Below are 57671 nucleotides of genomic sequence, written 5' to 3'. Positions count from 1 at the left end.
TATAGCTTTTCTACAGCGGTAGGACTGCTGCGGTCTGTGGTGGGTATGGTTCTCATGCTTGCGGCCAACGGACTGGCAAAGAAATTTACAGAGCGGAGTATATTCTAAGGGGGGAATTATTATGGTGCAAAAAAAAGGCGTTTTTTCCAATATGGGAAAAGGAACGATTTATCTGATCGTATTTTTGCTTGGCCTCATCTGCCTGCTTCCGATGCTGAATATACTGGCTGTTTCATTTAGCGGGAGCGCGGCCGTCGCGGCAAATAAGGTGGGATTTCTGCCGGTTGATTTCACACCGGCAGCGTACAAAAAGATACTGGAGGATCATCAATTCTGGCGTTCATTTGGCATTTCCGTGCTGCGTGTGGTGCTGGGTTTGGGTTTAAATCTGGTGCTGATCGTACTCATGGCATATCCCCTTTCCAAAACAAAGCTTGAGTTCAGGGGAAGAAACATCTATATGAATCTGCTGATATTCGCCATGCTGTTTAGCGGTGGAATGATTCCCACCTATCTGGTGGTGAAGAACCTGGGGCTGCTGAATACGGTCTGGGCCTTGGTTTTGCCTGGGGCGGTTCCGGTTTTCAGCGTTATCATGGTGATGAACTTTTTCGTGGGAGTGCCCAAGTCACTGGAGGAAGCAGCAATCATTGACAGCGCCACACCTCTGCAGGTGCTTACCAAAGTGTATCTGCCGTGCTCCAAGCCGGTGATTGCCACCATCGCACTGTTCAGCATTGTTGGAAACTGGAATGACTTTTTCGGAGGCCTGATCTATATGACCAAGGTCAGCAACTATCCCCTCCAGACCTACATTCAATCACTGAGTGTGAAGCTTGAGGATATGCTGCGGGCGGGAGGAAGCATCAGCTCCATTGTGAATGCCATGGATGTGTCCAGCCAAAACCTGAATGCGGCGAAGATTGTTGTTTCTGTAATACCCCTGCTGCTGATATATCCGCTGCTTCAGAAATACCTGATTACCGGGATTGTTGTGGGAAGTGTAAAAGAATAAGACAGATAAAAAAGGGGGCTTCCGTTGCCCGTACTGTGGCCAGGATCATCTCCAGAGTCTCTGCCCCCAGAGCAGGTCTGTGGAATAATAGCGAACCGTCTCTTTCCTGCCATAAAGAGTCTCTGTGGTTTCCCGGAACTGCCCCGTGGCTGTGGCAATGAGTTCCCTCAGTTTCGCAGCAGCCCCTTTTTTCGCAGGCCGTCCCCTACCCGGCTTACGCTTGGGGAGAAGCTCATATGCTGTGCAGGATATCTTTGCTTTAGTGACGATATCCATGTGGGGCATCCCGGAAGAGTTCAGCTCGGCAAGGCGCTTTAGGGCCGGGGCAGAAAGGAGGTAACGGTCCAGGAGGAACAGCGAGTCACCAAAGGTTTCCACCGCCCGGTACCCATTTTCGACCATCTGTACCACATGGGATGAGGCAGAAATGGAAGAGCCATCCCATTGAGAAGCTGGGTGCAGCCCATCATGGAGCAGAATGCCCAAGAGGATACAGACCGATTCCTGGAACAGCTTCTTGACAGCCGGCATGAACCGCCCCTCTTTTGCCTGCCTGACGCCATCCCCGATCAGTATGGTGCGTCCATCAACTTTGTAAAGCGGGGCGAAATGCAGAACAGTCTCACACCGGCGCTGCTATCAGATAACTCTTTCGGCGATTTTATTTCCTTTTTTCATAGCAGTTAAAGGATACTATAAAATTGCTTGAAGGGGTTATTTTTTATTTGAAACTTTTCATTGGCCAGTAATATAAATAACCGGGGAATTATGTGAGGAATACAGGATATGAAAATACAACTGAGCTCATTAAGATATAAAATATTTCTCACAGTATTAGGGATAAGTATACCTGCAATTATTTTGTTCTTTGCGATTAATACGATAGTGTCAATTATTTTTCGCAAATTAATTTTTGCCGTCTGGTTGCCGGTAGTTATCCGGCTATGAACATACAAGTATTAAAGCACTCTGCCCATCCGGGAAGGCACCGATCGCTTTTGTTCGTCTCTTAATTTCACGGTTGGCTTCCTTTCACGGAGTTTTTGGGCTGCCTGAGCAGCTTTTTCACGGGCAGCTGATTTACATTCCTGTGAATGAATTGCCTTTAACATCATGGCTGCTTCCTTCATACATTTGCGTGGTGTTGCAGAGAAGATGTTGCGGTAGAAATGTACAGTACAACGCTGATATTTTTCATCAGGAAACACTTCGGGTATTGTTTCAAGCATACCAAGGCATTTATCACCTATGATGAGGCGTACACCATTTAAACCACGCTCTTTGAGCCAGATAAAGAAGGAACGCCAACTCTTTTTATCTTCCTTCATGCCCTCGGCTGCGCCAATAATTTCACGGCAACCGTCCTGATTAACGCCGATTGCAACAAGGATGGAAACGTTTTGAACCTCACCGCCCCAGCTTCGTTTCAGGTATGCACCATCCACATAAACATAGAGACATTCCCCTGTCAGTGGTCTTGTGCGCCAAGTTTCAATGTGTTCATAGGCCTTTTTGTTAAGGTTACTGATGGTTCCGGGAGACACTTTGGTTCCCCACAGAGCTTTTGTGATATCCTCAACACGGCGAACAGAAACACCGGCAAGGTACATCTCGCTAAGGGCTTCTTCAACAGAGCATTCTCTGCGGCGATACCGTTCGATAATAGCAGTTTCAAACTGAACACCTTTTAGTTTAGGAACATTTAGGGTGACATCCCCAGCTGTGGTCTGGAAGTTACGGTTGTAATGGCCGGAACGGTACCCCTTACGATTACCAGGACGCTCATACTTCTCAGCATTTACTAATTCTTCTGCTTCATGATCAGGCAGGGCATTGAGAGTTTCCTCAACACTGGAGCGGACTAAATCTCGTAAATCGTGCTTTATCAAATCCTCGTTGAGTTGTATAATGTTATCAGACATGTTTTATAGCCTCCTTTGTGAGATTTTTGTGTGGTAACTTAATTCTACCAAACGGCTATAGAACATGTCTATTTTTATAAAGAGGTTCTTCTTAGCGTTGCAACATATTTCCTTGCTAAATGTTTATTGTGTATGTCTTTAAAGGTCTCAGTTATTTCCCCGGCTTTGACAACCGCATTTAGATTTTGATGTACCCCTATTGCGGTGCTTAATAGGGCGATGGGGGTTAGATTGTCGCCGGCAATTTGGTGTATACCAAAGGCAGTTAGGTAAATTGAGCCAAGCATATTAAAACTCTGGTGACAAAAACGTACAAAGTCTTTTTGATAACTTAGTAAGTTTTCTAACGAATAGCCATAGTTCTTCTGTTCTTTAGCTTCAATTAGATTTTTAATTTCATTTGTATATGCAGTACGTAATTGGTTGAACCCCCTAGAAGATCTCAGTTTGATAAACTTATCAATAGAGATTTTACTAATATCACATGGAAGATTTAGTTCTATATTATTTATAGCATATTTCAGTTCTTTGCCAATAGTTTTACTTAATATTTTATTATTATTTAAAATTATTTTGTTATATTTAGAAATATCGGTTATTGCTTCCATTTCGTTTGCTTCAGAAATGACTTCAGCTAAAAAGCTCATATATACAAAAGCTAAGTCTTCATGGATTTTTATTCCCTCATCACAGGGATGGGCTATTCCTTCATCAATACAATAATAATAAAAATCAGTTGAGAATTTGCCAGTATATAAAATATAATTTTGTTGTGCTTTATTTCTCCATTTGTCAGGCAGATAGTTTGCGTGTCCATAAGAAGAATTAAATTGATTAGCATATATTTTAGGATTTTTTAAATAGTTATCAAAATATTCCATTGCTTTTAATGAAGCAATATTGCCCTCCTTATAATCAGGGCAATATTCTCTTATTAAATCAGTTGAATCCATTATCTTGAGAGTTAGAGAATCAAGATAATTCTCTCTGGTATATGGTATTTGGGGGATAATAGGACGCAGATCATCTAAGTACAAGAGGGCAAATTTCAACCAGTTTATATCTTTTACTTCAAATCCGGGATAATATAACATATAAATCTCCTTATCGTTCTCTTTAACTTCTGTACATGCCTTACGCCATGATTTGTAGGGCAAAGTTTTCCGCAATCATCACATGTAAAACACCAATTCAATTTCCGCTTTAAGACCTATAAAAGGTAAATTTTTAGCCTTCAATTCTTCTTTTCTTTTTGACCATTTTCTCATAAAAACATTAACGATTCCATAATTAAAATATATCCTAACTGGTGCATGAGCAGGCCGATTATCATTAACATTACAGCGAACCGCACTATCATCAGAAGCATTAGCCTTTCACGGATTGCTTACCAACTGAAAAACATTAATCATCTCTTGTTTTCTTCAGCCATCCAGAAAACGTAAATATAATATCTTCCGAAAAATCCGGAGTTAATCCAGTAAAGTTTATCACATTCACTTCTAAAACCTCTGCAATCTGTACAAGCATGTCCTTTTTAGGAACTCTGTAATTCGTTTCATATTGAGCCATTCTATTATCGACCTGCTTTTTCGCCCATTATATATCATGAAATAAATATAGTAAATAAAGACTTTAATAAATTTGCAAATAAAACATTTGATATTATCAAATAGGTTATTTTATAATGCGAATGCAACTATAGATAGGCATAACCGTAAATGAAAAATGGAATTGAGTATTGTTTAAGTTTTTAATTCCTTCAAAAATAAGACCATTTTTCAGTACCCCGATTTTTTCATGAAGCAACCCTGTCAACAACAGAGGAGAGGAATGATAAAAAATACCAGATACTCCTCAGAAGAAATGTTGTTAAAGAAAACTATATATCAGTAATATACTGTAGAGTGCAAAAGTACTTCGTATTTTTTTCAAAATAATAGTAAAATAAGACATAGTATGATAAAATTTGTTATAACAAGCAGCAAATCAGAGTTCTGCTATCTCAAGATATTGAATTAAAAGCAATGTAGTTTAGGCTGCCCCAATTGGTCTCAGCGGTAGATAAGAAGGGAATTATAATGGAAATAAATAATAGAAAAAATCATATATCCTGTATTATAGTCTCTTTCATTACGCTTCTTTTTGCCATATGTTTTACTATGAATGTATTCTTTGGTGGTGCTGATAACCTATGTGAATTATTGGATAAAACAACTGCAATTGAGACATGGGCAATTTCAAAAGATATCGCTGCCAATGAAGATGGTGATAATACTACATATCTTAACGCTTCATATTTGAACGAAAATAATTCTTTTAATGAAACTATAACGAAGCATATATGTACAATACCCACGATTGCAGTTATTCCCAAAGGATTCAGCCTGCATCTGGTTCTTGTTATAGCTTTTCTCTTTTTCTTTTTAACCTTATTTAAGGCGTTACCGGATGAATGGACATTAGTTGATCAGAAGGTACGTTTGGACAATTGAATCAATTTCTTTCCCCTCGAACAAAGTATATATACTATCACAAGAATCCTTTACTGCAAGTGTGATAGTGTTCATAAGTCATTTTAAGATTCAAGGAATGGCTTTCTTTTTGTATGCAAACAGATGACCAATATAAATCGAATATTTATTGTGAGATTAAAGGAAAGCAGAGATTGAATTGGAGGAATGTAATTGAAAGAAAAATTATATAAATTATTTCTTGCCATAATGGTAAGCCTGTCCTTAACTTCAGGTCCCATAGCCCAAAATGAGATAGCTAAAATGCTTGAAGCTCTTTCGGGAACGAGCGATGCACAGGTCCGGGAATTGGATGAAGTAGGAAAAGAGTCCGAAGAAATAAAAAGAAGAAAATTCCAATACAAAATAATCTTCCGGTTTTTCCGTGGAAGATAAAGGAGAATCAGGTGAAGTCCAGGAACCAGGAAATTTTGGGTTCCCGGACTTTTTTATACACCATGACATTGGTATGCGATAAGCTTTTTTCATAAAGAGGTATATGATCATATGGGACGGTTCATCAGACAATCACATAAGTTGATAAAAAATGATAGAAATTTGATACAAAAGATATGTTTTATAAAGGCATGAATTGTTATACTTAAAACATGATGCAGGAGACAAAAAGTGTTATGATTTTTTTATAAGTATAAAAGCAAACATTTTAACTCAGGCATAAAATAATTTAAAGGAGAAGGCAGCCATGAAAATTAAATATTTAGGTACCGCAGCAGCAGAGGGAATCCCGGCCTTATTTTGCAATTGTCCGATATGTACATATGCAAGAGAACACCGGAAGAGAGAAGTGAGAACGAGATCCCAGGCATTGATTGATGATAAGCTGCTCATTGATTTTCCGGCAGACAGTTATAAACATGCATTGGAAAATGAAATAGATTTGTCGGCAATTTCACATCTTTTGATAACCCATTCACATGATGATCATTTTTATCCTATGGATTTATTCATGCGTCATCCGGAATATGGAAAGAAATGGGGAGCTGAGCAGCTTCATATTTATGGAAACAGTGCGGTGATCTGTCTTTTAAAGGAGATGGCAGAAAGATTTTCCGTTGAAGATATATGGGAATATATTGTTCCCCACGAAATTAAACCATTTGACGTTCTGGAAATAGAAAATTACAGGATCACAGTATTGCCTGCCAGGCATATGCAGACAGAAGAGGCGTTATTGTTTTTAATTGAAAAAGAAGATACAGCCTTTTTATATGGCAATGATACCGGAATTCCGGGCGAGGAATTTTGGAAGGGATTAAAAGGCAAAAAGTTAAATGGTGCCAGTATGGATTGCACGATGGGGAAGGAAAAATCAAAATACCATGGATATATGGGTTTTGGGGATATACTGGAAGTAAAGGAAAGAATGGAAAAAGAAGGGGCTGCCGATCAGGAGACTGCATGGATAGTGACACATTTTTCACATAATGGCGGCTGGACATATGAAAGGATGACAGAAGACCTGAAAGATACTGTATTTCAGGCGGCTTTTGATGGTATGTGTATAGAAATAGGTAAGTAAAGCCAGGGGATTTCAGACAGGAAGTCTCAGATTTTATTCTGAGGCTTTCTGTCTGTAATGAATCAGGAATTATTACGAAAATGATTCGGAGAAACGCCGTACTGGGATTTGAATGCTCTTGAAAAATTAAACGCGTTTTCATACCCTACATTTGCTGCGATTTGCTGAATGGAGAGATTGGGATTCTTCAAAAACTCCAGTGCATGTTCCATACGGACCATACGCAGATATTCCTGAAACGGCATATGGAATGTCTTATGAAAAGACTTGCTCAAATAGGAATAACTCATAAAGAAACGGTCAGCTAAAGCTGAAAGCGTCAGTTCTTCCATGTAATGCGTATCCACATAATTCTTTACCATATCCAAAGAATTGGAAGGCTCAGGATGCTGGGAAATTTGCTGTGAATACCTGATTAGTTTATTATGAAGGTAGTTTTCCAGACTCTCATAATCCGCAAAAGAAGAGAGAGGAGGACAGCGCTGGCTCAGTTCAAAATAGTTTAGTGTGGATAAGGCTGCACCCAGTACCTCGTTAAAGTAATGATAAAAAATGTTCAAATCTGGTATAGTGAGCTCTTCGATCTTTTTAAAAAAAGTAATGCGCTGTGCACTGTTGGCAATCAGGGAAGGTGTTTGGATAAACTGATTCATCATATGTTTAAGCTTTTGAGGAATACCCTGTTTTGCCATTGGCGTCATATCTGTAAAGAGATGTCCGTATCCCAGGGGAAGACGCAGACAAATATATTCCTGTGCCCTCTGAAAGTGCCGGGCAATACCGGAAATGTCGGAAGGAGACATCAGACACCCCACGCAGGAATCTTTGTTTGCATCAATAGTACCCAGAAGAAAATTTCTGAGGGATTCATAACTTTCGGCAGCGCAGATCATAACAATTTCAAACTGTGATAACGCATTGCATAAAACATGACCGATGGTATCATAAACCGCATTGATCTTATGATTCATTGCATCATAGGTCTGAGGGGAACAAAAAGCCAATATGGCAATACAGCAGTTATCTTCAATTCCTTCATTGGCAAGACCGTCAAGAAAAGATGCGGGAGGAGTGCCGTTAGCGGGAAGCTGTGTCAGCTTTTGCAAAAGGTTTTCCGAAAGATGAAAAAGATTTTCACGGAATTTGTGAGGTACATGAGGATAGCTTTGAAAAGCGGAGAAAGCTTTTGTGAGAACTTTGCACAGACTATCATTGAGAATCGGTTTTAGGAGATAGTCCATAGCCCCGTTTTGAAAAGCGCCTCTTACATAATCAAAATCATCATACCCACTGAGCACAATAAACTGAACGGGATGAAGTTTTTTGCTCAAAGCATGAATCAGACTGATACCATCCATGCCGTTCATTTTGATATCAGTAAATACAATCTGAGGTTTGTAAGTCCGGCAAATTTCCAGGGCATCTTCTCCGCTCAGGCAGGTTCGGATTTCGCCGGCTTCCGGAAAATTGAGCAGGCGAATCTTGTTATGCAGGCCCTCGCAGATATAATATTCGTCATCGACAATCAGGATATTGTACATAGTTCATTACTCCTCCTTTATTACGTCAGCCGGAATATGAATCATTATAGTAGTCCCATGGTGTTCCCGGCTTTCAATTGTAAGCTGAGCACGTTGGCTGTAAAAAAGTTTCAGTCGTCTATAGATGTTCTGCAGGCCGATAAAAGTACCGTTGGAAGAATCCAGTAAAGTTTCAGAAGGATGTTCCAGGCTGTATAATACCTCTGATAATCGGTCCGGTGACATGCCGTCTCCATCATCGCAAACCTTTATTTCCATAAAATCAGCCATTGGTTTAATGGAAATATGTATATGCAGCGAAGTGTTAGGCGATACCAATCCGTGCAGAATGGAATTTTCCAAAAGAGGCTGCAGTAAAAATTTAATAATCTGTATCTTTTGAACGGATTCAGGAACGTCCGTAGTCAAACGTAATTGATTAAAATAGCGGATATTGTACACGTTGATCAAAGAGACAGCGGTGCGAAGTTCAGATTCAATCGTCGCGTACAATCCATCATTTTTTATGTTGTATCGGAGGATCTGTCCAAAAGATGCAATGGATTCTGCAAGTATTTCCTGGCCATGCTGGGAAGCGTATCCGGAAAAAATACTCAGTGTGTTATAGATAAAATGCGGATTGATCTGATATTGCAGAGCTTTTAGCTGAGCCTGAGTCTGAGTGGTTTCTTTCTCTACGGTTTCCTGTATCAGGGAATTTATCTTATCCAGTAAAATATTGTATCTGTGGGCAATCATACCGATTTCATCAGAACGCGTTTCCGGAATCTTTTCTTTAAACCCATGGGCAATGATTGCATCCATCAGATTCAGATCGGTGTGAAGCTGATGAAAAGATTTTCGGATAAAAATTGTTAACAGTATAAACTGAAGTACAGCAAATGAGGCCAGTACCAGGGAAAGACTGAACACAGGGCGGTTACTGGAATAAAAAGTAAGCGGCTGCGTGTTCATGATCATAATGTCAAAATGCTCCATCATACAGCAGATGTATTGTTCTTTGCCGGAGTTTATGAAAAACGGAGCGGAATTTGCATCATCATTAAGAAGCTCCTCCAGGTTTTGGGGTGGTTCTGCCCCGTAACCTTTTTGCGAGTCCTGAAACCAGGCAAAATAATTTCCGTTTTGCGAAGGACGAAACAGAGTCGGAAATATTTTGGACGGGGAGCATTCAAAAACAATATATCCCATACAGGAACCCTGGTATTCTGTATTGATTTTTTGTATGACCAGGATGATATTTTTGTCTGCAGAACTTGTGGAGTATCCGCAGGTATCATGAAAAACTTCAGTTTGTTTCGTATCGAGATAAAAAAGGCCAAATTCACTTTCTGCTTCCTGAAACTGTTGAAAAAAATCCAGATTTACAAGCCGGTCTGCAGACCAGAAATAGCTGCCTTCCTCCTCCAGAGGAGTTGTTGTAAAAATGTTGGCTGTGTTGACACCCAGATTTCTGTATTTTAAAGAATATTTGATGGAAGCAATGATTTCGCCCAGATATTTTTCAGACCATACAGGAAATTTATTCAGCCCCATACGATAATGTTTTCCGAGATAATTATTCAGGGGTTGTGAGTAGGCAATATCTCTTGAAAGGTCTGAAATAGAAGTAAGAATATTATCCAGTGTTTTCGTTGTCTGTTCGATCGCTATGCCCTGTTCATGAATCAACTGTGTGTGTAATTCCCGTGTTTGTTTTTTATACAGATAGAAGGAAAAAAACAGTGTGGGAATCGTCAAAAAGAGCAGGGATAATATACATATTTTTTGAACCAGTGTTCGTTTGGTGAAAAGGCTCATAGGCACCTCCAATATATTGGAATAATGTAATAAATGATATAATTACTTCTAATATGTGGACATTATAACATAAGGCTTTTAATTTGTATGCATATCTATACCAAATGAACAAAAGAAGATATTCAATAGCAAAAGATGATATGTAGATTAAGAAAGAAAGATGCTATACTTCAAATATAAATTTTAGAATATAAACAATTGCAGTTGGATGTGCAAAAGCTAAGTCCAATTGCACAAAAAAGGCGCAGGCCAAAACAGCAGCTGGGGGAAAGATATATGTTGGAAACATCGGTTAATACAGACTATAACAATGACTTGCATGATTGGGCAAGTATGGAACATCAGATATGTTGTCTGGCGGAGGCGGGTTTTACGCATACACAGTGGATCCATGACTGGTCGGATGAATATATGTACAGTAAAAGTGAAATGCTTCAGGCAGGAGCAGTTCTGAAACATTACGGAGTAAAGGGACATTCTGTTCATGCAACGGAGGGGGGAAGCCGAAAAGATTACACAAACGTAAATGAGTATTTGCGGCTGGCGGGAGCAGACCTTTTAAAAAACAGGATTGATCTGTGTACGCATATTGGAGCAAATGTAATGGTTTTACATATGCAGCTTCCATTTCGGGAATTTGAGAAAAATAAAAGTAATATGAAAGATTATTACCGGCAGGTGTACCGTTCCTTCGATGAGATACAGGGCTATGCGAAAGCGGCGGGGGTAAAAATTGCACTGGAGAACCTTCTGCTGACGCCTATGAAGTACCAGATTGATAAGTATGATAGAATATTTGACAGGTATGATGATGATTTTATAGGATTGTGTTATGATTCCGGTCATGCCAGTATTATGAGCCAGGATAACTATTATGTATTCCTGGAAAAATATTATGACCGTCTCTATGCGACACACCTTCAGGATACAGATTCCATTGCACCCGAAAAGTTGAATGACGAGCGGGCGGTGGTGATGGCAGATGCTCACAGAGTACCATTTACCGGAGTGCTGGATTGGAATCAGATTGCCCGCTGGGTGGCAAAAGCTCCAATAGATCTTCCTGCGGATTTTGAGGTAGGGCTGAAATATGGAGAAGCATTTGAGTCCCATGAGGAAGAGATAAGTCTGCTGAAAGACTGTCATGAGAGAGCTCTCAGATTTCATCAAATGGTACTGGATGCAAAAGCTTCGGAAAGTGTTTGTGATTGATAAGAGAATTTGAAGGGACGGCGGGAACTGTATTAAAAAAGCAGTTTCTGCCGCCCTTTTGTTTTGTGTCAATCGGATATGAATTGTATAAAAATGCCATATGGTATGGAGCGGGTCCCACATATGCCTGTACGAGATGAACAAAAGAAGACATTCATTGGCAAATAAAGATATGTAAATTGAATAATGCGGATGCTACAATTCAGATATGAATTTGAGTATGAACAGAAAAGGGAAAGGAAAGTGAAAATATGCAGAAAGAGGGAAAAAGAAAAGTAAAAGTGCATTATTCACGGAAAGAGAATCTCACAGGGGTTATGTTTGTGGTGCCGGCGTTGATTCCGCTGCTTATCTTTTGGGTAATACCGGTAGTATGGTCCGGTGGGCTCAGCTTTACGGACTGGGATATGATGTCCGAAAATATCAACTTCATGGGTCTTAAGAATTTTGCCAGTCTGTTGAGGGACCCTAAATTTGGGGACGTACTGTGGAATACACTGGTTTTTGCAGTGGGGAGCACCGTTCCGACGATTGTCTTAGGTTTATTGGTAGCATTGCTGATGAATGGTGCAAGAAAAGGAACCGGGGTGTATCGTACCGTGATCTTCGCACCATATATCACACCCATGGTTGCAGTCAGTGTTGTATGGTCCTGGATCTTTGAACCACGTGTGGGAATTTTGAACTATATTCTGGGGCTCTTTGGACTTCCCGGCAGTCAGTGGACACAAAGCAGCAGTACAGCGATGCTCAGTGTTTTGATCGTGACTGTATGGAAGGGTATCGGTTGGACCATGATTTTTTATATGGAAGCGCTTCGGAAGGTTCCGCAGAGTCTGAAGGAGGCAGCAGCCATTGATGGCGCCAATGGATTTCAGCAGTTTTGGAAAGTTACGCTTCCAATGATATCTCCTACAACATTTTTCCTGGTTATCATGTCCAGTATCAGTTCGCTTCAGGCGTATGACCAGATTCAGGTACTGACACAAGGAGGTCCGGCAGGTTCCACCCGTACACTGCTGTATTATTACTATCAGGAAGCGTTCAGAAATTTTGAAACCGGAAAAGCCTCAGCGGTGGCAGTGGTACTGGTGCTTATAACTGTGGTTCTTTCCTGGGCTGAGACTGAAATTTCCAAGAAAACCGTATTCTATAACTAGGAGGTGACAACAGTGACGAGAAAAAAAGGAATAAAGAATAGTCTGGTTCATGTGGTTTTGGTTCTGACAAGTTTTTTAATTGCATTTCCATTTCTATGGATGTTTACCAATTCCATAAAGACGAAAAATGAAATCTGGGAAGTTCCGCCTAAGGTTTTTCCTTCAGTGGCTCAGTGGATCAACTACGGAGATGCGCTGGCAGATGGAACATTTTTTAAATATATGTGGAATAGTGCGTACACAGCAGTTATTATTACAGCAGTGATTTTAATTAATTCAGCAATGTTTGCCTATGCGCTGGTTCATATCCATTTCCGTGGAAAAAATATTTTGATCGCATTAATCATGATTACGTACATTATGCCGGCCAGTACAACCTATGTACCGTCTTATGTTATTTTATCAAAATTAGGATTAATGAATACCCACGCCGGCTATATTTTTTCCAGTTGTGCAAGTATTTTTAATATCTTTTTCTTAAGAACGGTATTTGCACAGATCAGTCCGGGTATTGTGGAAGCGGCACGTATTGACGGGGCAGGACATTGGAAGATTCTATGGAAGGTAGTTGCCCCCATGTCAGTTTCATCGTTTGTTACCCTGGGATTACTTTCCTTCCTGGGCAGTTATAACAGTTTTATGTGGCCTTCCTTATTGATTCACGATAAGGAAAAATACCTGGTAAGCATGGGCCTGCAGGCATTCTTCACATCGGAGGGTGCTTATGGATTGAAGTGGGGAACTATTATGGCAGCATGTTGTGTGATCGTATTTCCATTGTTGTTACTGTTCTTTTTCGGACAACGTTGGATTTTAAACGGAATTACCAGTGATGCTGCGGTAAAAGAATAAAAAAGTTAAGGAGAAAACGAAAATGAAAAAACGAACAATTGCACTGACACTGGCAATGCTGACAATGGTATCAGCAGTCGGATGCGGAAAGTCTGAATCCGGAAATACAGCAAAGGGCGGAAACGAAAGTGCATCAGGCCCGGTGGAAATTGAATTCTGGTACGGGCTGGGGGGAACTCTGGGTGAGACTATGGAAGAGATGATTGTTGCCTTTAATGAGTCACAGGATGAGGTTGTTGTGAAAGGTGTGGTTCAGTCAAGCTATGAGGAGACCAGTAAGATGCTGCAGGCGGCGATTGCATCCGGAGAGGTTCCGGCCTGTTATTTGGGCAGCCACATAGACTCCACTACGTTTGCGGAAAAAGGTGTATTGGAATATATGGATGATTATATTGCTGCAGATCCTGAGTTTGACAAAGATGACATTATAGAAGCTTTCATGGATTATTGCCGTGACAGTGAAGGCCATGTGTACAGCCTTCCGGTATGGGGAACTACACAGGTAGTTTACTACAGAAAAGATATGTTTGAAGAAGTGGGTCTGGATCCAGATGAAGTATTTGCTACCTGGCAGAATGTTGCTGATGCAGCACGTACGCTGCAGGAACATTATAAAACAGAGGAACCCAATTTCTTCGGATTTGAGCCAATGTCCGGACCTGACTGTCTGGTTGACATTGCATGCAGTAATGCAGGAACCATTGTAAGTGAGGACGAGAAAACCGTTACCTTTAACAGTGACGCATTTGTGGAAGCAATGGAATCTGCCCGCAAATGGATCAATGAAGAGAAAATCATGGGAATCCACTTTGGCGGAGACGGCTGGGAATATTGGTATAAGACCATTGATGATGTAATGCAGGGAAGGGCCGGAGGATATATAGGTTCCAGCGGTGACCAGGGAGATCTGGATTTTAATATTATTGCGGCACATGTGCAGCCCGGATTTAACGACAACCCGCCAAAACCTTATGTAGACCCCATTACAGCGGCTATTGTGAAGAAAGCACCGGATGTTGAAAAACAGGCAGCTTTTAAATTCCTCACCTATCTTAATAAAGTGGGAACAAAAAACTTCTCTATGAGTGCAGGATATGTACCGGTACGCAGCTCAGTTAAAGAAGATGAAGAATATAAAGCATATTTGGAAAAGAATCCACAGGCACTTGTGCCGATCGAACAGGCTGAACTTGGACGCAGAAAGTGGCATGATATTACCGGTGGTGATGTAATGACCGCATTGTCAGATGCATGTGACCTGATCGAGATTGAAAATGTACCGGCAAAAGAAGCGCTGGATGACGCGGCAGTCATTGCACAGCAGGCATTGGATGAATACTGGGCAAATCAGGAATAAATAAAAATTATGAAAAATGCAGGAAAAAACAGTGCAGCAGCATTGGGTATGGTATGTTGGATCGTATATTTTTCTATCTATCTTGGACGTTTGAATTTTTCTGCAAGTATGGGTGATATGACTCAGACAGGATTGTGGGGGAAAACAGAGCTGGGAAGTGTTGCGGCGGCATTTTATCTGGCATACGGACTGGCTCAGATTCCCTGCGGCATTCTGGGAGACAAAATCTCGCCTAAGAAACTGGTTTCCATTGGTCTGATTGGGACTACAGCGGCCAATTTATTATTTCCGTTTGTTGACAGTGTTACAGGAATGCAGATTCTGTGGTTTCTAAATGGTGTATCCCAGGCCATGATCTGGCCGCCGGTGGTAAAGATGGTGATAAATCTGACTTACGGACAGCAGTCGGTAAATATTATCTTAATGTTGTCATTTACAGCTCCGGCGGGAATGCTGGCGGCATATCTTCTGGATGCAGTTATGCTAAAGGCAGCAAACTGGAGATACTGTTTCTGGAGTGCCGGGATCTGGCTTGCTGCAGTTGTTCTGTTGTGGCAGATTGCAATTCCGATCATTGAGAAAAAAATTGAAAAAGTTCAGAAGCCAATTCAGAATACACAGCCCGGCAAAAGGCAGGTAAATAAAAAGAAAATATCTCTGGCAGCTTCCGGGGTTTTGTGGATGCTTGCTGCTACGTTTATCCATGGCGTATTAAAAGATGGACTGACAACCTGGATACCTACTTATCTGATAGAAAGATTTACCATCAGTTCGTCATTATCGGTTATTATTTCTATGGTGATTCCCATAGTGAATCTGTCCGGTGTCTATATGGCAGGATATGGGAACCGGACGCTTTTTAAGAATGAAACCAAGACCGGAGCAGTTTTCTTTGGGGTTTCTGTTGTATGTATTGCTTTGATGATGACAGGACTTTCCCTTCCGGGAAGTATGGTGGTATTTGCAGTGGTTACCAGTATGATGACAGGAGTAAATACATTGTTTGTCAGTTTACTGCCCATGCATTTCCGTGGTGAAGGTAAAGTATCTACCGCAACCGGGGTTTTAAATGCCATTACCCACCTGGGAAGTGCAGCTGCCAGTATCCTGTTCGGCGTGCTGACAGAAAAGTTTGGTTGGGGCGGAACAGAATTTGCCTGGTGTCTGTGTGGAATTGCCGGGATGTTCTGCTGTATAATCCCTATAAAACGCTGGGGGATAAACAGAAAGAATATTTATACGGAATACTGATAACAGTCCGATTAAAATTATGAGGATTCAGGAATAAAAAATTAAGGTGTACAGATCTGTGATAAAAATCTGTACACCTTTTTATCGGTGCAAGAGAGGAATGGAAAAAGCCACATAATACGGAGATAAATATTAAAATTTACACATAAAATTCACAGAAACACAAGACAAAAAGGAAGTTTTTGTTTAAAGTATAAATAAAAGAGTTGAGATAAACGAAATTCTATAAGGAGGAACAACAGATGTTTTTGACACTGGACAAGTTTGAAAGAAGAGTAAGCGAACTGGGCCGGCGCAGATACTTTAGCCATCAGTGCATCGCGCCGTTCATATCTATGGAGGGAAATCTTCCAAAAGACGAGAGCTATTGCGGGCTGCCGGAGAAAATAGAGGGGCCGGAGTTCGGAATCAACGATTCCTTTGTGGGAAGAGACCGTTATCTGTGGATCGAAAAAGAAGTGAAATTGCCGGAAGCAAAAGAAGGCTGTGAAGTAGTTGGTTTATTTGACTTTGGTGAGACCGGAGGCGGATACAACAGCGGATTTGAGTCCCTGCTGTATGTGGATGGACATCCTTATCAGGGTGTGGACACCAACCACAATGAAGTTATTTTCCGGGGGGAGGAGGGAAAAGCGGTACGTCTCACATTCCTTCTCTGGACCGGATTGGAAGGGGGCGGCGCGCACCGCACCTTTTTCCATCAGTGTAAACAGGCGGATGTGGCGTATCTGCATAAGACCACAGATGAGCTGTATTATTTTGCAAAAGCCATCACCGGTACACTCCGGCTGATGCCGGAGGACAACGAGCAGTATGTGAAGCTGAAAGCCGCTCTGGACCGGGTGCTTCAGTTTATCAACTGGGATGAGGAATATTTCTATGAGACAGTGGAGACAGCCTATGAGGTTCTGATGACTGAGCTTGACCAGATGGAGAAACATACGGATGTGACAGTCAGCGTAGTAGGACATACCCATATTGACGTGGCATGGCTGTGGCGTCTGAAGCACACCAGAGAGAAAGCACAGCGATCTTTTTCTACTGTGCTTCGCCTGATGGAACTGTATGATGAGTTTATTTTCCTTCAGACCCAGCCTCAGCTTTACAAATATATCAAAGAGGACTGCCCGGAACTGTATGCCAAGATCAAAGAAAAAGTGGCGGAAGGCAAATGGGAACCCGACGGCGGCATGTGGGTGGAAGCTGACTGTAACATTTCCTCCGGTGAAGCACTGGTGCGCCAGTTCCTCCACGGGACCCGCTTTATGGAAAAGGAGTTTGGAAAAAAATGTGAGTATCTGTGGCTGCCTGACGTATTCGGTTACAGCTGGGCGCTGCCTCAGATTCTGAAACAGTGTGAGATAGATACATTTATGACTACCAAGATCAGTTGGAACCAGTTTAACAGTATTCCTGATGACTTGTTCCGATGGAGGGGGATTGACGGCAGCGAGGTGCTGACTTACTTTGTAAATACTCCCAGTGAGGGACAGGACTCAGACACCAGATATGCCACATATAACGGAATGGTGACACCTCATGCAGTGATCGGAAGCTGGAAGAAATTTAAGAACAAGGAACTGAGCAGCGAGACGCTGATCTCCTATGGTTACGGCGACGGAGGCGGCAGTGTTACCAGGGATATGCTGGAACTAAGAAGAGCCATGGACGTGATTCCTGGTCTGCCGAAAGTAAAGGCTGTACAGGCGAAAGATTTCTTCCGCAGGATGCATGAGAATGTGGACAAAACGGATCGCTACGTCCACACCTGGGATGGCGAACTGTATCTGGAATACCACAGAGGAACGTATACATCCCAGGCATACAATAAGAAAACAAACCGCCGTCTGGAAAACAAACTGGCCCGGACAGAATGGCTGTCCTCTCTGTCTTACATCCTGGGCGGAAATTACGCACAGCAGGAACTGAATAAAAGCTGGGAGTGCGTGCTGCTTCACCAGTTCCATGATATTATCCCGGGCTCTTCCATCCATGAAGTTTATGAGGACTCCCATGTCAACTATGGTATCGCGGAAGAGAGGGCAGACCGGATAACAGATGATGTGCTTAAAATTGTTACAAAACCGGAAGCGCATATGTACAGCGTATATACCACCAATAGCTTTGGCGGAAAAGAGCTGGTTCTGATTCCGGAAGAAGGGACAGGAAGATTTGTGGATGAAAAGGGACAAAAGCTGGAAGCCCAGAAGACTGCGGGCGGATACGAAGTTCTGGTAGAAGCGGAACCTTTTGGGGCGGCTGCCGTGAAGTTTGAGCCTGCCGAAGATGTGCATTTTGAAGCGGAAGATACTTCCGGCGACAGCTTTTCACTTGACGGAAATACACTGGAAACCCCAATCTACACCATTTCCTGGAATGAGGACGGACAGTTGACCGAGATTTTCGATAAAGAGGCGGACAGGTCTGTGCTGAAAGAGGGCCAGCCCGGAAATGTACTGGAAATCTATGAGGATAAGCCCATTAATTACGATGCCTGGGATATTGATATTTTCTATACTCAGAAAAAAGAAACAGCAAAGCTGGCAGAAGCTGTAGAACTGGTGGAAAAGGGAGAGTTAAAAGCAGTGGTACGCTTTGTATTTAAGTACCACAAGTCCACCATCCGGCAGGATATGACAGTGTATAAAGATTCCCGAAGAATTGATTTTGTCACTCAGGCAGACTGGCAGGAGACCCAGAGACTGCTGAAAACTGCATTTTACACCAATATCCGTTCCACAAAGGCAGTCTATGATATCCAGTTCGGACATGCGGAGCGCCCCACCCACTGGAACACCAGCTGGGACTGGGCAAGATACGAAGTCTGCGGACATAAATGGGCAGACCTTTCAGAAAACGGATATGGTGTCAGCCTGTTGAATGATTGTAAATATGGATACAGCATCAAAGACAATGCTGTAAAGCTAAGCCTGTTGAAGAGCGCAGTTTATCCGGACACCACGGCGGATAAGGGGGTGCATGAATTTATTTATTCTCTGTATCCCCATATTGGAAATGTGACAGAAGGCGGGACCATCGAAGCTGCCAACCAGCTGAACCTGCCTGCACAGGTTGTTTCCGGTGTATTTACGGACCGGAGAAAGCTTGTGGAAGTGTCTTCGGACTGTGTGCAGATTGATGCAGTGAAGAAGGCGGAGGAGGAAGACTGCCTGATCGTAAGGCTGCATGAGTGCAGGGGCGGAAGAAGAAAAGTGACCCTTACTTCCCAGTTTGATGTAAAACGTATCGTGCCCTGTAATTTACTGGAACATGACAGCGGAGAGGCAGTGGAAGGCTCCAAAGTATCCTTTGAGGTTACGCCGTTTATGATCAAGACCTTTAAACTGTATCTGTAAAAGTGGAGAAAAAGGATTGTGAAAAACAATATATCTAACTATGAAAAGATGAAAAAACATATGGCAGGCGTATTTTTGCAGTATGATCAGGAGAAAATGATTCAAAAGTTCGCACTGGAACATGACAAAAATTATATTTATATTCCGTTTGTCGGGAGAAGATACCGCATTGACCGTTTGGACGGAACTGTAAGTTGGTCGAAAGACTTTTTCCAGACTGAAGAAAAGGCAGATTATAATGAAGTCATGACCATATATGATGTGCTTTGTTATTCCAAGGAGAATTGTCATCTCGCGGATGAATGGGTAAATGTAGGAAGTCTCGCTTCTGTTCAAGGCGGTACCTTAGCCAAAGGAAATGATTTCTTTCAAAATGCAGGGCAGTATTTTGACGGAAAAACAAATAAACTGGCCTGTGCCTGTGTGAGCCTTGGGGGAAGAAAAATAAAAAAAGGAGATGTAGGTTATGAACTTGAGCTGTTTCCTTTTCTTCCCCTGTCCTTGTGTTTCTGGGAATCTGATGAGGACTTTCCCGCCAGTCTGCAGATTCTGACAGATAAGAACATTCTTGATTATATGCATTACGAAACGCTGATGTTTGCGATCACACATATACTCAATCGCTTGAAAGAAGAGTGTGAGGAAGGTTGAATATTTGATCATCCTGGCTCCATAAGATTTTATATGCACTTCATGGTCGAGTACGGCCATTGAAATATATAGGAAAAGTGGCATAAACACTGGGTTTATGTCATTTTTCTTTTTACCATGGAAACTATATTAAATATCTTGCCCTTCTCGGCATAAATGTCTATAATATTCATCAAAGCCCCCCAAAACACTACAAAATACAAAGGAAATCAACAAAATGCCCATACAAAAAAAGTTCCATAAAATATCCTGGACAAGACGTATGATCATAGCCCTGATCGTTGCCACCGTCATGCCTGCAGTCATTATTTCCTCTATAATTTTTAATGTGGCGGCAAAGAATCTTGAAAAACAGGCCTACGAGCTGACTGATTATAAGATCACCCAGCGTGTCCGTTTTCTTGAACTGGACCTGCGGCAGGTGTTTGATCTGATTTACCAGACAGTAGTGGACCCTGCGGTGGCAGGAGCCATGGACAGCCTCAACCGTGGCAGAGAGCCGGTGGAGAGCAAAACAACCCTGCGCAGTAAGTTCATATCCTATGGCCAGATGCTGGAGGCAGTCCAGAGTATGACATACATAGATAACCAGGGAGAAAACTACTATACCTACGAGAAATTCAACAGTGTCTATGACAATAATATGTGGTCTGACAAAAAGCGGCGTCTGGGACTGTGCAGTCAGACAAAAGAATCGGAATCAGCCGTATTTTTGCCCACAATCCAGGAAGAACTTGCCGGGGGCAGGCAGATCGATCTGTTTTATATAGCCATACCTGTTCAGGATTATGTTGCTGACAGTAATGTGGGAGTGCTTGTCATGGGAATCGGCATGGAATTTTTTCAGAACCTGGATACCGGCGATGATGAAGAGTCCCAGTGGAACGATATGGTGGAAGTTATAGACCCCCGGGGAAGAATCATATATTCCCAGGAGAAAGACAGAATAGGAAAAATATCGGAAGGCATTGATAAATCAGACAAGAACCAGTTGATAAAGGAAAATCAGATTGAAAAATCAAACTGGACACTGCGGTCTTATGTAAACCTTAAAGAAATAAAACAAAATCTATACGGTTTCCGGCAGGTGACTATATTGATTGGTATTATTTTCATTGTACCGTTTGTCGCAGTGGTCTGGGCACTGAGCAAATACTTTACAAGGAATCTCAGCATGCTCTCCATGAACCTGAAGAAAATAGGGGAAGGGCAGGTGGGTATGCAGCTTGATGCCACCATTGAAGATGAGTTTTATCCCGTCATACAGCAATTTAACCAGATGTCAAAAAGTATTGAACGCCTGATAAAGCGGTTGAAACGGGAGCGCGCCCAGACAGAGGAGGCGGTGACGAGGCAGAAACAGGCAGAACTTCGCGCCCTGGAATCCCAGATCAACCCACATTTTCTCTATAATACCCTGGACAGTATTAACTGGAGGGCTATTGAAAATGAGGAATATGAAATCAGTGAGATGATTTCCTGCCTTGCGGACCTGCTTAGATACAGTATTACGGATATAGACGGGATGGTGCAGGTGAGAGAAGAAAAACAATGGCTGAACAAGTATCTTTTTCTGCAGCAGAAACGTTTTTCGGATAAATTCACCTTTATCATCCGTATACCCGAGGAGGCGGAAGATATCCTGATACATAAAATGCTGCTGCAGCCTATTATTGAAAATTGTGTGGTGCATGGCATTAATGAAATGAAAAAAGATGGAAAGATCACAGTTGAAGCAACCATGGAGGAGGGGAATCGGCTGCGGTTTGTTATTAAGGATAATGGAAAGGGAATAGGGGAAACGACGCTGGCAAGGCTTAACCGTAAGGACAGCAAAGGGGATATCGGCACGGATAATGTACGGGCAAGACTGGAGAGCTATTACGGGGGAGATGCGTTCATACGTTACTATAGTTCAAAGACGTCAGGAACAGTGGTAACTGTGGAAATACCTTATGGAGATGAAGTATATGCTAAAAGTAGTGATTGTGGAGGATGAATATATGGCCCAGACAGGACTGGGGCATCTGATTGAGAAGATCAATCCGGAATATCATATTGCAGGTTATGCAGATAACGGCTGTGACGGAATGGTCTTGGTTAAAGAGGTGAAACCTGACATCGTTATCACGGATATTAAGATGCCCAGGATGAATGGACTGGAAATGATTGAAAGCCTGAGGAAGATTCATATGGACTGTCTGTTCGTGATCCTGAGCGGTTATGCAGAATTTTCCTATGCGCAGCAGGGCATTTCTCTGGGTGTGACGGATTATCTGTTGAAGCCGGTGACTGTGCAGAAGATCAAAGATTTGATGGAGCGGCTGGAGAAAAAACTGAAGCCTGCCTGCCGGGAGACAAAAAAGGAGGCGGCGGTTTATTCTCTTCTTGTCACAAAGGTGATTGGATATATACATGAACACTATCAGGATAAACTGACACTGGATGATCTGGCAGAGAAGTATAAGGTAACGCCGGAATATTTAAGCCGTATGTTTTCCAGGGAGGTTGGCCGTCCTTTTGTCAATTATCTGAAAGAGTACAGGATTGGCAAGGCCAAGGAAATGCTGCAGAAGGGAAACAGGAAAATTTATGAGATTGCTTTTGAAGCGGGATATTCGGATGTGAAATATTTCTGCAGGGTATTTAAAGAGGTTACGGGCGTATCCCCGAAAAAATATCTTCAATATGGTGAAAACGGAGACAAAACAGAATAATTTGAAATTGGATAAAGTGACCGGATATACATGGCAGGACGTGTATATTTGGTCATTTTTTTGTGCAAAAGAATCCACTTTTGTTAAAATCGTATAATTTTGCCTGAAAATGAAAACTGATATAATAAAATCATCTTAAAGAGAGCAGTAAAAATACCGGTATTTCAAAAAGTCAACAAGTTGTAACAAAAATACAGATTATTGGAGGAAAGAAATGAAAAAAAGATTTTTGGCGATGGCACTGACAGGAATAATGACAGCAGGTCTGCTGGCAGGCTGCGGAAGTTCAGGTGGTACTCAGGCGGACACAGCAAAAGACGCAAAGGATGAAAAAACAGCAGATACAGGAAAAGATTCTGACGGCGGGGGAAAAACGGAGGTTGTACTGTGGCATAGTATGGTATCTCCTGAGGTAGAGCCGTTCCAGGAGATGATAGATAATTTTAATGCACAGAGCGAAAAGGCAACTGTTGTGACAGAATGGGTTGCCAGGGATGAGCAGACAAAGCAGCTCACGATTGGCAATATGGCAGGTGAACTGCCGGATATGGTATTTGTGGACAACCCGGAAGTGATCAATTATGGAGAGATGGGGGTATTTCAGGATATCAAGAAACAGTTTGATGGATGGGATGAAAACCAGTTCCTGGACAGTATCACAAACTCCTGTGTATATGAAGGCAAAATGTACGGCGTTCCTTATATCGGCAACAATCTTGCCCTGTTTTATGATAAGGATATGCTGGCTGCCGCAGGCGTGGAAGCGCCGACTACCTGGGATGAACTGGTGGATGCAGCCCAAAAGACTACAAAAGATGGTGTCTACGGCCTGGGATTTTCAGCGATCAAAAATGCGGAGTGTACATTCCAGTTTATGCCGTTCCTCTGGTCAGCAGAGGGGGACTGGACGGATATGGGATCGGATGACAGCATAAAGGCCATGACTTATTACTCTGATTTCGTGAAAAACGGATTGGCCAATAAAGAAGTTTTAAACTGGTCACAGGCTGACGTGTGCAAACAATTTGCCTCCGGCAACTGTGCAATGATGGTAAACGGATCCTGGAACGTGGGGACACTCAGAAATGATGCGCCGGATAAGAACTGGGGAGTTGTACCCATTCCGCAGGACAAAGTACCTGCATCCTGTCTGGGAGGTGAAGCTCTTTGTATCACAAAAAATGCCGATGCTGACGCCTGCTTTGAGTTTATTGAATATCTTTGCGGAAAGGAAATTTCTGCTCCGTACGCAAAGAGCGTAGCAAAATTCTCTCCCCGTTCTGATGTGGATATTGATAAAGAGTTTGCAGATGATCCGGAGATGAAGGTATTTGCTGAACAGATGGAAAATACAAAACCACGCGGGCCCTATCCAAAATGGACAGAGGTGGACAATGTTATCATTGAAGCCTGCCAGAGTGCGCTGACAGAGGCAAAGACACCGGAACAGGCATGCAAGGATGCCGCCGCAGCGATTGCGGATATTGAGGAATCGTTAAAAAAATAAAATGTTGCATTTGCCGGTCACAGGCAACTGACATTACCAGGAGTCTGCCGGGTTTTTCGGTCTTAAGAAATCCCGGCAGACTTTTTGACTCTAAATACCCTGAAAAGGAGCAGACATTATGGGCAGTAAATATTCCAGAAACAGCAGGCGGGAAATACGAAACGGATATGCATATATTATGCCGGCACTGATTTTCATGGTCGCCATGATCGGATTTCCCATTCTGTATAATTTTTATATCAGTTTTTTTGACATGACAGCACAAAGCGTAGGTATGGGCCATGCGGAATTCATCGGACTTAAGAACTATGAAGCGATTTTCAGTGACCCGACCATGTGGAAGGCTATTAAAAATACATTTTTCTATACGATTTTTTGTATTGTATTTCAGTTTATAATCGGATTTGCTTTTGCAATGTTTTTCAGCAAAAAATTTAAGGCCGCAAGGTATCTGAAGGGCCTTATGGTAATCAGCTATATGCTTCCCATGACAGTGGTAGGACTTATGTTTAAGTTCATGCTGAGCCCTACAAACGGTGTTATCAATGATATTCTTATGAATCTGCATCTTGTGAAAGCGCCCGTGGAATGGCTGCTGAACGAGAAAACAGTTATTTGGGGGCTTATCATAGCCAATACCTGGGTGGGAATTCCTTTTAATATGCTTCTGTTATCAACCGGTCTTGACAATGTCCCCCAGGACGTCTACGAGAGTGCATCTATTGACGGGGCAAATTCCGTACAGAGGTTTTTCTATATTACTGTGCCCATGATCAAGCAGTCTATTCTTTCTGTTTTGATATTGGGATTTGTATATACGTTTAAAGTCTTTGATTTGGTCTATGTAACTACAGGAGGTGGGCCGGTGGATGCCTCAGAGGTTCTTTCCACTTACTCGTACCGTCTTTCCTTTAAGACTTATTATTTCGGACAGGGGGCGGCTGTGGCAAATGTACTGTTCCTCTGTCTGTTTGTGGTGGCATTGGTATATTTGAAATTGATCGGAAAAGATGAGGTGAGTTGACTATGATGAAGCAGCGGACAAAAAATATAATCGATACCATAATAGCAGTTGTAATAGCGGCAATATTTCTTTTTCCCATGTATTGGATCATTATCAGTTCCCTGAAATCCGATACTGAGATTTTTGCGCAGGTGCAGACATGGTTTCCAAGGGAGATCCATTGGGAGAATTACATAGACCAGTTCCAGAATAAATCCAATACAGCTAACATTTTCGTCCAGTTTAAGAATAGCTGGATCATAGCCATAGGTTCCATGGTTCTCTCACTTGTCCTGTCTATTCCCGCCGGATATGGACTGTCAAGATTTAAGATTCCGGGGAAGAAACCGATTCTGATGATCTTTCTGACAACACAGATGCTTCCCTGTTCCCTGGTGCTGACGCCTCTGTTCCTGATCTATAACAAAGCGGGACTTTTGAATACATATCTTGCGCCTATCCTGGCTACAGCTACAATATCCATTCCATTTGTGATCATGGTGCTCAGGCCTATTTTCATGGAATGCCCCAAGGAGATAGAGGAGGCGGCAAGAATTGACGGGTGTAATTACTTTACGGCATTTCTCAGAGTTACACTGCCGATATGTAAGAGCGGTATCATAACGGCTGCGGCATTTTCTTTTATTTTTGCATGGAATGATTTGGTTTATTCCATAACCTTTAACAACAAAGGCGATCTGCTTCCCATGACATCCGGGATCTATCAGTTTCTCGATGCATACGGAACAAAATGGAATATGATCATGGCATATGGTGTGATCATTGTGCTGCCAATCGTGGTGTTGTTTGTATGCCTGCAGAAGTATATTGTGGGTGGACTCGTGGGCGGTGCCGTGAAGGGCTGATCGTTCAGGTGATTTTTGGAAAGGAGAGACACATCGGATGAAAGGTATTGTAAAAGGTGAACAGGAGCGCTTAAGCTGGCGGTATGATGATGAACTGCTGTACATTGAGGCATGGGGCAGGGACAGCCTGCGGGTCAGAAGTACACATTTGGAGAAAATGCCGGAAAAGGACTGGGCTTTGGAACCACAGGGTGAAGTGAAGCCCATCATTAAAATCTCAGAGGATTCTGCCAGTATAACAAATGGTAAAATATGCGCAAGAATCAATACATACGGTTATATTACTTTCTATAATGAGAAGAACGAGGAAATTCTGAAGGAACGCTGGGAAACCAGGGAGGTTCCGGTGGATATGATGGCTACGGAGAATTATGCACGCGTCCTGAAAGAGTGGGGCGGCACCGTACCGAAGGCGGTTATGACTTTTGAGTCAAATAAAAACGAAAAAATTTACGGCATGGGCCAATATCAGATGGAATATCTGGACTTAAAGGGATGTGAGCTTGAACTCTGCCATAAAAATTCTCAGACAAGCATTCCTTTTTACATTTCAAATAAAGGGTATGGCTTTTTATGGAACAATCCGGCAGTGGGAACTGTTAATTTCGCGAAGAACCTGACACGATGGACAGCAGAGGCGTCCTGCATAATTGATTATTGGATTACGGCAGGGGAGACACCAGCCGAAATTTTGGAAAATTATACGGCAGTTTCAGGGCGGCCGGGGGAATTTCCGAAGTGGGCGTCCGGCTTCTGGCAGAGTAAGCTGCGGTATCACAACCAGGAGGAGGTACTTGAAACTGCCAGGGAATATAAGAGAAGAGGACTTCCCTTATCTGTGATAGTTATAGATTTTTTTCACTGGAAACATCAGGGGGACTGGTCATTTGACCCGGAATATTTTCCTGATCCACAAGCTATGGTGGATGAGCTGAAAGAGATGGGCGTTGAACTCATGGTATCTGTATGGCCTACAGTGGAGCCGTACAGTGAGAATTATGCCAGGCTGAAACAATTGGGATTTTTGACCAGGGCGGACCGGGGGGTGAGGACACAGTATCATTGTCTGGGCGCTCAGGTATTTTTTGATCCAACAACACAGGGAGCAAGGGAGTTTTTATATGAAAAGCTGAAAGAGAACTATGGGAAATACGGTATCCGCATTTTCTGGCTGGATGAGGCAGAACCGGAATATCAGCAGTTTGATTATGATATTTACCGTTACCAGGCTGGCTCTGCCAGAGAAATCGGCGGCATATATCCGCTTTGTTACAGTCAGGCCATTTATGACGGAATGAAAAAAGACGGGATTGAAGACCCCATGAATCTTACTCGAAGTGCATGGGCAGGCAGCCAGAAATTCGGGACGCTTTTGTGGTCCGGTGATATATATTCCAGTTTCCGTTCCTTCCGTATGCAGATTCGGGCGGGGTTAAATGCCGGTATGGCCGGAATTGCATGGTGGACAAGTGATATCGGCGGTTTCTGGGGCGGAGATCCGGAGAGTGAAGAATTCCGTGAACTTCTTGTCAGATGGTTCCAGTTTGGCGTGTTCAGTCCAATATGCCGGCTTCACGGTCATCGCCGCCCCTCAGGAACCCTGCCGGAAGTTGTGGACAGCGGGATGTTCGACTTTAATACCTGCGGACCAAATGAGGTATGGAGTTACGGAGAGAAAAATTATGGGATTCTAAAAGAGCTGTTGATGCTGCGGGAGAGAATGCGTCCCTATGTGGAGGAAACAGCAGCCGAGGCCTCCGAAACAGGACTGCCCATGCTCAGAACCCTGTTCTTTAACTATCCGGAAGATGAAAACTGCTGGGAGACTGAAGATGAAATTATGTTGGGAAGGGATCTTCTGGCAGCACCGGTCACGTATCCGGGGATGACTTCCAGAGAGGTATATCTGCCAAAAGGAGACAGATGGATCGATTATTATAATGGGAAAGTGTATGAAGGCGGGCAGACATTGATGTACCCTACACCTCTGGAAGTGATACCGTTTTTTATCAGAGAGGGATCCGGGCAGTATGAGAAAATCAGGGGACAGGCAGAGGGAGGCTTATGCGGATGGAAAAATTAGATTCGCCAAAGCTGTCAGATGTGAAGATAGAGGACAGATTTTGGAGCAGATATATTAAACTGGTGCGGGAGAAGATGCTGCCGTATCAATGGGAAGTATTGAATGACAGGGTAAACGATGCGGCGAAAAGCCACTGTATTGAGAACTTTAAAATTGCAGCAAAGGAGAGTACAGGAAAGTATTACGGAATGGTTTTCCAGGATACGGATGTGGCAAAATGGCTGGAAGCCCTGGCCTACAGCCTGGAAGGGGAGAAGAACGGCGAACTGGAAAAAGAGGCTGATGAAGTTATAGATTTGATCGGAAGGGCCCAGCAGCAGGACGGATATCTGGACACATATTATACCATTCAGGAGCCTTTGGGAAGATGGAGCAATTTAAGGGAAGGACATGAATTATATACTGCCGGGCATATGATCGAGGCTGCAGCGGCATATTATCAGGCTACGGGGAAGGACAGTTTTTTAAAGATCGTATGCAGACTGGCAGACTGTATCTGCGATACCTTTGGCCCGGATGAAGGAAAGATCCACGGATGTCCCGGGCATCCTGAGGTCGAGCTGGCACTTGTTAAGCTTTACCGTCTGACAAAAGATGAAAAGTATCTGAATATGGCAAAGTATTTCCTGGATATCAGGGGCAGTCAGAGTCCCAGCCACTTTGAGGAAGAGCAGAAGATGGACGGGTTCCATCACATTTTTCCTGAGTTTGAGCATCTGGGATATAATAATATACAGGCGCATAAGCCGATACGGAAGCAGAAGAAGGCGGACGGACATGCGGTCAGGGCTTTATATTTGTATTCAGCTATGGCTGATGTGGGATACGAATGCAGAGATGAGTCTTTATTGGATGCCTGCAGAATACTATTTGATAATATTACCGGCGCGCAGATGTTTATCACCGGCAGTGTAGGGGCAGCGGCTGACGGGGAATGTTTTACCTGTGATTATGACCTTCCTAACAATTATAACTATTCGGAGACGTGTGCTTCTGTAGCACTTGCCATGTTCTCACTGAGAATGTTCCAGGTAGAGAGAGACGGAAAATACATGGATATCGCCGAGAGGGCGCTTTATAATACAGTTCTTGGCGGTATGTCGTTAAACGGGACAGAATTTTTTTACGTGAATCCTCTGGAAGTGGTACCGGAACAGTTAAAGGCAAACAGAACCCTTCATCATGTACTTCCCTCCCGGAGAAAGTGGCTTGGTGTTGCCTGCTGCCCTCCGAATATTGCCCGTACACTTACCGGCCTTGGGAATTATATTTATTCTGAAAATGAGGATACTCTGTTTGTCAATCTTTTTATCGCCGGAAAGTGCTCAGTAAAATTAAAGGAAGGCACCATATCTGTGTCTGTCCAGACAGATTATCCCTATGACGGCAAGGTGAAAATAACAGTGGAAAACCATGAAGGAATTCCGTTTTCCCTGGCAGTACGCGAGCCTGGATGGACAAAAGTAGAGCAGATGGTCAGTAAGAGCGGAAAAGAAGTTTCAGTCAGACGGGAGAAGGGATATCTGTATACTGAAAAAACAGTTTGGGAGAGCCATGCAGAGTTTATTTTTGAGATACCTTTAAAACCTGTCCTGATGTGTGCCCATCCCCGCGTTGCTTCGGATGCAGGGAAGGCGGCAATCGTACGGGGACCTTTGGTGTATTGTCTGGAGGAAGCCGATAACGGAAAAAATCTGGGAGCTGTCGTACTGGATGCCGGCGGCAGTATAGAACCGGTATTTCAGGAGGATTTACTGGGAGGGACTACCGCTGTTTTAGCGGATGCCTGGCGTGTTAGTGAAAAGGGATGGGAAGGGAAATTATATCAGCCTGTGACGGAACGATTGGAGAAATGCAGGGTTAAGGCTGTGCCGTACTGTATGTGGAATAACAGGGGGGAGGGGGAAATGCGTGTGTGGCTGCGGGTACGTGAGTGACAAACCTCAAAGCCGGATGTGAGTATGTGCATTGAAAAAAGGATGGCGGACACCTATAGGGTATCTGTCATCTTTTTGTTACTGTTCACGGCCAATGTTCCGGGAGGTGTTTTGCGAAGCAAAATCCCGAGGCAGCCAGCGCGATATGGAGCGGAATGCTCCATATCTGTGCATCGCGAAGCGTGTTGCTGGGCACGCAGTGAACAGTAACATCCTTTTTACATCCATGAATAATAAGAAAAGGATATTATTGAAAGTTGAAAATTCAACTGATAAAATGTTATACTAATTGATACATGATAATCGTTATGACTTTTCAACATCAAAAAGGATAAGGTGATAAAAAAATGTACATCGCAGATTTACACATCCATTCCCGCTATTCCCGCGCCACCAGCAGGGACTGCACACCGGAATATCTGGATCTCTGGGCGCGCAGAAAGGGGATTCAGATAGTCGGCACAGGTGACTTCACACATCCTGCCTGGAGGGAGGAACTTCAGGAAAAGCTGGAACCGGCGGAGGATGGGCTGTATGTGCTGAAGGAAGAATACAGAATACAGGATTCCACAGCGGCCGCAGCTATGCAGCCGCGTTTTGTCATTACAGGGGAAATCAGCTCCATTTATAAGAAAAAGGATAAAGTCCGTAAAGTACACAGTCTGATTCTCCTGCCGGGACTGGAGGAGGCGGAAATTATATCCAAAAAGCTGGAAAGCATCGGCAATATCCATTCCGACGGACGTCCCATATTGGGATTAGACTGCAGGGACCTGCTGGAAATACTGTTGGAGCTGTGTCCAAATGCCGTCTATGTGCCGGCGCATATCTGGACACCTCATTTTTCTTTATTCGGGGCTTTTTCTGGTTTCGATACAGTGGAGGAATGCTTTGATGATTTATCACCATACATTCGGGCCATGGAGACAGGACTTTCCTCAGATCCGCCTATGAACTGGAGGATATCTGCCCTTGATAAATACCAGCTTATATCAAATTCCGACGCGCATTCTCCTGCAAAGCTGGGCAGGGAGGCCAATCTGCTGGACATAGAACTTTCCTATGAGGGGTTAAAAAATGCCATTCAGGAAGGAATCGGATTGGCAGGAACCATAGAGTTTTTCCCGGAAGAAGGAAAATATCACTTTGACGGACACAGAAAATGCCATCTCTGTTTAAGTCCGGCGGAGGCTGAGAAATACAACGGTAAATGCCCTGTCTGCGGAAGGAAACTCACGATCGGAGTGTCTCACAGAGTGGAACAGTTAGCTGACCGCCCGGAAGGCTTTCTAAGAGCCGATGCGAAAGCCTTTGAAAGCCTTGTACCGCTGCCGGAAGTTATCGGCGCTTCTGTGGGCTATTCCTCGGCAAGCAGAAAAGTTGTAAGACAGTATGAGGAAATGCTCCGGAAACTGGGACCTGAATTTGAAATACTGCGGGTAATGCCGCTGGAGGAGATCAGAAACGTTTCCGGGCATTTGATCACTGAGGGAATCCAGAGGCTGCGGGAAGGAAAAGTGGAGAGAGTCCCCGGTTTTGACGGAGAGTATGGCACCATAAAATTATTCGAGCAGACAGAAATAGAAAACCTGGATGGACAGTTGAGCCTTTTTGACAACACGGGCAGCATCCAGAATACGAATAAAATATCAGGCAATACAGGAACTGTACAGAGAAATAGACAGCCAGATGATGTACAGGAAAACCCCCTTCCCCCTCTACCTGCTCCGCAGGCGCTGAACCCCAGGCAGCAGCAGGCCGTCCAGTCCATAGACCGGGCAGTGGCAGTCATAGCAGGTCCGGGTACCGGGAAGACTAAGACACTCATATCCCGCATCCTCTATCTTCTGGAAACCAGAAAGGTAAAGCCCTCGGAGATAACCGCAGTGACGTTCACGAATAAAGCCGCCGCCGAGATGCAGGAGCGACTGAAGCAGCAGCTGGGAAAAGGCAGATCAGCCAGGCTGATCCAGGTAGGAACTTTCCACTCCATCTGCCTTGATCTGCTGAAAAAACAAGGTATGCAGTTTACCCTTGCCGACGAGACGGAAACCCTGGATATCGCTGCAGATATAGTAAAGAGCAGGAATCTGGGAATAAAGCCCAGACAGTTCCTCCAGAAAGTATCCCGGATTAAAACAAACAGTGATGTGTTCTCAGACCTTTCAGACGACAGGAGTGAAGAGAAAGCTCCGTCAGACCATACACCGTTCACCGCCCTTGGCATAACAGAATCCGAATATGCCGCGTACATTGAATATTGTCAGATATTAAGATCCCTGCATATCCTTGACTTTGACGACCTGCTTACGGAAACTCTGAACCTCATAAAATCTGATCCAACCATTCCGGCACAGTGTTTCAGTTACCTACACGTGGACGAATTTCAGGATATCAGCCCAATCCAGTACCGGCTGATCATGGAGTGGACAAAGCAGGGCAGAGAGCTTTTTGTCATCGGTGATCCGGACCAGTCCATTTACGGCTTCCGCGGCTCGGATGCCAAATGTTTTGAACATTTAAAAAATGATTTTACAGACATGAGCATCATCCGCCTGACCGAAAATTACCGCTCAACACCTCAGGTGATATCCGGCGCGGTCAAGGTTATTTCCCAAAATCCCGGCATGGAGAGGGTTATCCATCCCAACCGGCCGGACAGCACACCTGTCCGCCTCGTTACAGCCGGAAGTGAGATGGGGGAGGCTGTCTTTACCGCCAAAGAGATCAACCGCCTGATCGGCGGAATTGATATGCTGGATGTGCAGCAAACACAGGAAACGCAGAAAACGCATACAGAGCACAAGACAAGAAGCTTTGCCGATATTGCAGTTTTGTACCGAACACACCGCCAGGCTGAACTTTTAGAAAAATGTCTGCAGAGGGAAGGCATTCCATATGTGATCGCCGGACGCGAGGATTTTCTTGCGGAAAAGACCGTCCGGGGATGTCTCTGTTTTTTCCGCTGTCTGACAGATCAGACAGACACAGTGAACAGAGATATTTGCCTGAAATTACTGTGGGACCTGGAACCCAACCGGATAAGCGGCAGTATTTTTGAAACCATGCAGGAAAAATATATTCCATTCCTGAAAAAAGGAAAACCCCAGAAAGTCCTGGCACAATGGATAGAAGATATGAATCTTACAGATGATATAGCTGTAAATAAGCTTCTTGGAATGGCCGTATTCTATAAATCCATGCAGGAATTCATGGATGCCGTCAGTCTTGGCGTGGAAAGTGATCTGAAACGCTGCGGCGGCAGGCAGTATACCGCCGACTGTGTCACACTCATGACACTCCACGGCTCAAAAGGCCTGGAATTTCCGGTGACGATCATCTATGGCGTCAGAAAAGGCGCTATACCCTTTGAGAGGGAATCCCATCCAAAGAAAGAAAACAGCTCTGGTATCCGGGAGACTTTCATCACGGACATAGAGGAAGAACGCCGGCTCTTCTACGTGGGAATGACCAGAGCAAAAGAGGAACTGATACTCACCACGTCCGGTGATTCCTCTGTCTTTCTGGAGGATCTGCCGGAGGAATCGCTGCTCAGGGAAAGCGCTGATAAAAGAAAGCAAAACGATGGGGGAGAGCAGTTAAACCTTTTCGACTTCCTGTAAAAGAAGCAGACTGAGAGGAAAAAGAATGGCACAAAAGAATTTAAAACATCTTACGCTCCTGCATTCCAATGACATGCACGGCGATTTTCTGGCAGAAGAAATTGATAATGAGCTGGTGGGAGGTGTCTCCCTGCTTTCGGGTTATGTAAACCAGGTCAGGAGAGATACCCCCAATACCCTTTACATGATCGCAGGGGACATGTTCAGAGGCTCTCTTATAGATACGGAATTCAAGGGAATCTCCACCATAGAGATTATGAATGTCCTGGGGCCTGATATTGTCTCCCTGGGGAACCACGAACTGGATTACGGCATTGCACATCTGCTCTTTTTGGAGCGCTGCTGCAAATTCCCCATTGTAAACGCCAATATCTACATCAGACCCACAGGCATGCGTCTGTTTCAGTCCCACAGGATTCTTCACGTGGACGGCATGAAGATCCTCGTCATGGGGCTTTTGACGGAAGATATCATGAGCAAGGCAAAATCAGACATGCTTCTGGGGACTTTCGTGGATCTGTCCGACGCAGCCAGGGAAGTGGGAATTATCTGCAACAGCTATAAAAATGTGGACATTGACTTTACCATTCTTCTGACACACATCGGATTTGCAGAGGATTTAAAGCTTGCCGAACAGCTTGACCCCAAATGGGGAGTGGATGTTATCATCGGCGGCCACAGCCACACCTATCTGGATGAACCGGCAGAGGTGAACAATATCCTCATTGTACAGGCCGGAATCGGAACAGACCAGATTGGCCGCTTCGAGATAGAGGTGAACACAGATACCAATTCTGTGGACAGCTATACCTGGGAGACAGTCCCCATCGATGACGCACACTGTGAGAAAAATGAAGAACTGGAACACCTCATCTATGATTTTAAGAGAGTGACAGATGAAAAATATGGGGCGATCCTCACCAGCATGGTGAGAAAGGCGACACATCCCAGCCGCTATCAGTCAACAAGCGCAGGCAATCTGTTCTGCGATGCATTGAAAATGCAGTTCGAACTGGATATTGTCATGCTTGGCTCCGGAAGCCTGCGTGCGGAGGAAATCGGGCCGATCATCACCGTAGGGGATCTGCTCAACATGTATCCCTATGACGAGACCCTGGTACGCATTGAACTGACGGGAAAAGAACTGAAAAATGGAATTCTTCACGCTATGAAAAAAAGTGTCAGCGTGGATGGCAGTGATTCGGAATATTACCAGTTCAGCAAAGGCGTCCGCATGGTCTATTCCACAGGCCGGCAGGTGCTGACGGATGCAGTGTTTAACGGAGAGGAGATTCGGGACCAGGACGTATTTGCAGTGGGCCTGGAATTGTTCCATTACAATAACATTGACAGCTTTCTGGGGCTTGACCGGGAGATCATCGAACAGCGGAAACCATCCCGGACCGTAACGGGAAATATCCGCACAGCCATTGAGGAATACTTCAGGGAACACAACGCGCTGCGCCCTGTATATGAAAAAAGAACCATAACAACAGATTGAGAAAGGGAGACTATAAAATGCAGATAATCATAAGAAACGCACGGCCGGGGGAGGGAGAAACCCTGGCTCTCATTGAGGCGGCCTGCTTTCCGGCAGCGGAAGCAGCCAGCGCGGAGGCCATAAAAGAGCGCCTGAACGCATTTCCGGAGAAGTTTTTTGTAGCGGAAACAGAGGGAAAAGCAGTGGGATTTGTAAACGGAGGCGTGACAGACGAACCGCATCTGCCGGATGAAATGTATCACGATATAAGTTTACATAATCCAGACGGTGCCTACCAGACCGTATTCGGACTGAATGTTCTGCCTCAGTACAGAAGACAGGGAATCGCGGAAATGCTCATGAAAGCCCTAATCCAGTCTGCCCGGCAGGAGGGGAAAAAGGGAATGATCCTTACCTGTAAGGACCATATGATCCATTATTACGAAAAGTTTGGCTTTGTCTGCCACGGCAGAGCGGATTCCTGCCATGGCAATGCAGTCTGGAATGATATGCGGCTGATTTTTTGACAAGACTAAGCACGCTCAAACCCATGTATCCAGTCTGCTTTCTTATAATACAGCACAAATACCACGGAGCTTAAAAACCACGTCAGAGGATAAGCCCAGAAGATCACATTGATGGACGGTATGTATTTAACGATCACAGATATGTATGACACACGCACAATGCACCAGAACACCAGCATGACCAGCATAGGCACAGAGGCCCGTCCGGAACCGCGCAGGATAGCCGCAATGCAGTGGGAGAGCGCAAGAAGGAAGTAAAACAAAGTGACAGTCCGCGCCTGGGCGGTTCCGAACCGGATCACATGGGCTTCATTGTTGAAGGCGGCAATGAGAACCGGGGCAAAGGTATAGATGAGCACCCCGATGGCCTCGGCGATCAGCATGGAGCAGAGCAGGCCGAACCTGGCCCCCTTTTTTGCCCTGTCATATTCCTTTGCCCCGAGATTCTGGCTGACAAATGTGGTCAGCGCCAGGGTAAAGCAGTTGATAGGCAGGAAGACAAACCCCTCAATCTTGGAGTAAGCGCCGCACCCGGCCACTGCCATTTTTCCGAAGGCATTGATGTTAGTCTGGACGATTACGTTGGCGAAGGCAATGATAGAATTTTGAAATCCGGCCGGAAGCCCATTTTTGATAATACGGCTGAACATGGTTCTGTCGAATCGTATCTTATTTATGTAAACCCGATAGTCCTCCGGGCAGCGTCTGAGCTTTCCGAAACACAGCACAGCGCTTAAAAACTGGGAGATGATCGTGGCAAGAGCAGCGGAGCCTACCCCCATGTGCAGGATAAGGATAAAAAATAAATCCAGCACGACATTTACCACAGAGGAGATGATCAGGTAAACCAGCGGGTGCCTGCTGTCTCCCACAGACTGCAGGATTCCCACGAACACATTGTACATAACAAACCCCAGGGAACCGGCAAAATAGATGCGGAAATATGTGGTGGACTGGGGAAGTACATCCGCGGGTGTTCCCATCCAGATCAGGATCTGAGGGGCCAGCACAACTCCCGCAAGAGTGAGCACAGCGCTTGCGGCAAGGCCGAGGGCTATGGTGGTGTGGATAGCTTTTTGAAGGCTTTCAATATTTCTGGCGCCGTAATATCTGGCAATCACCACGCCGGCGCCCATGGCAATGCCGTTGAAGAAGCCCACCATGAGGAAAATGAGATTCCCCGAGGAGCTTACCGCGGCCAGTGCATTGCTGTCCAGAAAATTTCCCACGATCAGGGAGTCTGCAGTGTTGTAGAGCTGCTGAAAGAGATTCCCCAGAAAAAGCGGGAGAGCGAACAGTATGATTTTTTTCCATATGGGACCTGAGGTCATCAGGGTTTTGGATTCTGCTGTATTCATGATAAGATAACTCCATTTATATTCAGTAAGAAAGTAAGGCCCGATAAACGGCCCTTTCATTATTTTACTCCTCATGTGGAAAAAAGCAACCGGAAAAGCTATTGACAAACATACCGTTGGTATGTTAACGTAAAGATAATCCAATGAAAATATGGAGGTATATTATGGCACGGAATAAATATCCGGAAGAGACAGTGAATCTGATCCTGGAGACTGCAGGCCGTCTTTTTGTGGAGAAGGGATATGAGCGGACATCTATCCAGGATATCGTGGATAATCTGGGAGGACTCAGCAAAGGCGCTATTTACCACCACTTTAAGTCCAAGGAGGAAATCCTTTCGGCTGTGACAGACCGCATGACAGAGGAATCAGAGGTTTTGTTAAGCCGGATAAGAGATGATAAGACGCTCACAGGGAAGGAAAAGCTCAGGAAACTTTTCTATGAATCCCTCAACCGTCCGGAACAGAAGGATATGTTCCGTTCTGCACCGCGTCTCGGAGAGAATCCGCAGTTATTGGCCATGGTAATGCGGGAAACCATTGATATCACGGCACCTATTTATCTGACTCCGATTATGGAGCAGGGGATAAAGGACGGCACTATCCATACCAAGTATCCGAAAGAGTTGGGCGAAGTCCTGCTTCTGCTTGGAAATGTATGGCTGAATCCCATGACAATGGATTCCACACCGGAAGAGACATACAGGAAATGCCTGTGTTTTAAGGAAATCCTGGATGCCATGGGGCTTGATATTGTGGGAGAGGAAACTGTTGAGAAACTGCAGGAACTGACAGAGATTTATAATGACCATAAATGATTTTCGGCTGCCCGGCAGCATAGTCTGAACCGGCAGCCCATTTTTTTATCATTATACATACCTACGGTCGGTATTAAAAAGGAGAAAGACAATGGACGCAGTAATAGAAATCAGAGAAGTGTCAAAAAGCTTCCAGGGGCAGAGTGTGCTGGAGCGCTGTTCCCTGAATCTGCAAAAAGGAGAGATTTACGGTCTTCTGGGTGTCAATGGAGCAGGCAAGACCACACTGATGAAGATAACCGGAGGCTTTCAGCAGCCGGATGAAGGAGAGGCCCGGATAGACGGCAGGGACAGTTGGGAGCACAGGGAAAAGATCCGGAGCAGAATAGGTTCTCTGATCGAGACACCCATATTTTATGAACACCTGTCAGCCCGTGAGAATCTGGAGATCCATATGGCATATATGGGGCAGAACAGGGATATCACAGGCGCACTGGAACAGGTAGGGCTTTCCCGGACGGGCAGAAAGCCCGTGGCGAAATTCTCCATGGGAATGAAGCAGAGGCTGGGGATTGCAAGGGCCATGCTCCATAACCCGGACTGTCTGCTGCTGGATGAACCCATTAACGGCCTGGACCCTGTGGGGATACAGGAGGTGAGGGATATCCTGCTGGCCCTGGCAGAGAGAGGCACTGCAATCCTGATATCCAGCCATATTTTAAGCGAGATGGAACAGCTTGCACACAGAGTGGGAATCCTGGCACAGGGGAAAATCGTGGAAGAGTTCTCTCCCTCCATGATGAGAGCACAGTACGGAGAAGACTTTGAAAAGTATGTCATTGATATTATGAGGAGGAAACAGGTATGAAGCTGATCAAACTGGAATTAAAAAGAACGGATTTTAAGGGCTACCTTCTGGCAGCCGCGGGCATATCGGCCTTTTGTCTGATCATGGCCTTTGCCTTTCCCCTGATTCCCAAGATGGAAGAGAGAAGTGTGACCGGCGATGACGCGCTGCTGTTTGCCACGTGGAGAGGGCTGCTTCTTCCTGTCTCCGGTCTGATCATGTCCTGTTTTGCAGTCATGGGCGGAGCCATGGCAGCCAGATTGGTGGTGACAGAATATACCGGAAAGAACGCACTTCTGCTGTTCTCCTACCCGGTGAAAAGAAAAGCTATTTTGAAGGCGAAATGTATCCTTATGTGGGGATTTGTCTTCACAGCGACCTTCTTATGTGAGACGGTCTCCTTCCTAGTGGTGGGAGTCGCTGCCAATCTGTTTCATTTCGTTCCCGAGACCTTTGGTATGGCGGAAATGGGAAGAGTGCTGGCAGCCGGTGCGGTTCTGGGAGTGATGGCAGCATCCATCGGGCAGATTTCCATGCGGGTCGGATTTTGGAAGAAATCACTGGTGGCGTCCGTGGTGGCTGCTGTCATTTTGATCTGCCCTGTGACGAACCTTTTTATGCTGGGAGCCGAAAGCGGGATGTGGGTCATGGTGGGAATCATGGTCATCACTCTGGCAGGCGGCATCGGATGTTACACGGGACTTGCAAATAAAATAGAAAATATGGAGGTATAAATAATGAAGAAAAACGGGTTTTCCAGAGATTTTACACTGGTAGTCATCGGGCAGATCATCTCTCTGTTCGGCAATGCGGTAGTCAGATTTGCCCTGCCGCTCCATCTGCTGAATATTTCCCAGTCCCCTGCTTTATACGGTCTGGTGTCAGCGCTGGCGTTTCTGCCGCTGCTTATCATGTCGCCGCTGGGCGGTGTGATCGCGGACCGGGTGAATAAGAGGAACATAATGGTGGTTCTGGATTTTACCACGGCGGGTATCATTCTCCTGTTTCTTCTGCTTTCCCGGCAGGTGAACCTTGTGACTCTGATTCTTGTGACCCTGATTCTGCTGTTCAGTATATCCGGCCTCTATCAGCCGTCTGTACAGGCAAGTATGCCGTTCCTGGTGCCGGAGGAGAAGCTGGTGCAGGCAAATGCCATGATCAATACCGTGTCTTCCCTGGCCGGTCTGCTGGGACCTGTGCTGGGCGGCATTTTCTACAGTATGAAGGGGATTCATGTGGTGCTTGCAATCAGCATGGTCTGTTTTTTCCTCTCCGCTGTGATGGAGATCTTCATCAGAATCCCCTTTGTGAAAAGGGAGACAGACAGGGGCGCATTCCGCATTATCTTCGGAGACCTGAAGGAGAGTGTGCGTTTTATTGCCAAGAGCCAGAAAGTGATAGGCAAAGTTACGGTCATTATTGCGTTTGTAAACTTATTCATCTCGTCCCTGCTGATCATCGGGCTTCCGGTTCTCTGTACACAGGTGCTGGAATTTCGGGGGGCTGACCCGAATCAGATGTATGGATATCTGTCGGGGATCATGGCCTTCGGCGGCATAGCAGGGGGAATTTCTGCCGGTGTCCTTGGCAGCAGGATCAAGATCGGGGATACCTGGAAGCTCATTCTGGGGGTGGCCCTGCTCATGTTCCCTATGGGCGGAATCCTGTCTTCCGCGGTACCGGATATGGGTAAATATATGGTATTGGCAGCAGGCGCATTTCTGATGATGCTGTGTGCGACTCTGTTCACGGTGCAGACCATGTCCTTCATCCAGATAAAAACACCGGGACATTTGATCGGAAAGGTGATCTCCTGGGTCATGGCCATTGCCACCTGTTCTCAGCCTCTGGGCCAGGCCGTATACGGTGTGGTATTTGAACAGGCCAGGGGACAGGAATGGGCAATTTTCGCAGCAGCCGGTATCGCCAGTATAATCGTCAGTCTGTATCTGAGAAAAATATGGATCGCGGAAGGGATGCTGGACGGGGGAACAGAGGTCGTGTCCGGTGCATATAAATAAAGAAAAAAGCAGATTTCTCTATGTTCTATGTAAGATCCAATGACGGCACCAGAATTGCTGTCTATGAATGCAACAAGGGCTGTCCGAAAACCGTGTTTCTGGTTCACGGATGGCCCCTTTCACACAAGATTTATGAATATCAGATTGAACTGCTTACAAGGTGCGGGTATCATGTGGTGGCAGTTGATCTGAGAGGATTCGGCGAGTCTGACACACCGGCCTGTGGTTATGGGTATGACCAGATGGCAGCGGATATTTACCATGTGGTAAAATCCATGGGACTGAAAAAATTTATTCTCACAGGATTTTCCATGGGAGGGGCCATTGTGCTGCGCTATATGCGGCTGTTCTGCGGCTATGGCGTGGAGAAGCTGATTCTTCTGGCAGCGGCTGCACCGTCCTGGACACAGCGGGAGGGATATCCCTATGGTCTTACCAGGAAATATGTGGATAGCCTGATCTGTCTGGCTGAGACGGACAGACCGCAGCTTGCCTGTAACTTCAGCCATGAACAGCTTTTCGCTGCGCCTCACAGAGAACCGGTGAAACAATGGTTTCGGGATATAGTTCTCTCGGCATCCGGATTAGGTACTGTCAGAAGCGCAATGGCACTCAGGGATGAGGATGGGCGCTGTGACCTTCCCTGTGTCCATGTTCCCACATGGATCATCCACGGGGGAAAGGATGTGGTGGTATCCAATGACCTGGCCCGTATCCAGAAGGAGGGAATCCCCTGTTCCCGGCTGGTAACCCTTGAAAACAGCGGACACGGTATCATGTATGATGAGCTGGCCCTGTTTAACAGGATATTTTTGCGGGCAGTCAGAACCAATCCCCAGGAACGATAGAGAAACATTCGCATGGTTTTTAACCGCATGTCAGAAATGGCATGCGGTTTGTGTGTTTATATGCTATAATAGCTAAAAAAGCGTGAGGCCGCTTCCGAGGGCGGCGTACAGTTGAGGAAAGGGGAAATTTTGTGCAGAAAATTTTTACCAGGTACATCAGCTATGTTGTCGCTGTGGCTCTTCTGGCTATTTTAGTATTGAACTGGGGGCTGCAGGGGCGAAATGCCAGGAGCCAGATGGTACAGAACTCTACGCTCAAACTGGGACAGATATCGCAGACCATTGACAATAATGAGGTGGAGCTGCTGAACCTGAAGGAGAGCCTCAGTGAGGATTATTTGACAAGAGCCTATGCTTTCGCCTATATTATAGAACAGAATCCCAGTGTACTGGACAGCCAGCAGGAACTGGAGCGGATCGCGGAGCTGCTCAATGTGGATGAGCTTCATGTGATCGATGAAAACGGGATTCTCTTTGCAGGCAGTATTCCGAAATATTTCGGCATGGACTTCCATACCACGGACCAGACAGAAGAATTTCTCAGTATTTTAGATGATCCGAGTTCCTATCTGGTGCAGGATATAAGACCGAACGGCTACGAACAGAAGGTGTTCCAGTATATCGGTGTGGCGCGCCAGGATAAGAAGGGGATCGTACAGGTGGGAATGGCGCCGACCAGGATGCTGGAGGCCCAGAAGAGAAACCAGCTCGACTACATATTCTCCAGAGTTCCTGTGGATGCAGGGGGTGTGCTTTTTGCCATAGATAAGGAGAGTGGTGAAGTGCTGGCCCATTCTGATGAGAGTATGGCCGGCAGCAGTATGAAGAATCTGGGATTGACGGAGGAAGAGATCGCAGACTGCAGAGACGGCGGATTTATCCATCAGGAGGGGAAAAAGATATTTTGTGTCAGCCTGGAGAAGGATAACCTGATACTGGTTTCAGGTGAAAATGAGAAGGAGCTTTATGAGGAACGGAATACGCAGACGATCCTTACTTTTTGTTATCTGGTTCTGGTGTACCTGGTAACCATTCTGGTCATTAACCGTCTTCTGAAGCATCAGATCGTGGACGGGATACATACCATCATGGATGATCTGCATGATATTACAGACGGTGATCTGGATACTGTGGTGAAGGTGGACAGCAATCCGGAATTCAGGCAGCTCAGTCAGGGAATCAATAAAATGGTGCAGGGAATCCTGGATGCCACGGTCAAGATCTCAAAGGTCATTGACACGCTGGACCTGCCCATAGGTGTGTTTGAATTCAATGAGGACAGTGAAAAGGTAATGGCCACAGAACGTTTCCGGCTTGTGCTTGACTGGACAGAGGAGGAGATGAACCGGGCCTGCCGGGACAGGAATATCTTCCGAGTCATGCTGGAGAAGACTCTGAGGGCAGCTTTTGACAAGAGAGGCAGTGATTTTAAGATCAGGGAAAATCCCGAGAAGTGGGTCCGTATCTTTACCACCACGGAAAACGGAAGCACTTTTGGAATCATCTCAGATGTGACGGGAGAGGTACAGGAAAAGAAACGGCTGGAGCACGAGAGGGACTACGACTCCCTTACCGGACTATGCAATCTGGATACCTTCAGAAAAGAAGTGGAGAATATCCTTACGGGCCGTGACATTGGTGAGTGTGCCATGGTCATGATGGATCTTGACAGCTTCAAGGGAATCAATGACCATTTCGGACATGACTGGGGCGATGAATATCTGCGCGTCTGTGCAGGATTTTTGACAGAGTTCAACGGAGAAAAGGGAATCGCGGCCAGGCGTTCCGGGGATGAGTTCTGCCTCTTTCTGCATCACTATAAGACAAAGCAGGAGATTGCCAATGATATGGAGGAATTTTACAGCAGGCTGCAGCAGAACCCTGTGGTATTTCCGGATAAGAGCAGCAGAATGCTGGAGATATCTTCAGGTCTTGCCTGGTACGGCGGCGGTCTGAAGGAGTTCCAGACACTTTTAAAAGCAGCGGATTATGCCCTGTATGATGCAAAGAACAGCGGAAAGGGAATCATGAAACAGTATTCCCTGAACTGACATTAATCATAAAGAGAGGAGACAGACAACATGGATAAAGATACAACTGTGGCGGACTTAAAAAGCAGAGTATTCGATTTTTGCGAGGAGAGGCATTGGAACAAATCCCATAATCCTAAGGATTTGTCCATCGGTATTTCCACAGAGGCCAATGAACTGATGGATTTGTTCCGTTTCAAGTCAAATGACCAGATGAAAGAAATGATGAAAGATAAGAAGAAGAGGGAGCGCATAGGGGAGGAGCTGGCAGATACCCTGATTTTTTCCCTGCGTTTTGCCCAGATGTATGCGTTTGACATTGACGATATCATCCGTGATAAGATGGTGAAAAATGCGGTGAAATATCCTAAGCCTGAGAAATAACGGCGGGAAGGAGTACGGATGGAGATCAGATGTATTGCCCTTGATCTGGACAGGACGACCCTGGACGGGGACGGATATCTGCCGGAGGAAAACAGAAAGGCCCTGGAGGAAGTTATGGAAAAGGGCGTGCAGGTGGTGGTGGCCAGCGGAAGGGCCCTTTCCACGCTGCCGGCGGCAATCAGGGAAATGGAAGGGATACGGTATGCCATTACATCAAACGGAGCCGCAGTATATGAACTCCACACAGGAAAATGCCTGAAACAATATAAGATGACAGAGGAGTCAGTGCGCCGCATTTTGACGCTCACAAGGAATTTTCCTGTGACCTATGAAGCATTTGTGGATGGCGAGGCTTATGCACCCAGGGCTTATGTGGAAAGCCCTGTGCAATTCGGCGCCAGTGTCCGGGCCATTCCCTATATCCAGGGAACCAGAAGGCCGGTGGAGGATATTCGGGCATTTATCTGTGACCATGCCTCTGTACTGGACGGCATGGACGTCATAACAGGGGACCGGGAGCTGAAGACCAGGTTGTGGCAGCTTCTGAACGCGGAGGTCCGGGATGTGTATATCACTTCTTCGGTGGCACAGCTTTTGGAAATTTCTTATAAAGATGCAGGGAAACATACAGGGGCAGCCTTTCTTCTGGACTATCTCGGACTGTGCAGGGAGGAGCTTGCGGCTTTCGGGGATGGAGATAACGATGCGGAACTTCTGGCGTTTGCGGGAATTGGGATCGCGATGGAGAATGCATCCGTAAAATGTAAGGAATCTGCAGACTGTATCACCCTGTCCAATGAGGCGTGCGGGGTTGCCCACGGCATCAGGAACATACTGAAATTATAAGAGAGGCAAAAAATATGATTCAAAATTGGAAACACAAGTTCAGATATATTGGCGGCATTCTGATACTGCTGCTCTGCCTGCTGACCGGATGCACCGGAACTGCGGACGGCACGGCAGGCCGGACAGAACAGGATTCTGCCAGGACAGTGCAGCAGGAGGAACAGGATGCAGAGGCATCGGCGCTGGAGGAATCGGGAACTTATACCTCGAAAGAGGATGTGGCAACTTATATCCATCGGTTTGGTCATCTTCCGGATAATTTTATTACCAAGAAGGAGGCTAAGAACGCCGGATGGGTCAGCAGTAAGGGGAACCTGTCTGAAGCCGCCCCGGGCAAGAGCATCGGCGGAGACAGATTCGGCAACTATGAGGGAATCCTGCCGGAAAAAGAGGGGCGGCAGTATTATGAATGTGACATTGACAGCGATGGAGGCTATCGGGGGGCAAAGCGGATCGTCTATTCCGATGACGGTCTTGTGTATTACACAGAGGACCACTACGAAACCTTTGAGCTTTTGTATGGAGAGGAGAATCCATGAGGATAGTCCTGGACGCGTTATGTATGGAAGAGAAGGAGACAGCACATACATATCTGAAAGAAAAACTGCGGCTGCCGGATTATTATGGGGGCAATCTGGACGCCTTGTACGACTGTCTTACAGATGAGGAAGAGATGGAGATAGAGGTGGAGAACAGAGAGCAGGCGGGGAAATATTTTCTGCGGATATGGAACGTTCTGCTGGATGCCGCTGAAGAAAATGAAGGTCTTCAGTTGATTGGCTAGTAAAAACACAGGAGAAAGAGTATGGGTAAAATGCAGAAAGACAGCAAAAAAGCATCTAAGAAATGGATATGGATTCTTCTGGCAGTTATAGCCGTAATATTGGCAGCAGCAGTTGTGATCTTCATGAAGGGCAGAACAGAGAAAGAAGTATTTTCCGTTGACGGACAGCCGGTCTACAGGGAAGAAGTGGCATGTATCGTCAATAAGATCAAATTATACCAGAGAGAAAAAACAGCAGAGAAGGCCGGGATTGATGTGTCAGAATTTACCTGGGAGACAGAGGCCGATGGAAAGACGGGATATGAATACCTGGCTGATGCAGTGGTGGAGGAACTTAAAGAGATTAAGACCATGCAGAAAGAGGCCATGGACAACGGCCTTGCAGATGCGATTGATTATCCGTCCCTGATGAAGGCAATGGAAAAAGAAAACAAGGACAGGGGAGAGAAAAAGGGGAACAATGAAACCGTATTCGGAGTGACCCGGTACACGGCAGACCAGTTCTATGACTACTTCAATGAGAATCTGTCCCTTCAGAATAAAAGGGAGCTGATAAATAAAGAGGTGCTCACTGCATCTGACGTGGAGGCAAGGGCAGCTTATGATGCAGATCCGGATTACTTTGACAATGAGGGCTATGAGAATGTGGAGACATCTGCAAAAAACCTTGTGTTAGAGAACAAGTATCAGGAGCATTTGAAAGAAATGGCGGAAGTGGCCAAAGTAGAGATACCGGATGAGCAGGCACTGTTACAGGCTGTGAAGGACTCACTGAAAGGGAAATCGTAAAACAAGGTAATCAATTACTGTGCATATACTGCGCTGACCGTAAGAAAACATTCAGCAGATAGGAAAAAAGAGAGCTGTTTACACAGAAAGCAGGAAGTGTGAACAGTTCTTTTTTATTGGGAAAAATCCATTTGTTTGTTTAATCTGTTATATTTTTTGTATTATTGACCGATGGGGAAACATAAATGGTCGAAAATGACGAAAAATAAGTAGAAATCGTAAAAATATATGTATATATGTAAGCTATAATAGAAGACACGGCAATGCAACACCTGTCAAAATGACGGAAGTGGATCAGCGCAGCGTGTTGAAGCTCATTGCGTAAATATTCTTTTGGAAGGAGAGCAATGTATGAAATCATGGAAGCGATGGAACAGGGCGTTTAGTGTTACTCTGGCGACGGCTCTTGTCTGTACTTCAGTTAATTTCCCGGTTTATGTGCAGGCAGCCACAGATAACCAGGGAAGTATACCTGAAGCAGCCACGGAGAGCATCCCGGAAGTATCCGGCACGGTCTACCATGTGGACAGCGAGAACGGCAGTGATGAGAATGGGGATGGATCGATCAGTAATCCGTTCAAAACCTTGGATAAGGTGAACACCATTGAATTACAGCCGGGAGACGGCATCAGCCTGAAGAAAGGCAGCATTTTTGACAACCAGCAGCTTGCACCGAAAGGCACCGGAACGGAGGAGAAACCCATTGTAATTGATACATATGGTGAGGGAAACATGCCTGTGATCAATGCAGGAGGATTCAGAAGAACCGGTGAAAAAAATGACGACGGCACACCTGAATATGCAGGCTACAAAGAAGCAGTCCTGATTCAGAACATGGAGTATACCTATGTGACTGGTCTGGAAGTTACAAATGACGACGCATTTAACGAGACAAGTGAAGCAAATGACCAGAACAACCTGAACTCCGGAAGTGATGATGTGATCCCGAGACGTCTCGGTATCCATGTTACCATTGACGAGAGAGAGACGGTTAACAAAACTCTGGAGGGTGACAGAGAATACAACACAGTTGTCATCGACGGCTGTTATGTACATGATGTGGACGGAAATGAGAACCGCGGTGTGAACAAAGTAGACGGCGGTATCGGCGTTGAGGTTATCTTCAGCTCAAAAGCAGGGGTATATCCTTACTTCAACGGCGTGACCATCCAGAACAACAGAATTGACCAGTGTGACCGTACAGGAATCAAGGCAATCCGTCTTTCTGACCTGGACAACTTCAGAAACAACACACCGGGTACTGACAATTATGACCCGAATAATGATGCGGATTATAATGGGGCCAATGATGGTGTGCGCCATGACAATATCCGTTATAAAGACCAGGCACAGAGAGGCCTTCATATTGTAGGAAACTATCTGAGCGATATCGGCGGTGACGGTATCCTTGTCTGCGAATCACAGGGCGCTTTGGTGGAGCACAATGTGGTGAACGGACAGGCCATGCGTGCGAAAGGCGCCAATGCAGGTATCTGGGCATGGAACTCTTTTGATACCTTATTCCGCTATAATGAGAGCTTTGACGGTCCTGCTTATAACCAGGATGGCTGCTCTTACGACAGTGATTACTGGTGTGCAGGTACTACCTTTGAGTACAACTACAGCCACGATACACCTATGGGCTTTATGCTTATGATGGGCAATAACAATACAGATATTATCCGTTATAATGTGAGCCAGAATGACGGCCTTGCATGGCGCCACGGGGCAGGAAATACCAGTTCAGAGAGCTACATTTATAATAATGTATTTTATTATGATGGTGCGGACTGGGTATTCAACCACAGCAACGGCGGCGGTTCTGCATTAGGTGATGCATACAACTGGTGTATGTATAACAACATTTACTATAACTACAATACAGAAGTTCCCAGTAAATGGGGCAGTGCTGAGACAACGGCTGAGAGTTGGAACAACTCTTACCTGAAACAGGCAGGAAACCTGGTATATGAAGCCAGCGGCATCCATGACCCGGGTGAGATTCCCAATGCCATCCAGGCAGACCCGCTCTTTGAAAATCCGGGCGGCGGCGAGAGTGCCACGATCAGTGAAGACGGAATGACAGCCACCTCCAACTGGGAATCTTTGAAGGCTTACGCCCTGAAAGAAGGTTCTGCAGCAATTGGTAATGGTGTGTATGTCAATGTCGTTCCTGCATCCAGTCCGGAAAATAAAGGACTCTGGGACTACACTTCAGACAGAAATGCCAAGACAGATTTCTTCGGCAATGCTCTTTATGACGGAGCACCTGATATCGGTATTATGGAGATGACAGGTGTGAAAGGTGCAGAATTTGCACTGGAGAGCAACGCGGCTTATAAAGTATACGATCCGGAATGCGGAGAATATCTTGCAAGCGGAGAAAACGGTCTGGAAGTAAATGCATCCGGAAGCCAGTTCGTAATGGAGAATGCAGGCGACGGATACAAAGTGAAAATCTGGGATACAGAGAACAATGCTTATCTGTACCTGAATGCCGACGGCGACAGCGCGGTTCTGTCAGAGAAAGACACAACTGTATGGTCAGCCGTTGATATGAAGAACGGACTTCATCAGCTCAAATCAGGAGACAAATTCCTTGTCTGCAATAATGACGGAACGCTTTCTCTTGGCACAGCAGGTACTGACTGGCAGTTTGTCCTTCAGGAGCACTCCAAGTCCTATAATGTGGGCGGAGATGTCATCGACGGATTCAGCGCAGACCGAGCTTATGATGAAAATAAGAAATTATCCGGCTATGTTGGTGAGTACAGCAAGCTGACAGGAAGCGGCAGCGGTGTATACGCAACAGGTGTTACTGCCGACACGATTGAGTACAAGATCTATGCATCAGACGCTGCCCACAATCTGAAACTCTATGTTTCTGAGATGGGAAACGCTGCCGGACGTACATTTGACGTTCTGGTAAACGGTGAGGTGGCAAAAGAGAGATATACCTTAACAGGTGATACAGATGTGATTGAAATCGGTTCTGTATATCCGGCAGGTGGTGTCATTACTGTAAAACTGCAGAGTGCATACAGTGAGGAAGCCGGAACAATGACCAATCCGATTCTGAATGGTATTGCAGCAGACATGGCTGTTATGTCAGAAGTGAATATGAGACTGGATGCCGGTAATTCCGACACATCCAATATGGGCAACCATGACGGCCTGTTCGAGGATGCGGAATTTGAAGTTACAGGAAGCGGATGGTACGCAAACGGTGATACAGCCACTGAGGAGATCAACAGTTCTCTCGGCGGACAGAAACCGGTGCCGGATGCAGGCCTGGGAACCGCACTGAAGAGCGGACGTGCAGGTGAGGACTTTGGCTATAAGTTCAAAGTTGCACCGGGACTTTACAGAGTGAAACTGTACTTCAATGACACAAGCGCAGATGATTTTACACCGGGAACATTTGATGTGAGTGTAAACGGTTCTGTAGTGGAAGAAGGATTTGCCATTCCGGAACAGAACAAAGCTTACGATATCACAGTTACCGCAGAGGCAAAAGACGGTCTGATCGATATCGGACTGAAAGCCACAGACGGCAAAGCGATTGTCAATGCAGTTCTTGTTGAGCCTTATCAGGAGATTACAGGTGAGAATCTGGCACTGAATAAGACAACAGATACAAGCGGACAGGAAGCAGAGTCCATGGCAGCAAAATACGCAGTTGACGGCAGCCAGTCCACACGTTACAGCAGCGGACAGGGCCAGAATCAGTGGATCTCCGTAGATCTGGAAAAGAAATACATGGTAGACACTGTAGCCGTTGACTGGACACCGGGTGCCTACGCTACAGATTATGAAGTGCAGGTATCTGCAGACGGAGAGACATGGAATACTGTTAAAACGGTTAACAGTGCATATCCGGGACTTAACCTGGTTAAATTCGAGCCAGCCGAGGCACAGTTCGTAGCAATTGTTTCTATTAACAATGCAAACGAATGGGGAATGTCCATGACAGAACTGGGCGTATATGGTGAGGAGATCACAGGAAGCCCGGCAGCAACTGTCAATACTGAGGATAAAGGAAACCATAACTATCAGGTAAATGTAGGTCTTGAGAATATCTACAACAAGTACAGAAACACAGTTGTGGAGTATACCTATGACCCGTCTCAGATCACCTTGAACACAGACAGCGCAGCAGCAAATGAAGACGCACTTCTGAAGACTGTAGAGCCGACTGTGACAGATAATGAAGACGGAACACAGACCGTGCGTTTCACCTATGGAATCAAGAAACAGGATGCATTCAAGAAGGCTGCGGAACTTATGAATGTAACCTTTACGGCAGAAGAGGGAGCAACAAGGAAACCGGTAACTGTCAATGTATCCTTCAGCAACGCAGAGGGACATGTGACGAATCTGGAAAAAGTGATCACATATGTACCGAATAACTTTACATATGAAGATTTAGGCGCTTTGATCCAGGATGCAGAAGCACAGATGAATGCAGCAGTGGTAGGACCGAAACCGGGCGAATACACCCAGGAAGCAGTCGATACCTTCAAAGCTGCTGTTGACGAAGCAAAAGTAGTTCCGGAAGGAAAAGACGCGGCAGAATACGAAGCCGCATATGTAAAACTGGAAGCAGCGATGAAGGCCTTCACCGAGGCAGTCAATGTGGCCCAGTACAACACTTATTATGAAGATTTTGCAGCAGCAGAGGAGATGAACTTTGATCTCAGCAATGCGTCCGGACAGCTTACGCAGGACGGCCTGTTATTATCTGTAAATGCAGGCGGAATCGCTAAGGACATGAACGCTGCAGCAATCAGCCAGGGTGTTTTCCGCATCCGCTTCAGCACAGACAGCGTGGAAGATCAGACACTGTTTACCGTTGGTAACGGAATCATGTTCGGATATGACGCAGGCGGCGGAAACTGGTTCTACGATAAGACAGCAGACGGAGGCTGGGGCGACTTTGCTTACGATCATGCGCTGACAGCCAACGAAGAGCATGAGATTATCTTTAAGTTTATGCCGAGTGCCGGCAGAGCAGCAGGGGCATATGACCTGACCTTATGGTATGACGGAACAGAACTCGGTCATGCAGAGGGTGTTCCTTACAGTACAGAACCGGGCCAGTATACACTGCAGACCAGAAGGACCGCTCACAATATTACAGTTAAAGAAGTATACTACGGTGATGAGGTTCCGACACACACCGTAACAGTAACCGCCGGCGAAAACGGAACTGTCAGCCAGACAGGCGACGTATCTGTTTACAGCGAGACGAATAAAACATTTGTAATCAAACCGGATAAAGGCTATACTGTAGATACCGTAATGCTTGACGGTGCACCGGCAGTAGTCGAGAACAACAGAGTAACTCTTGAATATGTGATCGAAGACCATACACTGGACGTTACCTTCAAGAAGATCGAGACCTCCAGTCTGGAAGCACTCATCAATGAGATGAAGGAAATAACGGCTGACGGTTATACACCGGAAAGCTACCAGAAATTCCAGGATGCAATCGCGGCAGCGGAAGCTGTTATGGAAAATGCAACATCCCAGAAGGAGATCACCGATGCGATCGTAGCACTGGGCAATGCAAAAGATGTTCTGGTTAAGATCCAGTTGGAAAGCATCACAGTCGATACAGAGAATGCCAAGAAGGAATATCTGTTAGGCGAAGAGTTCAGCGCAGAAGGAATTCAGGTATTTGCTGTATACAATGACGGCAGCACCACAGAGCTGAGCACAGACGATTACACAATTACCGGATTTGATTCCAGTGTGATCGGACCAAAGGAGATCACAGTTACCTATACCGAAGGTGAGCTTGAGAAGACAGCAGTATTTACCGTACAGGTTAAGCTGACTGTAGATACTACAAGTCTGGAATTAGCCATCACAATGGCTGAAAAACTGGCAGACGGAAGCCAGTCCTTCTCACCGGAGAGCTGGGCAGCCGTGGAAGAGGCTCTGAACGAAGCAAACGCGCTTCTGACAACTCTTGAAACAACACAGGGACAGGTAGACGATGCGTTTACAAAACTCATCAATGCCATTGTTGACCTGAAACCGGGCGTACAGAAATACGGTCTGGAAGCGGCAATCGCGGGAGCAGAGGCAATCCTCGCAGATCCTGTGACAGAAGAACGCTATACGGAAGGCAGTGTGCAGGCAGTCAAAGATGCATTAGAGGCAGCCAAGACTGTATATGATACCGTGTACGGCGAAGATGAAGTAGAAGAAGGACAGAAAGCTGTCAATGAGGCAACCACAAACCTGCTTACTGCAGTATCCCAGATGTTAGATAAGGATTTTGCCCGTCTGCACGCGATCATTGCACAGGCAGAAGCAATCCTTCAGGATGCCGACAAGTACACAAGTGAGTCCGTGGAGAACCTTAAGACTGTACTGAGTGCAGCTAAAGAGACAGCAGCCAATACGGAACTGACAGGCCAGGAAGCAAGAGACGCCTATGCAGCTCTGGCAGAAGCTATTACAGGCCTTACCTTCAAGGGAAATAAGGCGGAACTGGAATCTGTTATGGCAAAAGCACAGGAGATCCTGGATAATTCGGGCAGATATCTGGCAGCCAGCATTGACGGTCTGAAGGAAGCTCTTGACAGCGCAAAGGTAATTTACGACAAACCGGATGCAGTTCAGGATGAGATCAATGCAGCGATTGCTGCACTTGTGAAAGAATGTGAAGAAGTAAGGCTTCTGGGTGATGTGGACCTGAACGGCGTTGTGAATGCAGCCGACAGTGCACTGCTGCTGAAATACAGTGTAGGTCTCACAGAGCTGACAGAGGAGCAGATCCTGATTGGTGATGTGAATGTTGACAACCAGACCAACACAACTGACGCAACCAAGATCCTGCAGATGGCAGCAGAGAAGATCACCACATTTTAAATATCAGAGGAAAATCTAGGAGAACAGGCAGGTAACCTATATGAAAAAGAGAACCGGAAAAATTGCAATGTTATGTATGAGTGCACTTCTGTTTGTACAGGCAATGCCTGTCTGGGCCGCAGGTGAAACAGAAATAGCATTAAACCCAGGTAAGGCCCAGGAGGGCGGTCAGGTTCAGGTGGCCTGTGAGATCACGGACGGCCGGGAAGTGACCAATGGAAAGATCCGTATCCATTACGATGCATCTAAACTTACCCTCACTGCGGACAGCGCCGGAGGGGCGCTGTCCGGGGCCCTGTGTGAAGTCAACGACTGTCTGACAGGCAACAAGGAGGAAGGCGAGATTGTAGCGGCCTTTGCCTCATCATCACCACTTACAGAGGATGGCAGTCTGCTCGATATGACGTTCCAGCTTGCAGACGGTGTAAAAGCCGGCGATACAGCGGACATTCAGGTGGATATTGAGGAACTGGCAGGTGACAGCGGCGACATCGGTCACAATGAGACCCATGCAGCAGCCATCACAGTGGAAGCAAAGGGCGAGAATCCGGACCCTGGCGGAGACGACAAGGATCCGAGCGGAGATGACAACAAGAACCCCGGCGGAGATGACAATAAGACTCCGGGCGGCGACAAAAATGATGGTACGGATGGCGATGGTAATAAAGGAACCACACCAACCCCGACACCGGCCAAGAACAAGAAGTCCGGAACCACCACAACTTCAAAATCAGCAAAGACAGATGATGATACGAATATGGTATTCCCGCTTCTCGGCGCTGGCGCAGCAGTGGCAGTGATCGCTGCAGTTGTAGCTGCGAAAAAGAAAAAAGAATCATAACTGTAAGGGGAATGCCGGTCTGTATGAGAAATCATGCAGACCGGTATTTTTTTGGTTATAATTTAAAATATGAAATCATTTTCCATATCCCGATACGTTATATAGAGTAGGGGACGCCCTGTAGGAGGATTATCTTGACGCGTGAAGACAAACTGATAAAAAAACTGGAAAATGGAGATATGAGCGCCCTGGATGAGCTGATATCCCTGTATTACACAGACATTCTGCGGTACTGTATCTGCCACACAGCGGACAGGCAGACCGCGGAGGATGCCGTGCAGGAGACATTTCTGAAGACCGTGCGGTATCTGGACAGGTATATACACAAGGGGAAATTCCGCGCTTTTTTATACCAGGTGGCAGCGAATACGTGTGTGGACATGTGGAGAAAGAAACATCAGGAGGAGCAGATACCGGACACTCTGGAATGCCTGGAGCGGGGATTTCAAAGGGCTGAGACGGAGACAGACTTCATGCTGCTGGTCAGGGAACTTCCGGCAGAACAAAGGGAGATCATCTACCTTCGGTTTGCCCATGACCTGACGTTAAGGGAAATCGGGCAGATTTTGAACCAGCCGCTGAGGACAGTCCAGTCCAGGCTGCGGGCAGCACTGAAAACCATAAAAAAGGATTTGGAGAGAGGGGGGATTTCATCATATGAAGAAATCTGAGATAGAAAGCGGCCTCAGGCAGTGCTTTTCGGAGAATACCGTGCCGGATGCGGTCAGGGGAGGAAGAGAGAAGCTGATTCTGACAGCCAGGCAGACATACCGCACCGCTGTAAGAGAAAAAAGGATTTCCTTTTGGCAGTTTGTGTTATATCAGATCAAATTTACAGGCCGGAGTATATGGGGAACGCAGATCGCTGTGCTGGCAGCTATCTATCTGACACTCTATATTACTGTCAATGGGGATTTTGCTTACCTGTGGAACAGACGCCTTCCCGTGCTTTTATGTTTCAGCAGTGTGTTTCTTCTGTTGCCGGCCCTGCCCGCAATTATAAGGTCTCTGCGCTATGGAATGGCAGAGCTGGAGCAGGCGTCCAGGTTTTCCTCGATCCATCTGCTGACTGCCCGGCTGGTGATCATCAGTGCCGGGGATATCCTGATGCTGGCTGTGCTGATTGCAGGCATTGTACTGGGAATGGGCCAGAGCCTGGGGGCCGTAGTCTTATACCTGCTGGTGCCCTTTTTTTTACTGGGCAGTATCTATATTACCATAGCTCTGCACGTGGATGTACAGCATGTACTTAAAATCTGTCTGGCTGTGGGAATGGGGGCAGCGCTGCTGTTCTGGCTGCTGTTCCAGTATCATTACGGGTTTTACGAACATTCCTTTCAGACGGGCTGGGCAGCAGTCTGTGCGGCGGCTGTGATATGTGATATCATTCAGCTTCGCAGAGCAGAAAGAAAAGGGGCAGCAGAAGTGCTGCTGTGAGGAGGAGTAAAATGGAGCTTATAATAGAGGATTTATCGAAAAAGTTTAAAGACAAGGAAGCTGTCAGCCATGTGAGCCTGAAACTGACACCGGGGGTCTGGGGACTTCTGGGAGCCAACGGTGCCGGTAAGACCACTCTTATGCGAATGCTGGGCGGAACCCTGAAACCTACGGGAGGCAGGGTTCTGTACGACGGCATCTCTATCCAGGTACTGGGGGAGAAGTACAGGGATATCTTTGGGTATCTGCCTCAGGAGTTTGGATTTTATCCTGAATTTACGGTCCGGGATTACCTGGAATATATGGCAGTGCTGAAAGGCCTGCCGAAAAGGAGAAGTAAGGAGAAGATAGAAGAACTTCTGGAGAGAATGACCCTTTCGGATGTGAGAAAGAAAAAGATTGCGAAGCTCTCAGGCGGAATGAAGCGCAGGGTGGGAATCGCCCAGGCCCTTCTCAATGAGCCGGAGGTGCTGATTCTGGATGAGCCTACCAGCGGTCTTGACCCGGGGGAGCGCGTCAGATTCCGTAATCTGCTCTCAGAGTTTGCATCACACGACAGGATCGTGCTCATATCCACCCATATTGTCTCAGATGTGGAGTACATTGCAACCTGCAATGCGGTGATGAAGGGCGGTAAGATCCAGGCTGTGGGGACAACGGAAGAGCTGGTCACCCTAGTGAATGGGAAGGTCTGGAACGGTACGATTCCTGCCGGGCAGCTTGCTGAGTATGAGAACAGACTGCAGATCGTGAACCTGAGAAATGAGGCGGACGGCCGCATCTCTGTGCGGTATCTCGCCGAGAAACCCGGGATCGAGGATTCTGTACCTGCTGTGCCGAGACTGGAAGACCTTTATCTCTGGATGTTCCCGGAGAGCCGGTTTGATAAGGAGGCGGATTAAATGAGACTTTTAAAACTGGAATTTAAGAGAATCCTGAAAACAAGATCCACCTGGGTTTTTCTGGGGGCAGCACTGTTTTTATCTGTTCTCATGGCCTGTATTCCCAGGACTTTTGTACAATATTCCTACATGGATGACAGCGGTAAACAGATTACCGTAAGCGGCAGCAGGGCCATGGAGATCATAAATGAGAAACAGGCGCCCTATGCCGGAGAGGTGACACCGGATAAAGTGCAGACCGCTTTGGAGACATATCAGGCATGCATCGCGGAATACGGGCCGACCAACAGCGAGGATTTCCCTCTGAATGTATATAATGAAAAGATTCTGCCTATTCAGCCTTATATCCACCTTTTACGTGAAGTATATGCGGACAGCAGAACAGGTACTGCGGCTGACCTCATGAAGCTTGGTCCTGAAGATGCCGGCCGTATCTATGAACAGTGCAGAGAGCATCTGGACAGCCTCATGAAAATGGAGCAAAAGGACTACCCGGATGCGCAGAATAAAGCGGCTGCTTACTTTACAAAAGTGGAGCAGCCATATGAGTATTATCCCGGCTATAATAAGGACGCAACCGATTATCTGGTCCTTTATCTGCTTCTTCTGGAGTTCATCTGCGTGCTTCTGGCTGCTCCGGTCTTTTCCTCTGACTACCAGACAAAGGCGGATGATATTCAGCGCTGTACCAGGCATGGAAGAATCAGGCTGGCGGCTGTCAGGACAGCAGTTATGCTGATTCTGGCCTCTGTTATAGTGGCAGCGGGTTCCGGCATTTTTCTGCTTCTGACAAGGGCTCTGTTCGGGGAAGAGTGTATGGGAAGTTCCATGCAGATGCTCTATTCGGCAGTGAGCTTATCTGATCTGGATTTATGGCACCTGCTTTTAGCCGGGGCGGGCACCGGGTTTCTGACCATAACCGCTGCGGTTCTGTGTACACTTATGATATCGTCCCGATGCAGAAGTGTCACTGTGACAGCGATTTTTGGCATGGTGCTGTGTCTGCTGCCTGTCATCATCGGACAGGTGGG

The 57671-nt window shown here is 45.7% G+C and carries 45 protein-coding genes and 1 pseudogene (2 of these 46 cut by a window edge); 39 read left to right on the top strand and 7 right to left on the bottom strand.

The features are described 5' to 3' along the window. Both WMO65_RS18455 and WMO65_RS18450 read left to right on the top strand, forming a co-directional pair. Nucleotides 1–108, top strand: the 3' end of a protein-coding gene (locus tag WMO65_RS18455; RefSeq protein ID WP_207708208.1) for an ABC transporter permease. The gene continues 810 nt to the left of window position 1, outside the view; only the last 108 of its 918 coding nucleotides appear in the window; its start codon lies beyond the left edge, outside the window; its stop codon occupies nt 106–108. Between the two features lie 13 nt (nt 109–121). After that, on the top strand, nt 122–1015 hold the full coding sequence (locus tag WMO65_RS18450; protein WP_148392510.1) for a carbohydrate ABC transporter permease: 894 nt from the start codon (nt 122–124) through the stop codon (nt 1013–1015). A 45-nt stretch (nt 1016–1060) separates the two neighbouring features. Here WMO65_RS18450 and WMO65_RS18445 read toward each other — a convergent pair whose 3' ends face one another. The 4 genes and pseudogenes from WMO65_RS18445 to WMO65_RS18430 all read right to left on the bottom strand — a co-directional run bounded on the left by WMO65_RS18445 (nt 1061) and on the right by WMO65_RS18430 (nt 4509). After that, the gene (locus WMO65_RS18445; RefSeq protein WP_148392509.1) at nt 1061–1546 is read right to left on the bottom strand and encodes a hypothetical protein; all 486 of its coding nucleotides are present in this window, start codon (nt 1544–1546) and stop codon (nt 1061–1063) included. 414 nt (nt 1547–1960) lie between these two features. Next, nucleotides 1961–2937, bottom strand: a pseudogene (locus WMO65_RS18440) (IS256 family transposase); the annotation flags it as partial. Nucleotides 2938–3011: 74 nt separating this feature from the next. Continuing rightward, nucleotides 3012–4031: a hypothetical protein gene (locus WMO65_RS18435; protein WP_054350616.1), complete on the bottom strand. Its 1020-nt coding sequence runs from the start codon at nt 4029–4031 to the stop codon at nt 3012–3014. 310 nt (nt 4032–4341) lie between these two features. Continuing rightward, nucleotides 4342–4509: a hypothetical protein gene (locus WMO65_RS18430; protein ID WP_187370581.1), complete on the bottom strand. Its 168-nt coding sequence runs from the start codon at nt 4507–4509 to the stop codon at nt 4342–4344. Between the two features lie 509 nt (nt 4510–5018). On the opposite strand from WMO65_RS18430, the gene WMO65_RS18425 reads away from it, so the two are divergent. From WMO65_RS18425 to WMO65_RS18415, 3 genes are all read left to right on the top strand, one after another. Then, complete coding sequence (locus WMO65_RS18425) at nt 5019–5432, top strand: hypothetical protein (RefSeq protein ID WP_148392508.1); 414 nt, start codon at nt 5019–5021, stop codon at nt 5430–5432. A 192-nt stretch (nt 5433–5624) separates the two neighbouring features. Beyond that, nucleotides 5625–5846: a hypothetical protein gene (locus tag WMO65_RS18420; protein WP_118743370.1), complete on the top strand. Its 222-nt coding sequence runs from the start codon at nt 5625–5627 to the stop codon at nt 5844–5846. 307 nt (nt 5847–6153) lie between these two features. Beyond that, nucleotides 6154–6990, top strand: coding sequence for an MBL fold metallo-hydrolase (locus WMO65_RS18415; RefSeq protein ID WP_494337600.1), 837 nt, complete (start codon nt 6154–6156; stop codon nt 6988–6990). Between the two features lie 62 nt (nt 6991–7052). Here WMO65_RS18415 and WMO65_RS18410 read toward each other — a convergent pair whose 3' ends face one another. Further along, nucleotides 7053–8531, bottom strand: coding sequence for a helix-turn-helix domain-containing protein (locus WMO65_RS18410; protein ID WP_148392506.1), 1479 nt, complete (start codon nt 8529–8531; stop codon nt 7053–7055). Nucleotides 8532–8537: 6 nt separating this feature from the next. Beyond that, nucleotides 8538–10331: a sensor histidine kinase gene (locus WMO65_RS18405; RefSeq protein WP_033139142.1), complete on the bottom strand. Its 1794-nt coding sequence runs from the start codon at nt 10329–10331 to the stop codon at nt 8538–8540. 276 nt (nt 10332–10607) lie between these two features. On the opposite strand from WMO65_RS18405, the gene WMO65_RS18400 reads away from it, so the two are divergent. The 17 genes from WMO65_RS18400 (at nt 10608) to WMO65_RS18320 (ending at nt 35913) form a co-directional block, all read left to right on the top strand. Then, nucleotides 10608–11543 carry a sugar phosphate isomerase/epimerase family protein gene (locus WMO65_RS18400; protein ID WP_148392505.1) on the top strand — a complete coding sequence of 312 codons (936 nt, stop codon included), beginning with the start codon at nt 10608–10610 and terminating at the stop codon, nt 11541–11543. A gap of 251 nt (nt 11544–11794) precedes the next feature. Further along, nucleotides 11795–12703, top strand: coding sequence for a carbohydrate ABC transporter permease (locus WMO65_RS18395; RefSeq protein WP_052098771.1), 909 nt, complete (start codon nt 11795–11797; stop codon nt 12701–12703). 12 nt (nt 12704–12715) lie between these two features. Further along, the gene (locus WMO65_RS18390; RefSeq protein ID WP_207708207.1) at nt 12716–13555 is read left to right on the top strand and encodes a carbohydrate ABC transporter permease; all 840 of its coding nucleotides are present in this window, start codon (nt 12716–12718) and stop codon (nt 13553–13555) included. Between the two features lie 22 nt (nt 13556–13577). Beyond that, nucleotides 13578–14912 carry an ABC transporter substrate-binding protein gene (locus WMO65_RS18385; RefSeq protein ID WP_148392504.1) on the top strand — a complete coding sequence of 445 codons (1335 nt, stop codon included), beginning with the start codon at nt 13578–13580 and terminating at the stop codon, nt 14910–14912. Nucleotides 14913–14921: 9 nt separating this feature from the next. Further along, entirely contained in the window at nt 14922–16163 is a 1242-nt protein-coding gene (locus WMO65_RS18380; protein ID WP_148392503.1) for an MFS transporter, read from the top strand. Between the two features lie 242 nt (nt 16164–16405). Next, a complete protein-coding gene (locus WMO65_RS18375; RefSeq protein ID WP_148392502.1) occupies nt 16406–19519 on the top strand; it encodes an alpha-mannosidase in 3114 nt (1037 codons plus the stop codon). A gap of 18 nt (nt 19520–19537) precedes the next feature. Then, on the top strand, nt 19538–20170 hold the full coding sequence (locus tag WMO65_RS18370; RefSeq protein ID WP_148392501.1) for a DUF3786 domain-containing protein: 633 nt from the start codon (nt 19538–19540) through the stop codon (nt 20168–20170). Between the two features lie 217 nt (nt 20171–20387). Beyond that, a complete protein-coding gene (locus WMO65_RS18365; protein ID WP_148392500.1) occupies nt 20388–22169 on the top strand; it encodes a sensor histidine kinase in 1782 nt (593 codons plus the stop codon). After that, on the top strand, nt 22141–22887 hold the full coding sequence (locus WMO65_RS18360; RefSeq protein ID WP_187370579.1) for a response regulator transcription factor: 747 nt from the start codon (nt 22141–22143) through the stop codon (nt 22885–22887). The genes WMO65_RS18365 and WMO65_RS18360 overlap by 29 nt, the downstream gene beginning before the upstream one ends. A gap of 214 nt (nt 22888–23101) precedes the next feature. After that, on the top strand, nt 23102–24394 hold the full coding sequence (locus WMO65_RS18355) for a sugar ABC transporter substrate-binding protein (protein ID WP_148392498.1): 1293 nt from the start codon (nt 23102–23104) through the stop codon (nt 24392–24394). A gap of 118 nt (nt 24395–24512) precedes the next feature. Beyond that, nucleotides 24513–25418 carry a carbohydrate ABC transporter permease gene (locus WMO65_RS18350; RefSeq protein ID WP_033139129.1) on the top strand — a complete coding sequence of 302 codons (906 nt, stop codon included), beginning with the start codon at nt 24513–24515 and terminating at the stop codon, nt 25416–25418. A gap of 2 nt (nt 25419–25420) precedes the next feature. Beyond that, complete coding sequence (locus WMO65_RS18345) at nt 25421–26263, top strand: carbohydrate ABC transporter permease (protein ID WP_033139128.1); 843 nt, start codon at nt 25421–25423, stop codon at nt 26261–26263. A 37-nt stretch (nt 26264–26300) separates the two neighbouring features. Continuing rightward, nucleotides 26301–28346 (top strand): glycoside hydrolase family 31 protein, encoded by a 2046-nt coding sequence (locus WMO65_RS18340; protein WP_148392497.1) that lies wholly within the window; start codon nt 26301–26303, stop codon nt 28344–28346. Continuing rightward, nucleotides 28334–30283, top strand: a complete 1950-nt coding sequence (locus WMO65_RS18335; RefSeq protein ID WP_306799881.1) for a glycoside hydrolase family 127 protein — start codon at nt 28334–28336, stop codon at nt 30281–30283. Before WMO65_RS18340 ends, WMO65_RS18335 begins: the two co-directional genes overlap by 13 nt. Before the next feature lie 347 nt (nt 30284–30630). After that, entirely contained in the window at nt 30631–33906 is a 3276-nt protein-coding gene (locus WMO65_RS18330; protein ID WP_148392495.1) for a UvrD-helicase domain-containing protein, read from the top strand. A gap of 25 nt (nt 33907–33931) precedes the next feature. Continuing rightward, nucleotides 33932–35407: a bifunctional metallophosphatase/5'-nucleotidase gene (locus WMO65_RS18325; RefSeq protein ID WP_148392494.1), complete on the top strand. Its 1476-nt coding sequence runs from the start codon at nt 33932–33934 to the stop codon at nt 35405–35407. Nucleotides 35408–35424: 17 nt separating this feature from the next. Continuing rightward, nucleotides 35425–35913 carry a GNAT family N-acetyltransferase gene (locus WMO65_RS18320; RefSeq protein ID WP_118743382.1) on the top strand — a complete coding sequence of 163 codons (489 nt, stop codon included), beginning with the start codon at nt 35425–35427 and terminating at the stop codon, nt 35911–35913. 5 nt (nt 35914–35918) lie between these two features. Here the strand turns inward: WMO65_RS18320 and WMO65_RS18315 are convergent, their stop codons facing one another. Further along, nucleotides 35919–37271, bottom strand: a complete 1353-nt coding sequence (locus WMO65_RS18315) for an MATE family efflux transporter (RefSeq protein WP_033139179.1) — start codon at nt 37269–37271, stop codon at nt 35919–35921. Nucleotides 37272–37435: 164 nt separating this feature from the next. Here WMO65_RS18315 and WMO65_RS18310 point away from each other — a divergent pair, with 164 nt between their 5' ends. The 17 genes from WMO65_RS18310 to WMO65_RS18230 all read left to right on the top strand — a co-directional run. Then, complete coding sequence (locus WMO65_RS18310; RefSeq protein WP_148392493.1) at nt 37436–38089, top strand: TetR/AcrR family transcriptional regulator; 654 nt, start codon at nt 37436–37438, stop codon at nt 38087–38089. Between the two features lie 91 nt (nt 38090–38180). Next, nucleotides 38181–38897 carry an ABC transporter ATP-binding protein gene (locus tag WMO65_RS18305; RefSeq protein ID WP_148392492.1) on the top strand — a complete coding sequence of 239 codons (717 nt, stop codon included), beginning with the start codon at nt 38181–38183 and terminating at the stop codon, nt 38895–38897. After that, on the top strand, nt 38894–39610 hold the full coding sequence (locus WMO65_RS18300) for an ABC transporter permease (protein ID WP_148392491.1): 717 nt from the start codon (nt 38894–38896) through the stop codon (nt 39608–39610). The genes WMO65_RS18305 and WMO65_RS18300 overlap by 4 nt, the downstream gene beginning before the upstream one ends. Nucleotides 39611–39613: 3 nt before the next feature. Next, a complete protein-coding gene (locus WMO65_RS18295) occupies nt 39614–40897 on the top strand; it encodes an MFS transporter (protein WP_148392490.1) in 1284 nt (427 codons plus the stop codon). 20 nt (nt 40898–40917) lie between these two features. After that, nucleotides 40918–41745, top strand: coding sequence for an alpha/beta fold hydrolase (locus tag WMO65_RS18290; RefSeq protein ID WP_148392489.1), 828 nt, complete (start codon nt 40918–40920; stop codon nt 41743–41745). Nucleotides 41746–41876: 131 nt separating this feature from the next. Continuing rightward, complete coding sequence (locus WMO65_RS18285) at nt 41877–43796, top strand: sensor domain-containing diguanylate cyclase (protein WP_118743388.1); 1920 nt, start codon at nt 41877–41879, stop codon at nt 43794–43796. 30 nt (nt 43797–43826) lie between these two features. Next, the gene (locus tag WMO65_RS18280) at nt 43827–44159 is read left to right on the top strand and encodes a nucleotide pyrophosphohydrolase (protein WP_033139117.1); all 333 of its coding nucleotides are present in this window, start codon (nt 43827–43829) and stop codon (nt 44157–44159) included. Between the two features lie 18 nt (nt 44160–44177). After that, nucleotides 44178–45005 carry an HAD-IIB family hydrolase gene (locus WMO65_RS18275; protein ID WP_033139116.1) on the top strand — a complete coding sequence of 276 codons (828 nt, stop codon included), beginning with the start codon at nt 44178–44180 and terminating at the stop codon, nt 45003–45005. 14 nt (nt 45006–45019) lie between these two features. Continuing rightward, the gene (locus WMO65_RS18270; RefSeq protein ID WP_054350652.1) at nt 45020–45544 is read left to right on the top strand and encodes a ribonuclease domain-containing protein; all 525 of its coding nucleotides are present in this window, start codon (nt 45020–45022) and stop codon (nt 45542–45544) included. Next, nucleotides 45541–45789 carry a barstar family protein gene (locus tag WMO65_RS18265; protein WP_054350653.1) on the top strand — a complete coding sequence of 83 codons (249 nt, stop codon included), beginning with the start codon at nt 45541–45543 and terminating at the stop codon, nt 45787–45789. Before WMO65_RS18270 ends, WMO65_RS18265 begins: the two co-directional genes overlap by 4 nt. A 21-nt stretch (nt 45790–45810) precedes the next feature. Further along, a complete protein-coding gene (locus WMO65_RS18260; RefSeq protein ID WP_340299374.1) occupies nt 45811–46578 on the top strand; it encodes a hypothetical protein in 768 nt (255 codons plus the stop codon). A gap of 351 nt (nt 46579–46929) precedes the next feature. Then, nucleotides 46930–53460, top strand: coding sequence for a discoidin domain-containing protein (locus tag WMO65_RS18255; RefSeq protein WP_148392487.1), 6531 nt, complete (start codon nt 46930–46932; stop codon nt 53458–53460). 40 nt (nt 53461–53500) lie between these two features. Beyond that, nucleotides 53501–54301: a cohesin domain-containing protein gene (locus WMO65_RS18250; RefSeq protein ID WP_148392550.1), complete on the top strand. Its 801-nt coding sequence runs from the start codon at nt 53501–53503 to the stop codon at nt 54299–54301. A gap of 134 nt (nt 54302–54435) precedes the next feature. Beyond that, nucleotides 54436–54972, top strand: a complete 537-nt coding sequence (locus WMO65_RS18245; protein WP_033139110.1) for an RNA polymerase sigma factor — start codon at nt 54436–54438, stop codon at nt 54970–54972. After that, complete coding sequence (locus WMO65_RS18240; protein WP_148392486.1) at nt 54959–55738, top strand: hypothetical protein; 780 nt, start codon at nt 54959–54961, stop codon at nt 55736–55738. Before WMO65_RS18245 ends, WMO65_RS18240 begins: the two co-directional genes overlap by 14 nt. Nucleotides 55739–55749: 11 nt before the next feature. Next, on the top strand, nt 55750–56640 hold the full coding sequence (locus WMO65_RS18235; protein ID WP_148392485.1) for an ABC transporter ATP-binding protein: 891 nt from the start codon (nt 55750–55752) through the stop codon (nt 56638–56640). Then, nucleotides 56641–57671: the 5' portion of an ABC transporter permease gene (locus WMO65_RS18230; protein WP_148392484.1), read on the top strand. It continues 217 nt past the right edge of the window; 1031 of the gene's 1248 nt are visible here — the first part of the coding sequence; the start codon lies at nt 56641–56643; its stop codon lies beyond the right edge, outside the window.

This window comes from Blautia caccae, from assembly GCF_040095955.1.
GTDB classification, from domain to species: Bacteria; Bacillota; Clostridia; order Lachnospirales; family Lachnospiraceae; genus Blautia; species Blautia celeris.
The sequence above is the reverse complement of the archived record's forward strand: the minus strand, read 5'-3'. Positions and strand labels throughout refer to the sequence as shown.

What these genes read in the sequence shown, in the direction of transcription:
- WMO65_RS18450 (WP_148392510.1), top strand. Translation starts at nt 122, where the DNA reads ATGGTGCAAAAAAAAGGCGTTTTTTCCAATATGGGAAAAGGAACGATT.
- WMO65_RS18445 (WP_148392509.1), bottom strand. Translation starts at nt 1,546, where the DNA reads ATGCCGGCTGTCAAGAAGCTGTTCCAGGAATCGGTCTGTATCCTCTTG.
- WMO65_RS18435 (WP_054350616.1), bottom strand. Translation starts at nt 4,031, where the DNA reads ATGTTATATTATCCCGGATTTGAAGTAAAAGATATAAACTGGTTGAAA.
- WMO65_RS18430 (WP_187370581.1), bottom strand. Translation starts at nt 4,509, where the DNA reads ATGGCTCAATATGAAACGAATTACAGAGTTCCTAAAAAGGACATGCTT.
- WMO65_RS18425 (WP_148392508.1), top strand. Translation starts at nt 5,019, where the DNA reads ATGGAAATAAATAATAGAAAAAATCATATATCCTGTATTATAGTCTCT.
- WMO65_RS18415 (WP_494337600.1), top strand. Translation starts at nt 6,154, where the DNA reads ATGAAAATTAAATATTTAGGTACCGCAGCAGCAGAGGGAATCCCGGCC.
- WMO65_RS18410 (WP_148392506.1), bottom strand. Translation starts at nt 8,531, where the DNA reads ATGTACAATATCCTGATTGTCGATGACGAATATTATATCTGCGAGGGC.
- WMO65_RS18405 (WP_033139142.1), bottom strand. Translation starts at nt 10,331, where the DNA reads ATGAGCCTTTTCACCAAACGAACACTGGTTCAAAAAATATGTATATTA.
- WMO65_RS18400 (WP_148392505.1), top strand. Translation starts at nt 10,608, where the DNA reads ATGTTGGAAACATCGGTTAATACAGACTATAACAATGACTTGCATGAT.
- WMO65_RS18395 (WP_052098771.1), top strand. Translation starts at nt 11,795, where the DNA reads ATGCAGAAAGAGGGAAAAAGAAAAGTAAAAGTGCATTATTCACGGAAA.
- WMO65_RS18385 (WP_148392504.1), top strand. Translation starts at nt 13,578, where the DNA reads ATGAAAAAACGAACAATTGCACTGACACTGGCAATGCTGACAATGGTA.
- WMO65_RS18380 (WP_148392503.1), top strand. Translation starts at nt 14,922, where the DNA reads ATGAAAAATGCAGGAAAAAACAGTGCAGCAGCATTGGGTATGGTATGT.
- WMO65_RS18375 (WP_148392502.1), top strand. Translation starts at nt 16,406, where the DNA reads ATGTTTTTGACACTGGACAAGTTTGAAAGAAGAGTAAGCGAACTGGGC.
- WMO65_RS18365 (WP_148392500.1), top strand. Translation starts at nt 20,388, where the DNA reads ATGCCCATACAAAAAAAGTTCCATAAAATATCCTGGACAAGACGTATG.
- WMO65_RS18360 (WP_187370579.1), top strand. Translation starts at nt 22,141, where the DNA reads ATGCTAAAAGTAGTGATTGTGGAGGATGAATATATGGCCCAGACAGGA.
- WMO65_RS18355 (WP_148392498.1), top strand. Translation starts at nt 23,102, where the DNA reads ATGAAAAAAAGATTTTTGGCGATGGCACTGACAGGAATAATGACAGCA.
- WMO65_RS18350 (WP_033139129.1), top strand. Translation starts at nt 24,513, where the DNA reads ATGGGCAGTAAATATTCCAGAAACAGCAGGCGGGAAATACGAAACGGA.
- WMO65_RS18345 (WP_033139128.1), top strand. Translation starts at nt 25,421, where the DNA reads ATGATGAAGCAGCGGACAAAAAATATAATCGATACCATAATAGCAGTT.
- WMO65_RS18340 (WP_148392497.1), top strand. Translation starts at nt 26,301, where the DNA reads ATGAAAGGTATTGTAAAAGGTGAACAGGAGCGCTTAAGCTGGCGGTAT.
- WMO65_RS18335 (WP_306799881.1), top strand. Translation starts at nt 28,334, where the DNA reads ATGGAAAAATTAGATTCGCCAAAGCTGTCAGATGTGAAGATAGAGGAC.
- WMO65_RS18330 (WP_148392495.1), top strand. Translation starts at nt 30,631, where the DNA reads ATGTACATCGCAGATTTACACATCCATTCCCGCTATTCCCGCGCCACC.
- WMO65_RS18325 (WP_148392494.1), top strand. Translation starts at nt 33,932, where the DNA reads ATGGCACAAAAGAATTTAAAACATCTTACGCTCCTGCATTCCAATGAC.
- WMO65_RS18320 (WP_118743382.1), top strand. Translation starts at nt 35,425, where the DNA reads ATGCAGATAATCATAAGAAACGCACGGCCGGGGGAGGGAGAAACCCTG.
- WMO65_RS18315 (WP_033139179.1), bottom strand. Translation starts at nt 37,271, where the DNA reads ATGAATACAGCAGAATCCAAAACCCTGATGACCTCAGGTCCCATATGG.
- WMO65_RS18310 (WP_148392493.1), top strand. Translation starts at nt 37,436, where the DNA reads ATGGCACGGAATAAATATCCGGAAGAGACAGTGAATCTGATCCTGGAG.
- WMO65_RS18305 (WP_148392492.1), top strand. Translation starts at nt 38,181, where the DNA reads ATGGACGCAGTAATAGAAATCAGAGAAGTGTCAAAAAGCTTCCAGGGG.
- WMO65_RS18300 (WP_148392491.1), top strand. Translation starts at nt 38,894, where the DNA reads ATGAAGCTGATCAAACTGGAATTAAAAAGAACGGATTTTAAGGGCTAC.
- WMO65_RS18295 (WP_148392490.1), top strand. Translation starts at nt 39,614, where the DNA reads ATGAAGAAAAACGGGTTTTCCAGAGATTTTACACTGGTAGTCATCGGG.
- WMO65_RS18290 (WP_148392489.1), top strand. Translation starts at nt 40,918, where the DNA reads ATGTTCTATGTAAGATCCAATGACGGCACCAGAATTGCTGTCTATGAA.
- WMO65_RS18280 (WP_033139117.1), top strand. Translation starts at nt 43,827, where the DNA reads ATGGATAAAGATACAACTGTGGCGGACTTAAAAAGCAGAGTATTCGAT.
- WMO65_RS18275 (WP_033139116.1), top strand. Translation starts at nt 44,178, where the DNA reads ATGGAGATCAGATGTATTGCCCTTGATCTGGACAGGACGACCCTGGAC.
- WMO65_RS18270 (WP_054350652.1), top strand. Translation starts at nt 45,020, where the DNA reads ATGATTCAAAATTGGAAACACAAGTTCAGATATATTGGCGGCATTCTG.
- WMO65_RS18265 (WP_054350653.1), top strand. Translation starts at nt 45,541, where the DNA reads ATGAGGATAGTCCTGGACGCGTTATGTATGGAAGAGAAGGAGACAGCA.
- WMO65_RS18260 (WP_340299374.1), top strand. Translation starts at nt 45,811, where the DNA reads ATGGGTAAAATGCAGAAAGACAGCAAAAAAGCATCTAAGAAATGGATA.
- WMO65_RS18255 (WP_148392487.1), top strand. Translation starts at nt 46,930, where the DNA reads ATGAAATCATGGAAGCGATGGAACAGGGCGTTTAGTGTTACTCTGGCG.
- WMO65_RS18250 (WP_148392550.1), top strand. Translation starts at nt 53,501, where the DNA reads ATGAAAAAGAGAACCGGAAAAATTGCAATGTTATGTATGAGTGCACTT.
- WMO65_RS18240 (WP_148392486.1), top strand. Translation starts at nt 54,959, where the DNA reads ATGAAGAAATCTGAGATAGAAAGCGGCCTCAGGCAGTGCTTTTCGGAG.
- WMO65_RS18235 (WP_148392485.1), top strand. Translation starts at nt 55,750, where the DNA reads ATGGAGCTTATAATAGAGGATTTATCGAAAAAGTTTAAAGACAAGGAA.